Source organism: Acidovorax sp. FW305-C-20-28, assembly GCF_058783375.1.
In genome coordinates this window covers 1-53,498 of record NZ_JBYSYM010000003.1, presented here as the reverse complement: position 1 = coordinate 53,498, position 53,498 = coordinate 1, and the positions used below count along the sequence as shown (strand labels likewise).

Annotated in this window: 58 protein-coding genes; 33 read left to right on the top strand and 25 right to left on the bottom strand. The window is 66.7% G+C overall.

What is annotated here, in order from left to right:
- Window positions 1–93 precede the first annotated feature (93 nt).
- Window positions 94–303: a hypothetical protein gene (locus AC3WOH_RS05335; RefSeq protein ID WP_492228346.1), complete on the top strand. Its 210-nt coding sequence runs from the start codon at window positions 94–96 to the stop codon at window positions 301–303.
- 120 nt (window positions 304–423) lie between these two features.
- A complete protein-coding gene (locus tag AC3WOH_RS05330; RefSeq protein WP_492228345.1) occupies window positions 424–921 on the top strand; it encodes a DUF192 domain-containing protein in 498 nt (165 codons plus the stop codon).
- A gap of 86 nt (window positions 922–1,007) precedes the next feature.
- Here the strand turns inward: AC3WOH_RS05330 and AC3WOH_RS05325 are convergent, their stop codons facing one another.
- Both AC3WOH_RS05325 and xseA read right to left on the bottom strand, forming a co-directional pair.
- Window positions 1,008–1,589 carry a superoxide dismutase gene (locus AC3WOH_RS05325; protein WP_184855805.1) on the bottom strand — a complete coding sequence of 194 codons (582 nt, stop codon included), beginning with the start codon at window positions 1,587–1,589 and terminating at the stop codon, window positions 1,008–1,010.
- A gap of 168 nt (window positions 1,590–1,757) precedes the next feature.
- Window positions 1,758–3,071, bottom strand: coding sequence for an exodeoxyribonuclease VII large subunit (xseA, locus tag AC3WOH_RS05320; RefSeq protein WP_492228344.1), 1,314 nt, complete (start codon window positions 3,069–3,071; stop codon window positions 1,758–1,760).
- A 354-nt stretch (window positions 3,072–3,425) separates the two neighbouring features.
- On the opposite strand from xseA, the gene AC3WOH_RS05315 reads away from it, so the two are divergent.
- From AC3WOH_RS05315 to adk, 6 genes are all read left to right on the top strand, one after another.
- Window positions 3,426–4,067, top strand: a complete 642-nt coding sequence (locus AC3WOH_RS05315) for a MotA/TolQ/ExbB proton channel family protein (RefSeq protein WP_184855803.1) — start codon at window positions 3,426–3,428, stop codon at window positions 4,065–4,067.
- Window positions 4,068–4,077: 10 nt separating this feature from the next.
- Window positions 4,078–4,518 (top strand): ExbD/TolR family protein, encoded by a 441-nt coding sequence (locus AC3WOH_RS05310; RefSeq protein WP_184855802.1) that lies wholly within the window; start codon window positions 4,078–4,080, stop codon window positions 4,516–4,518.
- Complete coding sequence (gene lpxK / locus AC3WOH_RS05305; RefSeq protein ID WP_492228343.1) at window positions 4,518–5,576, top strand: tetraacyldisaccharide 4'-kinase; 1,059 nt, start codon at window positions 4,518–4,520, stop codon at window positions 5,574–5,576. The genes AC3WOH_RS05310 and lpxK overlap by 1 nt, the downstream gene beginning before the upstream one ends.
- 37 nt (window positions 5,577–5,613) lie before the next feature.
- Entirely contained in the window at window positions 5,614–5,796 is a 183-nt protein-coding gene (locus AC3WOH_RS05300; RefSeq protein ID WP_007858740.1) for a Trm112 family protein, read from the top strand.
- Window positions 5,793–6,584, top strand: coding sequence for a 3-deoxy-manno-octulosonate cytidylyltransferase (kdsB, locus tag AC3WOH_RS05295; protein WP_492228342.1), 792 nt, complete (start codon window positions 5,793–5,795; stop codon window positions 6,582–6,584). The genes AC3WOH_RS05300 and kdsB overlap by 4 nt, the downstream gene beginning before the upstream one ends.
- 310 nt (window positions 6,585–6,894) lie before the next feature.
- Entirely contained in the window at window positions 6,895–7,551 is a 657-nt protein-coding gene (adk, locus tag AC3WOH_RS05290; protein WP_184855800.1) for an adenylate kinase, read from the top strand.
- A gap of 89 nt (window positions 7,552–7,640) precedes the next feature.
- Here adk and AC3WOH_RS05285 read toward each other — a convergent pair whose 3' ends face one another.
- The 4 genes from AC3WOH_RS05285 to AC3WOH_RS05270 all read right to left on the bottom strand — a co-directional run bounded on the left by AC3WOH_RS05285 (window position 7,641) and on the right by AC3WOH_RS05270 (window position 10,277).
- Window positions 7,641–8,135 carry a DUF3617 domain-containing protein gene (locus tag AC3WOH_RS05285; protein WP_492228341.1) on the bottom strand — a complete coding sequence of 165 codons (495 nt, stop codon included), beginning with the start codon at window positions 8,133–8,135 and terminating at the stop codon, window positions 7,641–7,643.
- A 119-nt stretch (window positions 8,136–8,254) separates the two neighbouring features.
- Window positions 8,255–8,734, bottom strand: a complete 480-nt coding sequence (locus tag AC3WOH_RS05280; protein ID WP_492228340.1) for a DUF6152 family protein — start codon at window positions 8,732–8,734, stop codon at window positions 8,255–8,257.
- Window positions 8,735–8,894: 160 nt separating this feature from the next.
- Entirely contained in the window at window positions 8,895–9,314 is a 420-nt protein-coding gene (locus AC3WOH_RS05275; RefSeq protein ID WP_492228339.1) for a hypothetical protein, read from the bottom strand.
- A 9-nt stretch (window positions 9,315–9,323) separates the two neighbouring features.
- Window positions 9,324–10,277, bottom strand: a complete 954-nt coding sequence (locus AC3WOH_RS05270; protein ID WP_492228338.1) for an asparaginase — start codon at window positions 10,275–10,277, stop codon at window positions 9,324–9,326.
- A gap of 83 nt (window positions 10,278–10,360) precedes the next feature.
- Here AC3WOH_RS05270 and lexA point away from each other — a divergent pair, with 83 nt between their 5' ends.
- From lexA to AC3WOH_RS05255, 3 genes are all read left to right on the top strand, one after another.
- The gene (gene lexA / locus AC3WOH_RS05265) at window positions 10,361–11,035 is read left to right on the top strand and encodes a transcriptional repressor LexA (protein ID WP_492228337.1); all 675 of its coding nucleotides are present in this window, start codon (window positions 10,361–10,363) and stop codon (window positions 11,033–11,035) included.
- A gap of 137 nt (window positions 11,036–11,172) precedes the next feature.
- Window positions 11,173–11,580 (top strand): hypothetical protein, encoded by a 408-nt coding sequence (locus AC3WOH_RS05260; protein WP_492228336.1) that lies wholly within the window; start codon window positions 11,173–11,175, stop codon window positions 11,578–11,580.
- A 214-nt stretch (window positions 11,581–11,794) separates the two neighbouring features.
- A complete protein-coding gene (locus AC3WOH_RS05255) occupies window positions 11,795–12,802 on the top strand; it encodes a D-2-hydroxyacid dehydrogenase family protein (protein ID WP_184855794.1) in 1,008 nt (335 codons plus the stop codon).
- A gap of 207 nt (window positions 12,803–13,009) precedes the next feature.
- Here AC3WOH_RS05255 and AC3WOH_RS05250 read toward each other — a convergent pair whose 3' ends face one another.
- From AC3WOH_RS05250 to AC3WOH_RS05235, 4 genes are all read right to left on the bottom strand, one after another.
- A complete protein-coding gene (locus tag AC3WOH_RS05250; RefSeq protein WP_184855793.1) occupies window positions 13,010–14,140 on the bottom strand; it encodes a branched-chain amino acid ABC transporter substrate-binding protein in 1,131 nt (376 codons plus the stop codon).
- A gap of 131 nt (window positions 14,141–14,271) precedes the next feature.
- On the bottom strand, window positions 14,272–14,991 hold the full coding sequence (locus AC3WOH_RS05245) for a hypothetical protein (RefSeq protein WP_492228335.1): 720 nt from the start codon (window positions 14,989–14,991) through the stop codon (window positions 14,272–14,274).
- Complete coding sequence (locus AC3WOH_RS05240) at window positions 14,991–15,425, bottom strand: DNA polymerase III subunit chi (protein WP_492228334.1); 435 nt, start codon at window positions 15,423–15,425, stop codon at window positions 14,991–14,993. Before AC3WOH_RS05240 ends, AC3WOH_RS05245 begins: the two co-directional genes overlap by 1 nt.
- Window positions 15,426–15,431: 6 nt before the next feature.
- Window positions 15,432–16,928, bottom strand: coding sequence for a leucyl aminopeptidase (locus AC3WOH_RS05235; protein WP_492228333.1), 1,497 nt, complete (start codon window positions 16,926–16,928; stop codon window positions 15,432–15,434).
- 23 nt (window positions 16,929–16,951) lie between these two features.
- Here AC3WOH_RS05235 and lptF point away from each other — a divergent pair, with 23 nt between their 5' ends.
- The 6 genes from lptF to AC3WOH_RS05205 all read left to right on the top strand — a co-directional run bounded on the left by lptF (window position 16,952) and on the right by AC3WOH_RS05205 (window position 22,571).
- Window positions 16,952–18,046: an LPS export ABC transporter permease LptF gene (gene lptF, locus AC3WOH_RS05230; RefSeq protein WP_492228332.1), complete on the top strand. Its 1,095-nt coding sequence runs from the start codon at window positions 16,952–16,954 to the stop codon at window positions 18,044–18,046.
- Entirely contained in the window at window positions 18,043–19,149 is a 1,107-nt protein-coding gene (gene lptG, locus AC3WOH_RS05225; RefSeq protein ID WP_492228331.1) for an LPS export ABC transporter permease LptG, read from the top strand. The genes lptF and lptG overlap by 4 nt, the downstream gene beginning before the upstream one ends.
- Window positions 19,150–19,157: 8 nt before the next feature.
- Window positions 19,158–19,532 (top strand): sirohydrochlorin chelatase, encoded by a 375-nt coding sequence (locus AC3WOH_RS05220; protein ID WP_492228330.1) that lies wholly within the window; start codon window positions 19,158–19,160, stop codon window positions 19,530–19,532.
- Window positions 19,533–19,605: 73 nt separating this feature from the next.
- Entirely contained in the window at window positions 19,606–20,547 is a 942-nt protein-coding gene (locus AC3WOH_RS05215; RefSeq protein WP_184855787.1) for a CysB family HTH-type transcriptional regulator, read from the top strand.
- A 52-nt stretch (window positions 20,548–20,599) separates the two neighbouring features.
- A complete protein-coding gene (locus AC3WOH_RS05210) occupies window positions 20,600–21,772 on the top strand; it encodes a pyridoxal phosphate-dependent aminotransferase (protein ID WP_492228329.1) in 1,173 nt (390 codons plus the stop codon).
- 34 nt (window positions 21,773–21,806) lie between these two features.
- Window positions 21,807–22,571 carry an alpha/beta fold hydrolase gene (locus tag AC3WOH_RS05205; RefSeq protein ID WP_492228328.1) on the top strand — a complete coding sequence of 255 codons (765 nt, stop codon included), beginning with the start codon at window positions 21,807–21,809 and terminating at the stop codon, window positions 22,569–22,571.
- 4 nt (window positions 22,572–22,575) lie between these two features.
- Here the strand turns inward: AC3WOH_RS05205 and AC3WOH_RS05200 are convergent, their stop codons facing one another.
- The 3 genes from AC3WOH_RS05200 to AC3WOH_RS05190 form a co-directional block, all read right to left on the bottom strand.
- Window positions 22,576–23,496 carry an SDR family oxidoreductase gene (locus tag AC3WOH_RS05200; RefSeq protein ID WP_492228327.1) on the bottom strand — a complete coding sequence of 307 codons (921 nt, stop codon included), beginning with the start codon at window positions 23,494–23,496 and terminating at the stop codon, window positions 22,576–22,578.
- Between the two features lie 54 nt (window positions 23,497–23,550).
- Window positions 23,551–24,432 (bottom strand): helix-turn-helix domain-containing protein, encoded by an 882-nt coding sequence (locus AC3WOH_RS05195; protein WP_492228326.1) that lies wholly within the window; start codon window positions 24,430–24,432, stop codon window positions 23,551–23,553.
- 125 nt (window positions 24,433–24,557) lie between these two features.
- On the bottom strand, window positions 24,558–25,043 hold the full coding sequence (locus tag AC3WOH_RS05190; protein WP_492228325.1) for a RidA family protein: 486 nt from the start codon (window positions 25,041–25,043) through the stop codon (window positions 24,558–24,560).
- Between the two features lie 91 nt (window positions 25,044–25,134).
- Between AC3WOH_RS05190 and AC3WOH_RS05185 the strand changes: the two genes are divergently transcribed.
- Window positions 25,135–26,004 (top strand): SHOCT domain-containing protein, encoded by an 870-nt coding sequence (locus AC3WOH_RS05185; protein ID WP_492228324.1) that lies wholly within the window; start codon window positions 25,135–25,137, stop codon window positions 26,002–26,004.
- Between the two features lie 146 nt (window positions 26,005–26,150).
- On the opposite strand, the gene rng is transcribed toward AC3WOH_RS05185, so the two are convergent.
- From rng to AC3WOH_RS05150, 7 genes are all read right to left on the bottom strand, one after another.
- On the bottom strand, window positions 26,151–27,638 hold the full coding sequence (gene rng / locus AC3WOH_RS05180; protein WP_492228323.1) for a ribonuclease G: 1,488 nt from the start codon (window positions 27,636–27,638) through the stop codon (window positions 26,151–26,153).
- 28 nt (window positions 27,639–27,666) lie between these two features.
- Window positions 27,667–28,281, bottom strand: coding sequence for a Maf family protein (locus AC3WOH_RS05175; protein WP_492228322.1), 615 nt, complete (start codon window positions 28,279–28,281; stop codon window positions 27,667–27,669).
- Window positions 28,282–28,364: 83 nt separating this feature from the next.
- A complete protein-coding gene (gene rlmH, locus AC3WOH_RS05170) occupies window positions 28,365–28,832 on the bottom strand; it encodes a 23S rRNA (pseudouridine(1915)-N(3))-methyltransferase RlmH (protein WP_184855778.1) in 468 nt (155 codons plus the stop codon).
- Between the two features lie 49 nt (window positions 28,833–28,881).
- Entirely contained in the window at window positions 28,882–29,643 is a 762-nt protein-coding gene (rsfS, locus tag AC3WOH_RS05165) for a ribosome silencing factor (protein ID WP_492228321.1), read from the bottom strand.
- 182 nt (window positions 29,644–29,825) lie between these two features.
- Window positions 29,826–30,785 (bottom strand): oxygen-dependent coproporphyrinogen oxidase, encoded by a 960-nt coding sequence (gene hemF, locus AC3WOH_RS05160; RefSeq protein WP_492228320.1) that lies wholly within the window; start codon window positions 30,783–30,785, stop codon window positions 29,826–29,828.
- A complete protein-coding gene (gene purD / locus AC3WOH_RS05155; RefSeq protein WP_492228319.1) occupies window positions 30,785–32,065 on the bottom strand; it encodes a phosphoribosylamine--glycine ligase in 1,281 nt (426 codons plus the stop codon). The genes hemF and purD overlap by 1 nt, the downstream gene beginning before the upstream one ends.
- Before the next feature lie 86 nt (window positions 32,066–32,151).
- Window positions 32,152–32,871, bottom strand: coding sequence for a YebC/PmpR family DNA-binding transcriptional regulator (locus tag AC3WOH_RS05150; protein WP_492228318.1), 720 nt, complete (start codon window positions 32,869–32,871; stop codon window positions 32,152–32,154).
- Window positions 32,872–32,951: 80 nt separating this feature from the next.
- On the opposite strand from AC3WOH_RS05150, the gene AC3WOH_RS05145 reads away from it, so the two are divergent.
- The 4 genes from AC3WOH_RS05145 to AC3WOH_RS05130 all read left to right on the top strand — a co-directional run bounded on the left by AC3WOH_RS05145 (window position 32,952) and on the right by AC3WOH_RS05130 (window position 37,806).
- Window positions 32,952–34,472, top strand: coding sequence for a helicase HerA-like domain-containing protein (locus AC3WOH_RS05145; protein ID WP_492228317.1), 1,521 nt, complete (start codon window positions 32,952–32,954; stop codon window positions 34,470–34,472).
- 83 nt (window positions 34,473–34,555) lie between these two features.
- On the top strand, window positions 34,556–35,398 hold the full coding sequence (locus AC3WOH_RS05140; RefSeq protein ID WP_492228316.1) for a glycine-rich domain-containing protein: 843 nt from the start codon (window positions 34,556–34,558) through the stop codon (window positions 35,396–35,398).
- 118 nt (window positions 35,399–35,516) lie between these two features.
- Window positions 35,517–36,839, top strand: coding sequence for a hemolysin family protein (locus AC3WOH_RS05135; protein ID WP_492228315.1), 1,323 nt, complete (start codon window positions 35,517–35,519; stop codon window positions 36,837–36,839).
- Window positions 36,840–36,954: 115 nt separating this feature from the next.
- Window positions 36,955–37,806 carry an enoyl-CoA hydratase-related protein gene (locus tag AC3WOH_RS05130; RefSeq protein ID WP_492228314.1) on the top strand — a complete coding sequence of 284 codons (852 nt, stop codon included), beginning with the start codon at window positions 36,955–36,957 and terminating at the stop codon, window positions 37,804–37,806.
- Here AC3WOH_RS05130 and AC3WOH_RS05125 read toward each other — a convergent pair.
- Together AC3WOH_RS05125 and AC3WOH_RS05120 are read right to left on the bottom strand one after the other, a co-directional pair.
- Window positions 37,803–38,573 (bottom strand): amino acid ABC transporter permease, encoded by a 771-nt coding sequence (locus AC3WOH_RS05125; protein WP_492228313.1) that lies wholly within the window; start codon window positions 38,571–38,573, stop codon window positions 37,803–37,805. The two genes, AC3WOH_RS05130 and AC3WOH_RS05125, sit on opposite strands and share 4 nt — an antisense overlap.
- Before the next feature lie 101 nt (window positions 38,574–38,674).
- Window positions 38,675–39,442 carry a basic amino acid ABC transporter substrate-binding protein gene (locus AC3WOH_RS05120; RefSeq protein ID WP_492228312.1) on the bottom strand — a complete coding sequence of 256 codons (768 nt, stop codon included), beginning with the start codon at window positions 39,440–39,442 and terminating at the stop codon, window positions 38,675–38,677.
- 182 nt (window positions 39,443–39,624) lie between these two features.
- Here AC3WOH_RS05120 and AC3WOH_RS05115 point away from each other — a divergent pair, with 182 nt between their 5' ends.
- From AC3WOH_RS05115 to AC3WOH_RS05095, 5 genes are all read left to right on the top strand, one after another.
- Window positions 39,625–40,599: a threo-3-hydroxy-L-aspartate ammonia-lyase gene (locus AC3WOH_RS05115; protein WP_492228311.1), complete on the top strand. Its 975-nt coding sequence runs from the start codon at window positions 39,625–39,627 to the stop codon at window positions 40,597–40,599.
- A 31-nt stretch (window positions 40,600–40,630) separates the two neighbouring features.
- Entirely contained in the window at window positions 40,631–41,269 is a 639-nt protein-coding gene (gene upp, locus AC3WOH_RS05110; protein ID WP_492228310.1) for a uracil phosphoribosyltransferase, read from the top strand.
- 257 nt (window positions 41,270–41,526) lie between these two features.
- Complete coding sequence (locus AC3WOH_RS05105; RefSeq protein WP_492228309.1) at window positions 41,527–42,537, top strand: BMP family protein; 1,011 nt, start codon at window positions 41,527–41,529, stop codon at window positions 42,535–42,537.
- Between the two features lie 91 nt (window positions 42,538–42,628).
- On the top strand, window positions 42,629–43,579 hold the full coding sequence (locus AC3WOH_RS05100; protein WP_492228308.1) for a 5'-methylthioadenosine/S-adenosylhomocysteine nucleosidase: 951 nt from the start codon (window positions 42,629–42,631) through the stop codon (window positions 43,577–43,579).
- Window positions 43,580–43,703: 124 nt separating this feature from the next.
- On the top strand, window positions 43,704–45,257 hold the full coding sequence (locus AC3WOH_RS05095; protein ID WP_492228307.1) for an ABC transporter ATP-binding protein: 1,554 nt from the start codon (window positions 43,704–43,706) through the stop codon (window positions 45,255–45,257).
- Window positions 45,258–45,288: 31 nt separating this feature from the next.
- Here the strand turns inward: AC3WOH_RS05095 and AC3WOH_RS05090 are convergent, their stop codons facing one another.
- Window positions 45,289–45,879 carry a hypothetical protein gene (locus tag AC3WOH_RS05090; protein ID WP_492228306.1) on the bottom strand — a complete coding sequence of 197 codons (591 nt, stop codon included), beginning with the start codon at window positions 45,877–45,879 and terminating at the stop codon, window positions 45,289–45,291.
- A 104-nt stretch (window positions 45,880–45,983) separates the two neighbouring features.
- Here AC3WOH_RS05090 and AC3WOH_RS05085 point away from each other — a divergent pair, with 104 nt between their 5' ends.
- From AC3WOH_RS05085 to AC3WOH_RS05070, 4 genes are all read left to right on the top strand, one after another.
- The gene (locus tag AC3WOH_RS05085) at window positions 45,984–47,045 is read left to right on the top strand and encodes an ABC transporter permease (protein WP_492228305.1); all 1,062 of its coding nucleotides are present in this window, start codon (window positions 45,984–45,986) and stop codon (window positions 47,043–47,045) included.
- A 166-nt stretch (window positions 47,046–47,211) separates the two neighbouring features.
- Window positions 47,212–48,135, top strand: coding sequence for an ABC transporter permease (locus AC3WOH_RS05080; RefSeq protein ID WP_492228304.1), 924 nt, complete (start codon window positions 47,212–47,214; stop codon window positions 48,133–48,135).
- Entirely contained in the window at window positions 48,132–48,578 is a 447-nt protein-coding gene (locus tag AC3WOH_RS05075; RefSeq protein ID WP_492228303.1) for a hypothetical protein, read from the top strand. Before AC3WOH_RS05080 ends, AC3WOH_RS05075 begins: the two co-directional genes overlap by 4 nt.
- An 88-nt stretch (window positions 48,579–48,666) precedes the next feature.
- Entirely contained in the window at window positions 48,667–49,941 is a 1,275-nt protein-coding gene (locus AC3WOH_RS05070; protein WP_492228302.1) for an amidohydrolase family protein, read from the top strand.
- On the opposite strand, the gene AC3WOH_RS05065 is transcribed toward AC3WOH_RS05070, so the two are convergent.
- Window positions 49,942–50,307, bottom strand: a complete 366-nt coding sequence (locus tag AC3WOH_RS05065) for a DMT family transporter (protein ID WP_492228301.1) — start codon at window positions 50,305–50,307, stop codon at window positions 49,942–49,944. It lies immediately after the preceding gene.
- Between the two features lie 157 nt (window positions 50,308–50,464).
- The gene (locus AC3WOH_RS05060) at window positions 50,465–51,670 is read right to left on the bottom strand and encodes a GGDEF domain-containing protein (RefSeq protein WP_492228300.1); all 1,206 of its coding nucleotides are present in this window, start codon (window positions 51,668–51,670) and stop codon (window positions 50,465–50,467) included.
- 180 nt (window positions 51,671–51,850) lie between these two features.
- Between AC3WOH_RS05060 and AC3WOH_RS05055 the strand changes: the two genes are divergently transcribed.
- Together AC3WOH_RS05055 and AC3WOH_RS05050 are read left to right on the top strand one after the other, a co-directional pair.
- The gene (locus tag AC3WOH_RS05055) at window positions 51,851–52,600 is read left to right on the top strand and encodes an AAA family ATPase (protein ID WP_492228299.1); all 750 of its coding nucleotides are present in this window, start codon (window positions 51,851–51,853) and stop codon (window positions 52,598–52,600) included.
- A gap of 31 nt (window positions 52,601–52,631) precedes the next feature.
- Window positions 52,632–53,408: a hypothetical protein gene (locus AC3WOH_RS05050; RefSeq protein WP_492228298.1), complete on the top strand. Its 777-nt coding sequence runs from the start codon at window positions 52,632–52,634 to the stop codon at window positions 53,406–53,408.
- Window positions 53,409–53,498: the final 90 nt, after the last annotated feature.

Below are 53,498 nucleotides of genomic sequence, written 5' to 3'. Positions count from 1 at the left end.
TCAACCGCGCGCGGGCTGCTATCGTTGCAGGTGGAGCCTCGTGAATATTTTGCGAGGCCCTCAACCCGATAGTTCGTCTAGGAAATGGCACATATGAAAAAACTCCTCGCTGTCCTGATGGCTGGTCTGTTCTCGGCCGGTGCGTCCTTCGCACAGGCTCCAGCCGCCCCCGCTGCTGCTCCAGCTCCCGCCGCCGCACCTGCGGCTGCTCCCGCTCCTGCGGCCAAGGCCCCTGCCCACAAGCAGTCCAAGAAAGTGGCCCAGAAGAAGACCAAGAAGCACGCCAAGAAGGCTGCCGCCTGATGCGGCTGGGGGTTTGTGCGGATCTCTGACCCCCTCCCTCCCGGTTTGCTTCAAAATCGCCCGCAGTCGCGGGCGATTTTGTTTCTGGCGCCCTTTCCTCCCATCGACCGAGCTTCTTCCATGCCCTGCCTCCGCCTTGCCTCCCCCACCCCGTTCCTGCGCCGCCATGGCCTGCTGGCCGTCCTCCTGGCAGCATCGCTCGTAGCCGTGGCACCTGCCAGCCAGGCCCAGGAAGGGCCCCAGCTGAACCTGCAGCGTGTGGAACTCACGGCGGGCATGCACCGCATCGATGCCCAGGTGGCCGTGGCCCCGGTGGAGCGCCAGATCGGCCTGATGAACCGGCCCGAGATGCCCCAGCACGAAGGCATGCTGTTCGTCTTCGAGCAGCCCAGCGAGCAGTGCTTCTGGATGAAGAACACGCTGCTGCCGCTGACGGCGGCCTTTGTGGCGGACGATGGCACCATCGTCAACCTGGAGGACATGAAGCCCCAGACGCTCGATTCGCACTGCTCCAAGAAGCCGGTGCGCTTCGTGCTGGAAATGAACCAGGGCTGGTTCGCCAAGAAGGGCATCAAGGCCGGCTTCAAGCTTGGCGGCGCCCCCTTCTCGAAGAAGTGAGCTTCCTGCGCCCATGAAAAAAAACGGCCCTTGGGCCGTTTTTTCGTTTCCGCCCATCGGGGCGGATGGACTGCCGTCTGCGGCAATCAGGCGAAGTTGGCTTCGGCGAACTTCCAGTTGACCAGCTTGTCCAGGAAGGTTTCGACGAACTTGGGGCGCAGGTTGCGGTAGTCGATGTAGTAGGCGTGTTCCCACACGTCCACCGTCAGCAGGGCCTTGTCGGCCGTGGTCAGGGGCGTGCCGGCAGCGCCGGTGTTCACGATGTCGACGCTGCCGTCGGCCTTCTTGACCAGCCAGGTCCAGCCCGAACCGAAGTTGCCCACGGCGCTCTTCACAAAGGCTTCCTTGAAGGCGGCGTAGCTGCCCCACTTGGCGTTGATGGCCGTGGCCAGCGCGCCCGATGGCTCGCCGCCGCCGGCGGGGGCCATGCAGTTCCAGAAGAAGGTGTGGTTCCAGATCTGTGCCGCGTTGTTGTAGATGCCGCCGCTGGACTTCTTGACGATCTCTTCCAGGGACATCGATTCGAATTCGGTGCCCTTTTGCAGGTTGTTGAGGTTCACCACGTAGGCGTTGTGGTGCTTGCCGTGGTGGAATTCCAGCGTTTCCTTGCTGTAGTGGGGAGCCAGGGCATCGATGGCGTAAGGCAGCGGGGGAAGGGTATGTTCCATGGTTTTTCCTCGTGGTGGTTTGAATCGGGTGGGCTGCCGCTGCGTCCATGCGGCAATGCAGCAAGCCCCAGGCGAACGGGCATTGTAGGAAGAACGTGTGACCTGTGCAGCGAAGTTGGCAAGCAATCGTGCGCTGCAGGGAGGTACGGGCTCTGATCCTACAGTGCACTACAGCAATCGCGGCTGGCTGGCGACGGTGACGTCCACCACGCCATCGGCCAGCGTGGCCTTCAGCGCGTCGCCCGGTCGGGCCTGCTGCACGCTGGTGACCGAGCGGCCTTCGGCATCGGCCAACAGGGCATAGCCGCGCTGCAGCACCAGGCGCGGGTCCAGAAGCTCCAGGCGCAGTGCGGCACGGTCCACCCGCTCGCGCAGGCCGTCGATGCGGCGTTGCACCTGTACCGGCAAGGCAGCCGCAGCGGCCTGCTGGGCCTGCTCCATGCGCTGCAGGCGCAGCAGCACGGCGTGGCGCATGCGTTGGGCCGTGCGGGCCAATTGCAATTGCTCGCGCGCCACCAGACCCGAAGGCCGGCCCAGACGCGCGGCCGCCTGGTCCAGCCGCTGGTGGCGGGCGTCGAGCAGGCGCTGGATGCCATCGGCCATGCGGCCTTCGATCAGGTCCAGGGCACCCAGCCAGACCTCGCGCGGCTGTGCCACCAATTCGGCGGCCGCCGTGGGCGTGGGTGCGCGCAGGTCGGCGCAGAAATCGGCAATCGTGAAGTCGGTCTCGTGCCCCACCCCGCTGACCAGCGGCACCGGGCTTTGCACGATGGTGCGGGCCAGGTGCTCGTCGTTGAAGGCCCACAGGTCCTCGATGGAGCCGCCACCGCGCACCAGCAGGATGGTGTCGATGTGCGGCTGGCCCTCCACAGGCCCCTGCTCTGCCAGCCGGTACAGCCGCGACAGCGCCGAGACGATGGACTGCGGCGCTGCCGCGCCCTGCACCTGCGCCGGGGCCAGCACCACGGGGATGTGCGGTGCGCGGCGGCGCAGGGCCGTCACCACGTCGTGCAGCGCAGCCGCTCCGAGCGAAGTGACCAGGCCGATGCCGCGTGGCTGCACGGGCAGCGGCCGCTTGCGGGCCGCATCGAACAGGCCTTCGGACTCCAACTGGGCCTTCAGGCGCAGGAACTGCTCGAACAGAGCCCCCTGCCCTGCGCGCTGCATGCTTTCCACAATGAACTGCAGGTCGCCCCGGGCTTCATAGACCCCGAGCTTGCCGCGCACTTCCACCAATTCGCCATCGCGCGGCGAAAAGTCAAGCAGGCTGGCGGCCCGGCGGAACATGGCGCAACGCAACTGGCCTTGGGGATCCTTGATCGAGAAATAGCAATGCCCGCTGGATGCGCGCGAGAAGCCCGTGATCTCGCCGCGCACCGCGACAGGATTGAAGCGCGCCTCCAACGCATCAGCAATGGCGCGGCACAGCGCTCCAACTTCCCAGACGCGGGGCGCCGCCATGGGGTTTGTACGTTCAAACATGAGCAACGGCGGCCATTGGCGCCCCATTGGCAGAGCGAGTCTTCCACAGAAACGGCGAAGCTGCCGCCGAGCGTGCCTGAGAACGATTCTCGCCTTGCGCGCCACAGATATACGTGCAAGCTATTGATTTATAAGGATTTTTCACTGCGCAATTTTTCATCAATCTGTTGCAAGCACGGCGCCAAGCCACTTTGCGGCCCCCGGCAACCCGGTTGTCCACAAAGTTATCCACAGTTTTTGTGGGTGACGCCACAGTGCATGGGAAGCGCCCGCCAAGGTAACGGTTTGTGACCAAAAGCGGCCGAGAAGCTGGGCCATAATCGCCGATTGCCCCTCATCTGCGCGGAGAGAGATTTGCTGTCCATCATACAAGCCGCAGGCTGGCCGATCTGGCCTCTGATCCTGTGTTCCATCCTCGGAATGGCCCTGGTCATCGAACGTTTCGTGGCCCTCAAGACGGCCCGTGTGGCGCCGCCCAAGCTGCTCGATGAAGCCATCACCGTCTCGTCGAAAAGCCTGCCCACGCCCGACGTGGTGAACCAGTTGGCCCAGAACTCCGCCCTGGGCGAGGTACTGGCCAGCGGCCTGCGCACGCTCAACAGCAACCCGCAGTGCAGCGAGGCCGACCTGCGGGCCGCCATGGAAGGCACGGGCCGCTCCGTCGCCCACCGGCTCGAAAAATACCTGTCCGCCCTGGCCACCATCGCCTCGGCGGCCCCTCTGCTGGGCCTCTTGGGCACCGTCATCGGCATGATCGAGATCTTCGGCTCCCAGGTAGGTGCTGGCGGCGTGGGCCAGGCCATGGGTGGGGGCAACCCGGCCCGCCTGGCGCACGGTATCTCGATCGCCCTGTACAACACGGCCTTCGGCCTGATCGTGGCCATCCCGGCGCTGATCTTTTGGCGCTACTTCCGCGGCCGCGTCGATGCCTACCTGCTGACCCTGGAACTCGCGTCCGAGCAGTTCGTGCGCCACATCTTGCGCCACAAGAAGTGACGGGGCGGCCATGAACTTCCGCCCCCGCACCAAGGAAGAACCGGAGATCAACCTGATCCCGTTCATCGACGTGCTGCTGGTGATCCTCATCTTTCTGATGCTGACCACCACCTACAGCAAGTTCACCGAACTGCAGCTGACCCTGCCCGTGGCCGACACCGAGCAGCAGCGCGACCACCCCAAAGAGGTCGTGGTCGCCGTGGCGGCAGATGGCCGCTATGCGGTCAACAAGACGGGCGTGGACGGCAAGAGCGTCGATGCCGTGGCACGCGCCCTGCGCGATGCAGCCACCGCCATCGGCAAGGACAGCGTGGTCATCATCAGCGCCGATGCACTGTCGCCCCACCAGGCCGTGGTGACGGTGATGGAGGCCGCGCGCCGCGTGGGCCTCACGCAGATCACCTTCGCCACCCAGTCGTCGGCCGGCGCGCGGGCAGCCAACGGTCGTTGATGGCCGGGCGCGAGCAGCCCTCCTCTGCCGGACTGCGGCAGGCCTGGCACACCCGGGGACCTGCCGCCTGGGCCCTGTGGCCCGCCTCCCTTCTCTATGCGAGCCTGGTGCGGCTGCGCCGCGCCCTGTACCGCAGCGGCCTGCTGCGCTCCGAGCACCCGGGCAGGCCCACCATCGTGGTGGGCAATGTGATTGCCGGCGGCGCCGGCAAGACCCCGGTGGTGATGGCCCTGGTGGAACACCTCCAGGCCCGGGGACTCAAGCCCGGGGTCATTTCGCGCGGCTACGGCCGCAGCACCAGCGACTGCCGCGAGGTGCTGGCCGACAGCCCGGCCAGCGAAGTCGGCGATGAACCGGCACTGATCGCGCGCGACTGCCATGTGCCGGTCTTCGTGGACCGCCAGCGCAGCACCGCCGCCCGCGCACTGCTGGCCCGCCACCCTGGCACCGATGTCATCGTCTGCGACGACGGCCTGCAGCACCTGGCGCTGCAACGCGACCTGGAGGTCTGCGTCTTCAATGACCAAGGGGTGGGCAATGGCTTTCTGCTGCCCGCAGGGCCGCTGCGCGAGCCCTGGCCGCGCGCGGTGGACTGGGTGCTCCATCCCGACTCCGCCGCCGCCCCCGCGAGCCCTGCGGCCACATTCGCCTTGCGGCGCGGCCTGGCCGAGCATGCCGTGCGGGCCGATGGCAGCCGCATCCCCCTGCAGTCGCTGCGGGGCCGGCCTGTGCATGCCTTGGCGGCGATTGCCCGGCCCGAGGATTTTTTCGGCATGCTGCGGCAGCGGGGTCTGGACCTTGCGCGCACCACGGCCCTGCCCGACCACCACGACTTCACCGGCTGGGGTGAAGGAGAAGAGGGCTCCAGCGGACCACTGCCGCTGCTGTGCACGGCCAAGGACGCCGTGAAGCTCTGGCCGCTGCGCCCCGATGCCCTGGCAGTGCCGCTGGAGGTGCGCGTGGATCCCGCCTTTTTCACCGCACTGGACGCCCGGTTGGCAATGCTGGTGGCTCCAGTCTCGCTATCATCGCCCCCTGCCCGCCCGCCGGTTGCATGATCGACCGCAGGCACCACCGTCTTCCCTGAGAGCTGCCATGGACCCCAAACTGCTTGAACTGCTGGTCTGCCCCGTCACCAAGGGCCCGCTGACCTTTGACCGCGAGCACCAGGAGCTGGTCTCGCGCAGCGCGCGCCTGGCCTACCCGGTGCGCGACGGCATCCCCGTGCTGCTCGAGAACGAGGCGCGCACGCTCACCGACGAAGAAGTCGAGGCATGAGCCCCGTGACGGTGCCCGCGCCCTTCACCGTCGTGATCCCGGCACGCATGGCCTCGAGCCGCCTGCCGGACAAGCCTCTGGCCGACATCGCCGGCCTGCCCATGGTGGTGCGCGTGGCCCAGCGCGCCGCACTGAGCGCCGCCGCCCGCGTGGTGGTGGCGGCCGATGACCCGCGCGTCATGCAGGCCTGCCAGGCGCATGGCGTGCCGGCCATTCTCACCCGCACCGACCACGCCAGCGGCAGTGACCGCCTGGCCGAGGCCTGCGAGCAACTGGGCCTCGCAGGTGACGACATCGTGGTCAATGTGCAGGGCGACGAGCCGCTGATGGACCCCAGCCTGATCGACGCCGTGGCGGGCCTGCTGCCCGCACGGCCCGAGGCCAGCATGGGCACGGCGGCCCATGCCATCCACACCCTGGCCGACTATGGGAACCCGAACGTGGTGAAGGTCGTGCTCGATGCCCGCGGCCTGGCCCACTACTTCAGCCGCGCCCCCATCCCGTGGGCGCGCGACCATGCAGGCACAGCCTGGTGGGACAACGCAGCGGGCGCAGTGCCGGCAGGCTTCGCGCCGCTGCGCCATATCGGCATCTACAGCTACCGCGCGGGCTTTCTGCGTGCGTTCCCCACGTTACCCCAGGCCCCCACCGAGGTCATGGAAGCGCTGGAGCAGTTGCGTGCCCTGTGGCATGGCCACCGCATTGCGGTGCACACCACGGACACGGCGCCAGGCCCTGGCGTGGACACCCCCGAGGACCTGGAACGCGTGCGCGCCCTTTTGGCCTGATGCCAAGGCCGGCCAAATGCACTGATCTGGTGCAGCAATGCCCCATCCTACGCATTTATACGCACGTCATATCGCGCGTGTAAGCCAGTGCAAGGCGGTCACATGCTATCCTCGACGCAACGAGAGCATTGCATCCCGGGCTCCACAAGCGCCTGCGCGAGCACTGACGTAGCAGCACACCACCCCGCAGCCTCTGCCCCATCCGTGGAGCACTGTGGTCTTTTTTTGCTGCCACTTCGGTGAGCTTTGCGCAGGCACGCGATCCGCCCCTGCCAGCAGTGCCGCCGATTTCTAACCTTCGAGGACCTTCATGAGACTGATTCTGTTGGGCGCGCCCGGCGCCGGAAAGGGCACGCAAGCCACGTTCATCTGCCAGAAGTACGGCATTCCGCAGATCTCCACCGGCGACATGCTGCGCGCAGCCGTGAAGGCCGGCACGCCGCTGGGCCTGCAGGCCGATGCGATCATGAAGTCGGGCGCCCTGGTCAGCGACGATCTGATCATCAACCTCGTCAAGGAACGCATTGCGCAGCCCGACTGCGCCAAGGGCTTCCTGTTCGATGGTTTCCCGCGCACCATCCCCCAGGCCGACGCGATGAAGGCCGCGGGCGTGAAGCTCGACTACGTGCTGGAGATCGATGTTCCCTTCGAGGCCATCGTCGAACGCATGAGCGGCCGCCGCTCGCACCCCGCCAGCGGCCGCACCTACCACGTCAAGTTCAACCCGCCCAAGGTGGAAGGCAAGGACGACGTGACCGGCGAAGACCTGATCCAGCGCGACGACGACAAGGAAGAAACCGTCAAGAAGCGCCTGCAGGTCTACAGCGACCAGACCCGCCCCCTGGTGGACTACTACAGCCAATGGGCCAAGGCCGAACCGGCCGCCGCCCCGCAGTACCGCGCCATCAGCGGCATGGGCAGCGTGGACGACATCACGCAGCGCGCCTTCGCGGCACTGGCCAGCTGATTTTTCAGCGGCCCTTCAACAACAAAGCCGGGCATGCCCGGCTTTGTTGTTTCTAGCTCTCCGGCGAAGCCGCCGGCAGGGGACGCCGCTTATTTGGACTTCGCCGCAGGAGGAACAGGCATGTTGGGCATGGTCACGGCACCAGGCTTCTGACCTGCCGCGCACGGCCCCAGGTAACGGGCCTCCATCACCATCGTATCGGTGGCCTTGCCCATCATCGGAGGGTTGTAGGCGTTGTTGATCACCGTCTTGTAGCTGCTGGAGAAATCGCCCGTCGTGACCGTTCGCGACGTCACGGCAATGGTTCCCATCTTGCACTCGGAATTGCCGGTGATCGTATTACCGTCCCGCTTCAACTCATTCTTGCTGCACATGTTCTTGGCCGTTTCCAGGGCCGTCTTCTGCATCTGAGCCTCAAAGGCTTCGTCCGTGCACTGCTGCATGACGGCGGCCGGAGCACCCTCGCCCGATACGGTTTTGAGCTCCCACAGACCCGCCTTGCGCTTGGGAAGGTCCAGGGCCTGCGCAGGCAGGGCTGCCAATGCCACAACTGCAGCCACGAGAGAGAGGGAAACGAAACGCATGAGAAACTCCTGCAAGGTAATGCGCCGGATGATAGTTGTGCTCTCGCGCAGAACCGTCGCCAAGGCCAAAAGCTGTGCAACCAAACGTGCACTAATCGACGCCCGCGCCGCTTCTCGCCTCAGGCCGGACTAGAGCGCAGGCCATAAGCCTTGCCATCGACGAACAGGTACTCGGCGCGCAGCACCGGATCGCCCTTTTCCTCGCGCAGCGTGAAGCCGAGAACCGAAAGCGCCGTGCCCGGCTTGATCTCGGCCACCTGCCAGGCCTGCATGCGGGTCAGCGGCGCGAGCTCGATCTCCCACATACGGTCCTTGCGCGTGGGCAGCACGGCGCGCGCCAGCAAGGCCTTGCCATCGACCGGGGCCGTCTGCGCCGGCACGGCCCGCTGTGCCAGATTGGGCGGCAAGGCCAGGGCGGCGGGCAACTCCAGTTCCAGCTCGGCATGCGGGTTCTGCCAACGCACCTTGCGCACCGTGCCTTCCAGATAGATAGGCCGGTCGGCGTCGAAGCTGCTCCAGCCGTGGTGGGCATGGGCTGCAAGAGGCACCAAAGGCAAGGCAAAGCCAGCGAGAACCAACTGACGACGTCGTACGGACATGGAACTTCTCCTTTGCAAAAAGCGGTCTCCGCCCCCACCCCACCCACAGCCCTCGACCTATGCAACTGGCACAGACCCAATCAGCGCCACCGTGGAACTGGCTTTGCCAGGCCACCGGTGGCGTCCCCCTGAGGGGGAAGGCGCGAAGCGACTCAGGGGGCTACAAGTACGCTATCCAGCGACCACAAGCCACGACGGCCAGCCAGATGAGGGTGGACAGCAGCATCTGCGCCCGCGCCAGGCCATCGAGCCGCGCGAGTGAACCGCGCCCATGAAACCACGCCGCGTTGCAGGCGGCAAGCATCAACAACAGCATCTTGAGGGTGAATGCCCGGTTGGACAGCAGCTCCTGCGGCTGGGTGGCAAACATCACCAGGCCCGACAGGGCTGCCAGGCCAAAGCCGCACAGCGCCAGCGAGAGGCTCAGGCGCGCCAGATCGCGGGGCGCAATGGTCGCGCCCCAGCCAAACACCCGCAGCTCGAGCAGCACCAGATTGCCCAGCAGCAGTGCAATGCCCACGATGTGCACCACCTCCAGCGCCGGGTAGGCCCATACGTGGGAGCGAAGGGCAGTGAACATGGTGGGTTGTCAGCCCAGCAGATCAAGCACCAGGCTCACGCGGGCCTTGGCAGGCGACAGGCCGGGCATGGCGGCCAGGCCATCGCCGGCTGTGGGCAGCAACTGGCCTTCGCTGCAACGCGTGGAACGCACCACGCGCACCCCCACGGCCTGGGCACGCAGCAGCGCTGCCTCCAGTGCATGGTGGATGGTGCCATTGCCCGTGCAGGCCACCACCAGGCCCCGCACGCCCTCGCGCACCAGCGCATCCACGGCACGGCCGCTGGCACCCGCGTGGCTGACCACCAGCTCCACCCAGGGCCAGGGTGTATCGGCAGGCACTGCCGTGAGGGCACCCGCACCCTTGGCGCCAGCAGACTGCGGCCAGGCCTGCACCAGCCGGGCCGCGCCCTCTTCCACCCAGCCCAGCGGCCCGGCGTCGCCGGAACTGAAGGGGTCGACCCGGTAGGGGTGCACCTTTTGCACGCGCTGGGCACCATGGATGGTGCCGGCCGCCACGACGACCACGCCCTGCGCACCCTGCGTGGTGGCCACGGCCACGGCATCGAGCAGGTTCTGCGGGCCATCGGGCACCAGCGCCGTCGCCGGCCGCATGGCGCAGGTCAGCACCACGGGCTTCCTGGCATCCAGCACGGAATGCAGGAACCAAGCCGTCTCTTCGATGGTGTCGGTGCCATGGGTGATGACGATGCCGCGAACGGCCGGGTCGTCCAGGCATTCGGCGCAGCGCTGCGCCAGCGCACGCCATACGCCGTGCTCCATGTCCTTGCTGTCGATCTGGGCCACCTGCTCGACCACGAAGGGCCCGCCGGCCAAGGCCTCCAGCCCCGGAACCGCGGCCAGCAGCTCGCCCACCCCCACCTGTGCGGCTGTGTAGCCGATGTTGTCCCCCGCCTGCGCAGCGGTGCCGGCAATGGTGCCGCCCGTACCCAGAACCACAATTTTTTGCGCACTCACTTGCATACTCCGAAAAACTGGTGAAAAATACAGTTACTGGATTAAAAGACAGTCATTTGCCACTGTACCGGCACCCACTGGAAACCACCATGCTCGACAACCCCAAGCTCACGGCCCGCCAGCAACAGATTCTGGACCTGATCCAGACCGCCATTGCGCGTACCGGCGCCCCACCCACCCGCGCCGAGATCGCGACCGAGCTGGGCTTCAAATCCGCCAATGCGGCAGAAGAGCATCTGCAGGCCCTGGCCCGCAAAGGGGTGATCGAACTGGTCAGCGGCACCTCGCGCGGCATCCGCCTGCGTGGCGACACGGTGCGCTCCATCAATGCAGCGCGCGGCACCCAGTTCAGCCTGCCCATTCCCGGCCTGTCGCAGCTGGTGCTGCCCCTGATCGGCCGGGTCGCCGCAGGTTCGCCCATTCTCGCGCAGGAGCATGTCGATCAGACCTACAGCCTGGAAAACAACCTGTTCCAGCACAAGCCCGATTACCTGCTCAAGGTGCGTGGCATGTCCATGCGCGATGCCGGCATCATGGACGGCGACCTGCTGGCCGTGCAGTCCACGCGCGAGGCGCGCAATGGCCAGATCATCGTGGCCCGCCTGGGCGACGACGTCACCGTCAAGCGCCTGCGCCGCACGGCCACCGGCATCGAGCTGCTGCCCGAGAACCCCGACTACCCCGTGATCACCGTGCAGCCCGGCGAAACCTTCGAGATCGAGGGCCTGGCGGTCGGCCTGATTCGCAACACCATGCTCATGTAATCGCCGTTGCGCCGCCCAGGTGGCGGGCGTTTGGCGGGCGGGGTGCCGGTTTTCGGCGCCGCCGCTGGTCAGCCCTGGGCTGCGCACTTGTCTTCGCAATCCTGCCTGTGTTCACCACCGACCTTCGGAGTCTTCACATGCGAATTGCTTCCCTGACCCTCTCGGCCTTCTCCCACCCACTGCACGCACTGGCACGCTGGCTGCAGCCCGCCATACGTGGCGGGTACGACCACGGCGCCACGGTACGGCCTGCACGCACCTGCAAGGTGCCAGTGCCCGCCCACGCAGCGCCCGCATGCCCCGCTGCGGCCCGCATGCCGCGCGACGAGGCCATGCAGACTGCAGCAGGAGCACGTGGCCTGCAGCACGGCACCACCCCAGGCACCGACGCTGCGCACGGCCACACCCAGGCACCCCATGTGGTGCGCGTGCTGCGCACGGCGGCCTCGGGCGCCGATGCCGGCCGCCTCGTGATCTCTGGCCGCATGGCCGACGTCTGCGCAGAGCTCGACCGCATGGCCGCGCGCGAGGCGCTGCAGCACTGAGTGCACGGCCACGCGTGCCCCTCAGCGCGTGCGGCACCGGACCTTCCGACGCCCCTGCTCCGCCCGCCTGGGGTTGGCCGCGAGGGCTGCACCAAGCCCTTTTGACCCCGTTCTGCGCCGCCAGGGCCCGGGCATTCACGCAGCGTTGCAAATGCAGCACGCCCGACGGGGCTTGGGACGCAAAGACTGCGGCGCGCCAAGGCACAATGTCGGGATGAACATCGTGATCCTCGACGACTACCAGGATGCAGTGCGCAAGCTCCATTGCGCCAGCCGGCTTGACGCCTACACCGCTAAGGTCTACACCAACACCGTCAAGGGCCTGGGACAGTTGTCGGTGCGGCTCAAGGATGCCGACATCATCGTGCTGGTGCGCGAACGCACCCAGATCACGCGCCAGCTCGTCGAGAAACTCCCCCGCCTCAAGCTCATCGCCCAGACCGGCAAGGTGGGCAACCACGTGGATGTGGCCGCCTGCACCGAGCGCGGCATCGCCGTGGCCGAGGGGGTAGGCTCACCCGTGGCACCGGCCGAGCTGACCTGGGCCCTGGTGATGGCGGCCACGCGCCGGCTGCCGCAGTACATCTCCAACCTCAAACACGGGGCCTGGCAGCAATCCGGGCTCAAGGCCGCATCCATGCCCTCCAATTTCGGGCTGGGCTCGGTGCTGCGCGGCAAGACGCTGGGCATCTGGGGCTATGGCCGCATCGGCCAGCTGGTGGCCGGCTATGGCAAGGCCTTCGGCATGAACGTGCGCGTCTGGGGCCGCGAGGCCTCGCGCGCGCAAGCCCTGACCGATGGCTACCAGGCCGCCAGCACGCGCGAGGAGTTCTTCTCGCAGTGCGACGTGATCTCGGTGCACCTGCGCCTGAACGACGAGACGCGCGGCATCATCTCGCTCGAAGACCTGTCGTGCATGAAGCCCACCTCGCTGTTCGTGAACACCTCGCGCGCCGAGCTGGTGGAGCCCGATGCCCTGATCGCGGCACTGAACCGCGGCCGACCCGGCATGGCCGCTGTGGACGTGTTCGAGAGCGAGCCCATCCTGCAGGGCCATGCCCTCTTGCGGCTGGAAAACTGCATCTGCACGCCGCACATCGGCTATGTGGAGCAGGACAGCTACGAGCTCTACTTTGGTGCGGCCTTCGACAATGTGGTGAACTTCATCAAGGGCACGCCGACCAACATCGTGAACCCCGGTTCGCTGCAGGTGCGGCGCTAGCAAGCAATCACGAGCGCCGCAACACGGCGGTCACCAACAAAAAAGGCTTCCCGAAGGAAGCCTTTTTTGTTTCTGAAGGGCACCACCCGAAGGCAGCGCACCCGCACGGATTGCATTCAGCCGGATAACTAGGCGGGGAGCCGCAGACAGTGCTGTAGCACGGCAAGGCTCCCCAACGACGTTAGCCGGTTGAAGGCAAGCCGTGATTTAGTTCAGAGGGGTCTTCTTGCCGTCCTTGTAGTTGTACAAGGTGATGGCTGGGTTCTTCATTTCGCCGTTGGGTTCGAAGGCGATCGTGGAGGTCACGCCCTTGAAGTTGGCCTTCAGCAGCTCGGGGGTGTAGACCTTGGGGTCGACCGAGTTGGCACGCTTCATGGCGTCCACGATCAGGAACGTGGCGTCGTAGGTGTAGGGGCTGTACACCTGGAACTGGTTGGGGTACTTGGCGTCGTACTTGGCCTTCCAGGCCGTGCCGCCAGGCATCTTGGCCAGCGATGCGCCGCCTTCGGCACAGATCACGTTGGCCAGGGTCTTGGCGCCGGCAGCCAGCTTGGCGATTTCGGCCGTGCAGATGCCGTCACCACCGAAGTACTTCACGTTGCCCATGCCCAGCTGTTCCATCTGGCGCAGCATCGGGCCGCCTTGGGGGTCCATGCCGCCGTAGAAGATGGCGTCAGGGTTCTTGGCCTTGATGGCGGTCAGGATGGCCATGAAGTCCGTGGCCTTGTCGGTCGTGAACTGCTCGTCCACCACCTTCATGCCCTTGGCGGCAGCGGTCTTCTTGAACACGTCGGCAACGCCTTGGCCGTAAGCCGTACGGTCGTCGATGATGGCGACCGACTTGAGCTTCAGGGTGTCCACGGCGTAGGCAGCCAGGCCAGCGCCCAGGGCGTTGTCGTTGGCGATGATGCGGAACGTGGTCTTGTAGCCTGGCTTGGTCAGGTTGGGGTTCGTGGCCGCGCCGGTCACGTGGGGGATGCCGCAGTCGTTGTAGACCTTGGAAGCGGGGATGGTGGTACCGGAGTTGAGGTGACCGACAACGCCAGCAACCTTGGCGTCGCACAGCTTCTGTGCAGCAGCCGTGCCTTGCTTCGGATCCGCAGCGTCGTCTTCTGCCTGCAGCTCGAACTTGATCTTCTTGCCGCCGATCGTCACACCTTGTGCGTTCAGCTCTTCAATGGCCATGCGTGCGCCATTTTCGTTGTCCTTGCCGTAGTGGGCTTGAGCGCCGGAAACCGGAGCCACGTGGCCGATCTTGACCACCTGCTCTTGTGCAGAGGCCACACCAGCAGCAGCTGCGATAGCAGCAACCACGGTCAGTTTCAACTTCAATTGCATATCAATCTCCAGTAAAGATAAACGCTGAGAAATGTTCTTGTGTCTCAACGCAGGCGAACATATCGCAATTTACGGGCCAGATCACTAGGGAACACGAGTAAATGTGAGAGAAACCACAGGGGAATACCCTGTCATCCCTTTGTCGGCGCGGCATGGCTGCCGGCGAGCTCATCGGCCACGGCCTCGTACACCGCGTGGCGGACCACGGATTCGATCTCCTCGCGCAGGCGCGGCAGCACCGAACGCGTCTGCTCCTGCACCACTGTGGCGATGGCATCGCGCAGGCGCTGCTCCAGGACCCCGTCCACGCGCTGCATGACACGGTGCACCATGTATTCCTCCATGCCCTCAGGCAGTGCACGCGCAGCGGGCCGCTGCCCCACATTCGACACCGCAGGGGCCGCCGCGGCGGGCGCAGCAAGCGGTGCTGCAGCCACGGGCTGGGGCGCCACGGCCGGCGGCCTCGCAGACGGCAAGGAGGCTGCAGGCATGGGGGCCGGGGTGGCAACGGGCAAGGCAGAGGATGCCGAGGGTGCGGCCGCCGCGGCGATCTGGGCACGGCGCAATGCCAGCGCCTCCAGCGCCCTGCCCGCTGCTTGCGCCACGGGCGAAGAGGCCGCGGGCGTACTGGCGGGCGGCTGTGCAGGGGCCACGGCGAGGGGAGTTTGCGGCGCAACGCTGCGGCTCACCACCGGGGCCGCGGGAACAGCTACGGCAGTCTGCGGGCGCACAGGGGCCGCAGCCAGCGGCTTGGCCGTCAGCGGCACAGGCACAGCACCCGGCGGGGCCTGCACCACTTCAGTGAGCGTGGGTACAAAACGGGGCGGCGTGCGGGGCGGCGTGGTGGCCATCAAGCGCCCTTCAGCACCAGATCGTGGCGCACGATGGCGTAGCCGCGCGAGGCATAGTGGCGCCAGCGGTTGCGCGCCTGTCCCCGGTCTTCTTCGTCATGGGCGCTGACCACTTCGATCAGCTTCTCGAAACGGCCAAAGCCCTCGGGCACGTCGGCCCCCAGGTTGAGCAGCACCTCGTGGTGCGGCGCGCCCTGCACATCGGATGTGAGCAGCACCGGCGAAGCCAGGCGCAGGTCCTCGTCGGCCGCATCGGTGCAGTGCGCCACGAAGTCCTGCGGCGCCATGCTCCACATCTGCCGGTCCAGCGCCGCGAGCACGGGGGCCGGGCCGGTGATCACCAGGCGGGCATCGCTGCGTAGCACCTTGCGCGCAAACCGGCAGGCATAGGCCACCTTGTCCGGTGCGTTGAAATGAAAGGCGACCTCGGTCATCGGTGCTCAGGCGGCCTTGGCGCGGGCGCGCTTGGCGGCGGGCTTGCCAGCCGACGACACGGCATCGCTCTCCCGGTCCAGCAGGTACTGCACCAGCAGGCCCACCGGGCGGCCCGTGGAGCCCTTGGCAGCCCCGCCCTTCCAGGCGGTACCGGCGATGTCCAGATGTGCCCAAGGCATGTCGCCCACGAACTTCTGCAAAAACTTGGCCGCCGTGATGGCGCCACCGGCACGGCCGGCCACATTGCCCATGTCGGCAAAGTTGCTCTTGAGACCGTCGGCATAGTCATCGTCCAGGGGCATGCGCCAGCATGGGTCCTGCGCCGACTCGCCCGCCGCCTGAAGCGCCTGCGCCAGGCCGTCGTTGTTGGAGAACAAGCCGCTGCGCACGCCGCCCAGCGCGATCACGCAGGCGCCCGTGAGCGTGGCGATGTCCACCACCGCCGCGGGCTTGAAGCGCGCGGCATAGGTCAGCGCGTCGCACAGGATCAGCCGGCCCTCGGCATCGGTGTTGAGCACCTCGATGGTCTGGCCGCTCATGCTCGTGACCACATCGCCCGGCTTGACCGAGCGGCCATCGGGCATGTTCTCGCAGGCGGGGATCAGGCCCACCACGTTGATCGCGGGCTGCAGCTCGGCCAGCGCGCGGAACACACCCAGCACGCTGGCGGCACCGCACATGTCGAACTTCATCTCGTCCATCTCGGCCGCGGGCTTGATGGAGATGCCGCCGGTATCGAAGGTGATGCCCTTGCCCACCAGCACCACGGGGGCCTGGTCCTTGGCACCACCGCTGTAGCGCAGCTCGATGAAGCGCAGCGGCTCTTCCGAGCCCTTGGCCACGGCCATGAAGGAGCCCATGCCCAGGCGCTCGACCTCGGACGGGCCCATCACCTTGCACTGGATGCGCGGCTGCTTGGCCAGGGTCTTGGCGGCATTGGCCAGCATGGTGGGCGTGGCATGGTTGGCAGGCCGGTTGCCCCATTCGCGGGCGAACTCCACGCCCTCGACCAGGGCCACGCCCTGGTAGAAGGCCACGCGCACCTCGGACGGGTCGGGCACGCCCACGACCACGCGGGCCAGGCTGCGTGCCTCGGCCTTGGGCTTGGTGGTGGTGTAGACATAGCTCGCATCGGCCACGGCCTGCACCGCGGCGCACACCGCATCGGCCTGGGCGCTGCCGGCAAAGCACAGCACCACGCGCTTGGTCTGGGGCGCCTTGAGCGCCGCAGCGGCGGCGCCCAGCGCCTGGCGCACGGAGCGGGCCGAGCCATCGCCCACGCCCAGCAGCAGCACGCGGCGCGCCGCCACGGCGGGCACCTGGTACAGCGGCAGGCTCTTGCCGGGCTTGGCGGAAAAATCCCCCTGCTTGAGCGCCAGGGCCGCCAGCGTGGACAGGGCGTCGCGCCCGGGCTTGAAGCCCTCCGGAACCAACACGACCAACAGGTCGCATTTCTCGGTGGCAGCTGCCGGCAACTCAAGGGTCTTCAGATCAAAGTTCATAATCGGTGTTTTCCTTAGAGCCAATGTTATTCGATTCATCCATCCGCAAGGAGCTGGCGCGCAGCTTCGGGGCCACGCTGGTGGTGCTGGTCACCGTGGTGATGACCATGATGCTCATCCGTACCCTGGGTCAGGCCTCGCGAGGCAGCGTGAGCCCGTCCGACGTGATGCTGGTCATGGGCTTCACCGTGCTGGGCCAGCTGTCCACCATTTTGACGCTGAGCCTGTTCGTCGCCGTGGTCAGCACGCTCTCGCGCATGTACCGCGACAGCGAGATGGTGATCTGGTTCGCCAGCGGCCGCGGCCTCACCAGCCTGCTGCGCCCGCTGCTGCGCTTTGCCTGGCCCTCCATGCTGGTGATCGCCGTGCTCTCGCTCCTGGTATGGCCCTGGGCCAACACGCAGATCCAGGAGCTCAAGACCCGCTACGAGCAGCGTAGCGACATCGACCGCATCGCCCCCGGTGAGTTCCAGGAATCGGCCAACGGCAGCCGCGTGTTCTTCATCGACAAGGACAGCCCCGACAACCTGGCGGGCAACAACATCTTCATCGCCACCAACGTGGCCAAGAAGGAGACCGTCACCTCCGCGCGCAGCGCGCGCCTGGAGACCAAGGACGGCGAGCGCATCGCCACCCTGGTCCAGGGCCAGCGCCTGGAGACCGAGCACGACAAGCCGGGCCTGAAGATCAGCGAATTCGAGGAATACACCACGCGCATCGGCTCGGCGCCCTCCGGCTCGGCCGAGGAGCTTTCGGTCAAGACCCGTGCCACCCACGAGCTGCTGATGCAACCCCTGCCCGCGTACCGGGCCGAGCTGGGCTGGCGCGTCGGCCTGGCGCTGGCAGCGCTCAACTTCGTGGTGCTGGGGCTGGCCGTGGCCACCGTCAACCCGCGCGCCGGGCGCAGCACCAGCCTGGTGTTCGCCCTGTTCGCCTTCATCGTCTACTACAACCTCATGACCCTGGGCACCAGCTGGGTCGGTGCCGGGCGCCTGGGCCTCGGGAGCTTCATGCTCATGCTGCACGGTGGCACCCTGGCCTTCTCGCTGCTGGTGCTGACCGCACGCCACAACAACTGGAGCCTGCGCCGCCTGTGGCAGCGCCGGAGCCCCGCATGAAAACCATACGCCGCCTGATCCACCGCGAGGCCTTCTTCGCCGTGGCCTACGTCACCATCGGCTTTCTGGCCTTGTTCTTCTTTTTCGACCTGGTCGATGAACTGCGCTGGGTGGGCCGCACCGGCCCCCAGGGCTACCAGCTCTCGCACGCCATGCTGTTCGTGCTGCTGAGCATCCCGAGCCACCTGTACGAGCTGCTGCCCATCACGGTGCTGATCGGCACCATCTTCGTGATGGCGCGCCTGGCGCAGAGCTCCGAGTTCACCATCATGCGCACCAGCGGCATGGGTCCCTGGCGCGCCATGCGCACCCTGCTCACGCTGGGCGGCGTCTTCGTGGTGCTGACCTTTGCCGTGGGCGACTACATCGCCCCTCTGAGCGACAAGGCGGCGCAGCTGATCAAGGTGCGCCACCTGGGCCGGCTGACCTCGGGCGCCACGGGGGCCTGGCTCAAGGAGCGCCAGGACGACCACTCCTACGCCGTCAATGTGCGCGCCCTCACGCCCGATGGCGGCATGCTCGACATCCGCATCTTCGAGTTCGACGCCAAGGGCCTGCTCGCCTCGCAGACCCGTGCCGCCTCGGGGCGCTTCGGCGATGGCGGCGCCTGGGACCTCACCGACGTGCAGCGCAGCAGCTTTCTGCAGCGCGGCGAAGACCAGGCCCGCGTGGACCGGCTGAACGCCCCCTCGCTGCAATGGCCCACGCGCATCAGCGCCGACATGGTGGCCGCCTCGCTGCTCAAGCCCGACCGCATGGCCACGGTGGACCTGTTCCAGTACATCCGCCACCTGGACAGCAATGGCCAGTCGGCCCAGCGCTACGAGATCGAGTTCTGGCGCAAGGTGTTCTACCCCCTGTCCTGCCTGGTGATGGTGGTGCTGGCCCTACCCTTCGCCTACCTGCACTTCCGCTCGGGCGGCATTGCGGGCTATGTGTTCGGCGGCGTCATGGCCGGCATCAGCTTCTTTTTGCTCAACAACGTCTTCGGCTACGCGGGCAACCTGCAGAACTGGTCGCCCTGGCTCACGGCGGCGGCACCCGGGATCATCTATTCGCTGCTGTCGCTGGGCGCCTTCGGCTGGCTGGTGCTGAGACGGTAGCCCTGGCCATGCCCGACCACGCCATCGTCCTGTTCGCCCACGGCTCGCGCGACCCGCTGTGGCGCGCCCCCATGGAGGCGGTGGCCGCCCGCATCGCGCAGCAGCACCCTGACCGGCCCGTGGCCTGCGCCTACCTGGAACTGTGCCCGCCCACCCTGCCCGACGCCGTGGCGCAGCTGGCCGCCCAGGGCGCCCGCGAGGTCACCGTGGTGCCCATGTTCCTGGGCACCGGCAAGCATGCGCGCGAAGACCTGCCGATGCTGGTGCAGCAGTTGCGCGCCCGCCACCCCTCGGTGCGCTTCACCGTGCAGGCGGCGGTGGGTGAAGACCCGCGCATGACCGCCCTGATGGCCGAGATCGCCTGCGAACGGCCTGCCGCCTGATTTTTCTTCGGGTGCACCCCGATTCCTTAGATGCTTGCAGCATAATGATGCAACTCTTTAGGCGATATCGGATATGAATCTGCACCAATTCCGCTTTGTCCAGGAGGCTGCCCGGCGCAACCTGAACCTGACCGAAGCCGCCAAGGCCCTGCACACCTCGCAGCCGGGCGTGTCCAAGGCCATCATCGAGCTGGAGGAAGAGCTGGGCGTGGACATCTTCGCGCGCCACGGCAAGCGCCTCAAGCGCATCACCGAGCCGGGCCAGCATGTGCTCAAGAGCATCGAGGTCATCATGCGCGAGGTGGGCAACTTGAAGCGCATCGGCGAGCAGTTCAGCGCCCAGGACAACGGCACGCTGAGCATTGCCACCACCCACACCCAGGCCCGCTACGTGCTGCCCGTGCCCGTGGCGCGCCTGCGCGAGGCCTACCCCAAGGTCAACATCAGCCTGCACCAGGCTACGCCCGACCAGGTGGCGCGCATGATCATCGACGAGGTGGCCGAGATCGGCATGGCCACCGAATCGCTGGCCGACTACCCCGAGCTCGTGACCCTGCCCTGCTACGAGTGGGAGCACGTGCTGGTGCTGCCGCCTGGCCATGCGCTGGCGCAGAAGGAACGCATCGGCCTCGACGATATCGCGCACGAGGCGCTCATCACCTACCACCCCTCGTTCACCGGGCGCGGCAAGATCGACCATGCCTTCGCCGCGCGCCGCCTGCAGCCGCGCATCGCCCTGGAGGCCATCGACTCGGACGTGATCAAGACCTACGTGCGCCTGGGCCTGGGGATCGGCATCGTGGCCGAGATGGCCATGCGCGACGACCCCGTAGGCGATCTGGTGGTGCGGCCCGTGGGCCACCTGTTCGGCCAGAGCGTAGCACGCGTGGCCTTCAAGCGCGGTGCCTACCTGCGCAACTTCGTGTACAAATTCGCCGAACTGCTGAGCGACCGCCTGAGCCGCGAGCTGATTGCCCGCGCCATGAGCGGCCACGTCAACGACTACGAACTGTGAGCCGCCGGCGCGATCGCCGGCCTCCCCGCCCTCTTCCTTCTTCAAGCATTCCATGACCTCCGCAACCGCCACCGCACGCACCCCAGCGCTTGCCAGCAAGCTGCCCCAGGTGGGCACCACCATCTTCACCGTGATGTCGGCCCTGGCGGCCGAGCACAGCGCCGTGAACCTGGGCCAGGGCTTTCCGGACTTTGCCTGCGACCCCGCGCTGGTCGATGCCGTCACCGCCGCCATGCAGGCCGGTCACAACCAGTACCCGCCCATGACGGGCGTGCCCGCACTGCGCGAAGCCGTGTCGGCCAAGATCGAGGCCCTGCACGGCCGTCGCTACGACCCGGCCAGCGAGATCACCATCACCGCGGGCGCCACGCAGGCCATCATCACCGCCATCCTGGCCGTGGTGCACCCGGGCGACGAGGTGATCGTGCTCGACCCCTGCTACGACAGCTATGTACCCAACATCGAGCTGGCCGGCGGCCGCGCGGTGCGCGTGCCGCTCACCCCGGGCACCTTCCGCCCCGACTTCGGCAAGATCAGCGCCGCCATCACGCCGCGCACCCGCGCCATCCTCATCAACACCCCGCACAACCCCAGCGCCACCATCTGGAGCGACCAGGACATGCAGGCCCTGCAGGACCTGCTGGCCCCCACCGACATCCTGCTCATCAGCGACGAAGTCTACGAGCATATGGTGTTCGACGGCGGCCAGCACCAGAGTGCCGCGCGCTTTGCCGGCCTGGCGGCGCGCGCCTTCATCGTCTCGAGCTTCGGCAAGACCTTCCACGTCACGGGCTGGAAGGTGGGCACTGTGGCCGCACCAGCCGCGCTGACGGCCGAGTTCCGCAAGGTGCACCAGTTCAACGTGTTCACCGTGAACACACCCGTGCAGCACGGCCTGGCCTCCTACCTCAAGGACCCTGCGCCCTACCTGCAACTGCCCGCCTTCTACCAGGCCAAGCGCGACCTGTTCCGCGAGGGCCTGGCCGGCTCACGCCTGAAGCTGTTGCCCAGCACGGGCAGCTACTTCCAGTGCGTGGACATCTCGGCCGTGAGCGACCTCAATGAGTCGGACTTTTGCCAGTGGCTCACGCGCGAGATCGGCGTGGCCGCCATCCCGCTGTCGGCCTTCTACGGCGACGGCTTCGATCAGCGCGTGGTGCGCTTTTGCTTCGCCAAGAAGGACGACACGCTGCGCGCGGCGCTGGAGCGGCTGCGCAAGCTGTGAAAAAGCACTCAGGCTTCCATCACAGGCCAACTGCATGACCACGCTTGTCTTGCTCCCTGGCATGGATGGAACCGGGGCGCTGTTTTCCGATTTCATCGAAGCACTGCGCGGTGAGCTCGCCACCACAGTGATCACCTATCCGCACGCGACGCCGTTGGGCTATGACGCCCTGCAATCGCTGGTGCAAACCCAGTTGCCACCTGAAGGTGAACTGGTGGTGCTTGGGGAATCATTTTCAGGCCCTGTCGCGGTGGCTTTGGCAGAACAACACCCCGGGCGAGTGAAGGCACTGGTCCTGTGTTGCAGTTTTGCCGCCAATCCACGCCCGGCCCTCCGCCGGTGGGCCTTTCTCGCTCCGCTATTACCAGTGCAGTGGGCTCCCAAAGCCGCAATGGCCGCGTTGATGTTTGGCAGCTCCAGCACCAGGGCTCTGAGCGACGCGCTGTACCGCGCGGTGTCGTCGGTCAGCCCGGCGACGCTGCGCGTGCGCCTGGCGTCGGTCGCAACCGTAGACCGATCTGCGCAGTTGCGCAAGATCACCGTGCCCGTGTTGTACCTGCAGGCTGCAGAAGATCGCTTGGTTCCCCGAAAGGTCGGGGACGCTCTGGTCCAAACATGTGCAGACGCACGGCTGATTTCCATCAGCGGGCCCCATGGCTTGTTGCAAGCAGCTCCAGAGGCCGCCGCGCAAGCGATTTGCACGTTCGTGAGAGCACTCGCACTCCACGGAACAAAGCACAGCTCGCCATCGGAGCCATTGCAGCAACAATCGAAGAACTCTGACGGACATGCACTTTAAGTGCTCAGCGGTAACCCTCTACATTCACAGCCTCACCGGCCACCTCTTCTGCCAGCATATGGCCCCAGGCATCGGGCTGGCTGCCGTCCAAGTCCGTGAAGCCGTAGACCTTCGCCAGTTGTCCGCTGGACAGCGACTGCCCATTCCAGCGCGCCACCTGCGGGTCCTGCGCCAGGGCCACCACGGCGCGCCCCACATAGGCCGGGCTCTCAGCCACCGCAAAGCCCGGGACGCGGACCACCGCGTCGCGCCAGGTGGCCTCGGTGACGCCAAAGGCCTCCAGCATGGCTTCGGAGCGCAGCCAGCCCGGTGACAAGGACACTGCGGTGGCGCCATGTGGTGCGAGCTCATGCCCCAGCGCAAAGCCCATGCGCAGCACCGCGGCCTTGGCAATGTCGTAGAAGAAGGAGTTGCGGTAGCGCGTGCCGTTGTACTCGGCCGTGCCGTCGTTGACCTCCACCACAAGTCCGCCCGGCGCCTTGAGCAGCAGCGGAATGGCGAAATGGCTGGTGATGGCATGCGTGTCCACCGCCAGGCGCAGGGTGCGCAGGCCGTAGTCGAGGTCGGACTCCCACACCGTCTTATTCCACTCGATGTGCGTGGCGCCAAAGATGTCGTTGACCAAGAGGTGCAATGCGCCCTGCTCGCGCTCGATGCGTTCCACCAGGGCGCGCACCTCGTCCGGCACCAGGTGGTCCACCCGCACGGGGATGCCCTTGCCGCCGGCCTGGTCCACGAGCGCGGCCGTCTCCTCGATGGTCTCGGGCCGGTCCATTTCCGAGCGCTGCGCGCCCGAGCTGCGGCCCGTCACATAGACGGTGGCCCCGGCCGCCCCGAGCTGCACAGCGATGCCACGGCCAGCGCCCCGGGTGGCGCCGGCCACGAGGGCGACTTTTCCCCGAAGGGCTGGGTGGGTGGGATGCATGCGGCAAGTCCTTTCTTTCATTGCAGGGGTTGCCACGGTACCGGTGCCGCCGGCCTATGTCTTGGAAGAATGCGCAACGCCGCGCCGCAGGAACTCGGTCGGCGACAGCCCGCACAGCGCCTGGAACTCGTTCGCGAGATGGGCCTGGTCATAAAAGCCCCCATCCGCCGCCAGCGCGGCCCAGGCCGGTGCCTGCGGACCCTTGCGCAGCGCACGCAGGCAGGCGTGCAGGCGCACCAGCCGGCTCCAGGCCTTGGGGGACATGCCGACCTCGGCGCCAAAGATCTGCTGCAGGCGCCGCTCGCCCAGCCCCACGGCACGGGCGACCTCCCGGGGGCGCATACGGCCTGCCGATGCAGCGAACAAGGCTGCGGCCTGTGCGGCACCGGGGTGGATGGGCAACACAGCACGGGCAAGGCGTTGCTCCAGTGCGGCCCGCAGCAGTGCTACCCGGCGCCCATCGTCCGGCTCTTCGACCATGCGCTCACGCAACCCGGCAAAGCCGCTGCCCCACAAGGCCTCCAACGGCACAGCCACGCCCGACAGTTCCCCCGCAGGCACCCCGAGCAAGGCCGATGCGGCGCCAGGGCGCAGCGCCACCGAGAGACTGTGCGTGCGGCCGCGGCGCCAACGCAGCAGCACGGGTGCCGCGCAAGCACCGATGGCCACGCCACCCAACCGATCATTCTCCTTGCGCGCCAGGTCAGCAGGCATGCCATCGCCCAGGTGGATCACCAGGCGCACGGCGCCATCGGGCAGCACGCGCTCGACCACCTCGGCGCCTTCGGCAAAGATTTCGCGGTAGCACAGGATCTGGGAGACATGGGGCGCCAGGCGCGCGCCCACGGTAAAAGCGCGCAGCGTGCCGGCAGGCACGGTGCTTTCCGGCCCGTGCACGGGATCGCCAGCGAGGCGAAGAAAGAGGCGCTCGGTCATGGGAAATGGTGCAGATCGGCCATCCTAGTCCACCTCTGTCGGCTGGCCACCAGCGCCTCCAAGCCCTTTCCGCTCACCCCACGCGAAACGGTGCGGGGCCGGCCTGCGGTGCCTGGGCGTCTGCATCAGCCATGCAGCAGCACTTCCCCTTCGATCTCGACCGGGATGTTGAACGGCAGCGCCGCCATGCCCACCGCACTGCGCGTGTGCATGCCCCGATCCTGGCCATACAGCTCCAGGATGAGGTGTGAAAAGCCGTTGATGACCGCAGGCTGCGCCGTGAAGTCGGGCGTGCAGTTCACCATGCCGAAGACCCGTGTCCAGGCCGCGATCCGGTCCAGATCGCCGATGGCCCGCTGCAGGCTCCCCAGCACCGCCAGCGCCACCCTGCGCGCCTGCTCGTAGCCCTGCTCGACGCTCAGGTCCTGGCCCAGCTTGCCCAATGGCCCAGCGACCGAACCATCGTCGCTCAAAGGCCCATGGCCGGAGAACAGCACCCGCGAGCCCTGGATCTGCACGAAGGCAAACGGCAGCGTGACGCCCGGCGGGGGCTGGATCGGCGCCGGCAGGCGAAGCCCGAGTTGTGCGAGGCGTTGTTCGATCAGGGCCATGGGCTGTACTCCGGGTGGCTGCAAAGAAACATTGTCACCTCTTGGAAGGCAAGAGGAGGCCACCGCAGGGTCCGGCGGTAGACTTGGCCACATGAAAAATCCCTGCCTTGCCTTCGGTGCTGCCATCGTCCTGGTGGCTCAATTTTCCGCTGTGCATGCGATCGATTTCAAGAGAGCTGTTGTGGGGCAACCGATTGCAGATCGCACCTTGACCATCGGCAAATTGTCGATGCAGCTCCCCAGTGGCCAGTGGATTCTGGTGTCAAAAACCTCGGGAATTGTGGGAGTACAGAACAATCAAACAGCCCCGCCACTACAGACATTTGCGGCTGTGCAGGTCTACAACAAGACCGTTTCTGCCGTCGTCATTTTCGCTGCGCCCGCCTGGAGCTATGTCACCAACCGATGGGGCAGTGACCCGTGCAAGGAAATTACTTCCTTCGTCCACAAAAGTACATTGAATCAAACCACCGACATGCCAGAGTGCTTTGCAGTCACCACCCAGGCCGCAAGCTCCTTTCAAGTCTCCACAGACAGCACCTTCCAAAACTTGGCACGATGGGCCTACGATGGTGGTTATGCACTCCCGGATCCAGTCGTCCGCGTGTTCTATACCAAGTACCACCACGGCGATTTTTTCAGACTCAATGCGTATTTCACGGGTGGCTCAGGCAGCACACCCGCCGCAGAGGCCTGGGGACGCGATGCGGTCTCGTCCCTCTCTGCCATGATCACCCGATCGACCGCGCAAGGAACGCTGCCGGAACTGCCTGCGTTCGTGGCCGCTCCAGCAAGTGCATCCCCCGTGGCCACCGGCGCACAGCCGGTTGCAGGCAGTGCCAACGCTGCCCCCACCTCGGCCGAATCACGCCTGCGCCAACTGAAGTCCTTGCACGACAGCAAGCTGATCACCCCCGAAGAATACGAAGGCAAACGAAAGAAGATCATCGACGAGATGTAGGCGGGATCTGGCCGCCAGTTGCGGTCAAAGCCCTTCCAGGATTTTCTTGCGCTTGGGGTCGTACTCCTGCTTGGTGATCAAGCCATCCGCATCCTTTTCCGCAGTGAAGAGACAAGCGCGGATGCCGACACGCCGCAGTCCACGCCTCACAGCAGCACGATGTCGTACTGCTCCTGCCCCATGGCACTCTCGGCCTGCAGCGAGATGGGCTTGCGGATGAAGTCCGACAGGCCCGCCAAGTGCTGACTCTCCTCGTCGAGGAACAGCTCCACCACGCGCGCCGAGGCGACCACGCGGAACTCGCGCGGGTTGAACTGGCGCGCCTCGCGCAGGATCTCGCGCAGGATGTCGTAGCACACGCTGCGCGCCGTCTTCACGCTGCCCTTGCCCTGGCAGGCCTCGCAGGGCTCGCAGAGCATGTGGGCCAGGGATTCGCGCGTGCGCTTGCGTGTCATCTCCACCAGGCCCAGCTGCGAGAAGCCGCCGGCCATGGTTTTCACGCGGTCGCGCCCGAGCTGCTTTCGGAACTCGCTGAGCACGGCCTCCTGGTGGCCCACCTGCACCATGTCGATGAAGTCCACGATGATGATGCCCCCCAGGTTGCGCAGGCGCAGCTGGCGGGCGATGGCCTGGGCGGCCTCCAGGTTGGTCTTGAAGATGGTGTCATCGAAGTTGCGCGCGCCCACATAGCCGCCGGTGTTCACATCGATGGTGGTGAGCGCCTCGGTCTGGTCCACGATGAGGTAGCCGCCCGACTTGAGGTCCACGCGCCGGCCCAGGGCCTTGGCCACCTCTTCGTCGATGGAATACAGGTCGAAGATGGGCCGCTCGCCCTTGTAGTGCTGCAGCTTGGGCGCGGCGGCAGGCATGAACTCCTGCCCGAAGGCGCGCAACCGCTGGAACTGTTCGAGCGAGTCGAGGCGGATGGTCTGCGTGTGGTCGCCCACCAGGTCGCGCAGCACGCGCTGCAGCAGATCGAGGTCCTGGTGCAGCAGCGACATGGGCGGCAGCTTGAGCGAAGCCTCCTTGATGCGCTTCCAGGTTTTGCGCAGGTAGGCGATGTCTTCGGCCAGCTCGGCGTCGGTCGAGTCCTCGCCATTGGTGCGCAGGATGAAGCCGCCACCGCCGCCCGAGGCCTTGTCACCCACCAGGGCCTGCAGGCGGGCCCGCAGGGCATCGCGCTCGGCCGAAGGGATCTTTTGCGACACGCCCACATGGTCGTCCTGCGGCAGGAACACCAGCAGGCGCCCAGCGATGCTGATCTGGGTGGACAGGCGCGCGCCCTTGGTGCCTATGGGGTCCTTGATGACCTGCACCATGAGCGACTGGCCCTCGAACACCTGCTTTTCGATGGGCACCGGCGGCTCGCCCTTGCGCGCGAACGCGGGCGGCTCGCCATCGGGCTGGCGCTGCCAGACGTCGGCCACGTGCAGAAAGGCGGCGCGCTCCAGCCCGATGTCGATGAAGGCCGACTGCATGCCCGGCAGCACGCGCGAGACCTTGCCCAGGTAGACGTTGCCCACCAGCCCACGCTCCAGCGTGCGCTCGATGTGCAGCTCCTGCACGGCACCGTGCTCGACGATGGCGACGCGTGTCTCCTGCGGCGACCAGTTGATGAGGATGTCTTGTTGCATGGTCGTCAGCCGCTTCTTGGTGTTGTGTTCAGACCGGAAATCCGGCAGCGCGCAGCAATTGCGCGGTTTCGTACATCGGCAGCCCCATGATGCCCGAATAACTGCCGCTCAGCTGCGGAATGAAGGCTGCCGCCCTGCCCTGCACACCATAGGCGCCGGCCTTGCCCAGGGGTTCGCCGGTGGCCACGTAGTCATCGACCTGCTGCGGCGTGAGTGCCGCAAACGTGACCCGCGACACCGACAGCGCCGCCACGCGGCGCGTGCCCATCTGCAGCGCCACGGCGGTGAGCACACGGTGTGTGCGCCCCGCCAGCTCACTCAGCATGCGTGCGGCGTGCGCGGCGTCATCGGGCTTGCCGTAGATGGCACGGCCCAGGGCCACCGTGGTGTCGGAGCACAGGATGGGCGCCTCGGGCAGCCCCCGGCGCGCACGGCGCGCCATCGCGGCATCGAGCTTGAGCCCGGTCACACGCTGCACATAGGCCGTGGGCACCTCGCCGGGGAGCACCTCCTCGATGGCCTCGGCATCCTCGCCCGTGTCGCCGTCCACATTGGGTACGAGCAGCTCATGGCGCACACCCAACTGGTCGAGCAACTGGCGGCGGCGGGGGCTTTGGGAGGCGAGGTAGATGAAGTCCGGCATGGTGCATGGAGCATAACCAAGAACCGGCACACGATCCCACGCGCCTCTTACCGTTTGCTACGCCATCGGTAGCAAATCAGGCACTACTCGCGGTGGTAAGGGTGGCCCGCATTCACCGACCAGGCGCGGTACAGCTGCTCGATGAGCAGCACCCGCACCATGGCGTGCGGCAGTGTCAGGTCGGACAGGCGGATGCGCTCGTGCGCGGCCTGGCGAAACGCCGGGTCCAGCCCGTCGGGCCCGCCGATGATGAGAGCCACATCGTCCCCGCCCAGCTGCCAGCCCTTGAGCCGTTCGGCCAGGGCCTTGGTGGTGAGGTTGGTGCCACGTTCGTCGAGTGCCACCACACGGGTGCCACGCGGAATGGCGGCTTCGATGCGCTCGCGCTCTGCGGCGTACAGCGTCTCCAGGGTCTTGGAGCCGCGCGGCTCGGTCTTCACCGCTTTGAGCTCGACCTTGAGCTCGGGCGGAAAGCGCTTGGCATAGTCGTCGTAGGCGGTCTGCGCCCAGTCGGGCACGCGCTGGCCCACGGCCACGATCAACAGCTTCATGGCGATGGCAGTTCAACGGCAAGGGGCATTCGCAGCCCCCCGCACTGACTTACTTGCTGCGGCCCGGGGCCTTCTTGGCTGCGGCAGGCCGGGCGGACGCCGTCTTGCCGGCAGCCTTGGCCGCAGGCTTGCGCGGGGTCGATGGCTTGACGACGATGGTCTTGACCGGTGCCTTCTTGGCGGCCGGCTTCTTGGCTGCGGGTGCTGCAGCACCGGCCGTTGCCTTGGCGCCGGTGGACTTGGCAGGCGCCTTTTTCGCAGGGGCCTTGGCCGCAGGCTTTGCCGCAGCCTTGGCAGGCGCGGCGACCTTCTTCGCCGCAGGGCGTGCCGATGCACCGCCCTTGGAGGCCGACTTGGCATCGGATTTCGCAGCCTTCTGGGCCGACTTCTTCTCGGCCAGGTCGGCAGCTGCCGACGAAGCCGGCTTGGCGGCACCCAGCTTCATGCGCACAGGCACTTCGCCCCACAGTTCTTCGAGGCGGTAGTACTGGCGGATGGCGGGCTGCATGATGTGCGCCACAGCGGCACCGCAGTCCACGATGATCCACTCGCCGTTGTCCTCGCCTTCGATGCGTGGCTTGGCGAAACCGGCGTCCTTCACCGCATCGCGCACGCTGGCGGCCAGCGCCTTGGTCTGGCGGTTGGAGGTGCCCGATGCCACGATGACCCGTTCAAACAGCGGCGAGAGGTGCTCGGTGTTGAAGACCTGGATGTCTTGCGCCTTGACGTCTTCCAGGCCATCGACGATGGCGCGCTGGAGTTTGGTGACGTCTTTCTTGGCGGCGGTTTCCGATTTGGTGGATGTGGTCATCAGGCGGTGATTTATAAGGGATGGAATCAATATAGCGCGCAACGCGGCGTGCAGCCAGTGGGCTGGGCCTCAGGTGTTGCGCGGTGGCGCTCAGGCAACGGGAGGTGTTTGCAACCTCTGCTGCTGGCGTCCAAAGCGCGGGCAGCTATTGAAATTATAGCTTTTTGGGAACAATGGCCGTTTCAGGCGGTGCCGGCAAGCCAGTCGCGCCGCACCAGAAAGCGCTCGGTGAGCGCGGCCTCGGCCGAGCCCGCCCCGTGCTGGCGCTGGTACGACCAGGACACCAGGGGCGGCATGGACAACAGGATGGACTCGGTGCGCCCACCTGACTGCAGCCCGAAATGCGTGCCCCGGTCCCAGACCAGGTTGAACTCGACATAGCGGCCGCGGCGGTAGAGCTGGAAGTCGCGCTCGCGCTCGCCATAGGGCGCGCCCTGGCGCTTCTCGACGATGGGCAGGTAGGCCGAGAGGAAGGCATCACCCACCGCCTGCGTCATGGCCAGGCTCTGCTCGAAACCCAGCTCCGAAAAGTCATCGAAGAACACCCCGCCCACGCCGCGCTGCTCATTGCGGTGCTTGAGGAAGAAATACTCGTCGCACCACTGCTTGAAGCGCGGGTACTTGTCGTCGCCAAACGGGGCCAGCGCATCGCGGCAGCCGCGGTGGAAGTGCACCGCATCCTCCTCGAAGGCGTAGTACGGCGTGAGGTCCATGCCACCGCCGAACCAGCAGGTCGGTGCCTCGCCGGGGTGGCCCGCGGCGATCATGCGCACGTTCATGTGCACAGTCGGCACATAGGGGTTCTTCGGGTGGAACACCAGCGACACGCCCATGGCCTCGAACGGCGCACCCGCCAACTCGGGCCGGTGCTGGGTGGCCGATGGCGGCAGTTGCGGCCCGCGTACGTGCGAAAAACCGCAGCCGGCGCGCTCGAACACGCGCCCGCCTTCGAGGATGCGCGTCACGCCATCGCCTTGCAGGGTCTCGCCGGGCTCCTTGCGCCAGGCATCGGCCAGAAAGCGGGCACCGCCCTCGCCTTCCACAGCCTCCAGGGCACCGGTGATGCGCAACTGCAGCCCCTGCAGGTAGCTGCGCACACGCGCCACCGTGTCGGCGGCGTTCAGCGATGGAGTGGTGGGCATCAGGCCTTGACGGCTCGGAAGCCGATATCGCGGCGGTACTGCGCGCCGTCGAACTGGATGTTGCGCGCCACGTCGTAGGCGCGCTGCTGCGCCTGCTTGACGCTGTCGGCCAGCACCGTCACGCACAGCACGCGGCCGCCCGTGACACTGACCACGCCGTCCTTCAGGGCCGTGCCCGCATGGAAGACCACGGCATCGTCCGCATCGGCCGGCAGGCCGGTGATGGCGTCGCCCTTGCGCGGGTTCTCGGGGTAGCCATGGGCAGCCATCACCACGCCCAGCGCGGTGCGGCGGTCCCATTGCAGCTCGATCTGGTCGAGCTTGCCGTCCACACCGGCACCCAGCACATCGGCCAGGTCGCTTTTCAGGCGCATCAGGATGGGCTGGGTCTCGGGGTCGCCCATGCGGCAGTTGAATTCGAGCGTCTTGGGGTGGCCCTTGGCGTCGATCATCAGGCCGGCGTACAGGAAGCCGGTGTAGGGGATGCCGTCCTTTTCCATGCCGCGGATGGTGGGCAGGATGATCTCGCGCATCGCGCGGGCATGCACATCGGCCGTGACCACGGGCGCGGGCGAATACGCCCCCATGCCGCCGGTGTTGGGGCCTTCGTCGCCGTCCTTCAGGCGCTTGTGGTCCTGGCTGGTGGCCAGGGCCAGCACGTTCTTGCCGTCGCACAGCACGATGAAGGAGGCTTCCTCGCCTTCGAGGAAGGCCTCGATCACCACGCGGGCCCCGCCCTCGTTGTGGGCCACGCCGTACTTGTTGTCCACCAGCATGAAGTCCACGGCATCGTGGGCTTCTTTCAGCGTCATGGCCACGACCACACCCTTGCCGGCTGCCAGGCCGTCGGCCTTGATGACGATGGGCGCACCCAGGCGGTCCACAAAGGCGTGGGCTGCCACCGGGTCGGTGAAGGTGTCGTAGTCCGCCGTGGGGATGCCATGGCGGCGCATGAATGCCTTGGAGAAGGCCTTGGAGCTTTCGAGCTGGGCAGCGGCCTGCGTAGGGCCGAACAAGCGCAGGCCGTGCGCACGGAATTCATCGACCACGCCGGCGGCCAGTGGCGCCTCGGGGCCCACCACCGAGAGGGCGATCTTCTCGGCCAGCGCCCACTTGCGCAGCTCGCGCACGTCGGTGATGGCGATATTCTCCAGCTTGGAGTTCAGGGCCGTGCCGCCGTTGCCCGGCGCCACATACACCTTTGTGACCTTGGGCGACTGGCTGAGCTTCCAGGCCATTGCGTGTTCACGGCCGCCGCCACCAATTACAAGAACCTTCATACCGGCCTATTAGAACCTGTCTCCAACGGGTCAAGACGCCTGTTACAGAGACAGTGTTGTGATTTCTTCCATCGGGGGGCCACGCTTCAGAGCGCGGCGTTGTGGTAGACCTCCTGGACATCGTCCAGGTCTTCCAGGATATCGAGCAGCTTTTGCATCCGGGCGGCGTCCTCGCCCTCCAGTTCGATGGTGTTTTCGGCGCGCATGGTGACACCGGACACCTCGGGCACCAGGCCCGCAGCCTCCAAGGCGTTCTTCACAGCCTCGAAGTCGGCCGGGGCCGTGAGCACCTCGATGGCGCCATCCTCATCGGTCACCACGTCTTCGGCGCCGGCTTCGAGCGCCACTTCCATCACCTTGTCCTCGCTGGTACCTGGGGCATAGATCAGCTGGCCGCAGTGCTTGAACTGGAACACCACCGAGCCTTCGGTGCCCATGTTGCCGCCATGCTTGCTGAACGCGTGGCGCACCTCGGCCACCGTGCGCACGCGGTTGTCTGTCATGGTGTCGATCATGACCGCCGCACCGCCGATGCCATAGCCCTCGTAGCGGATTTCCTCGTAGGTCAGGCCTTCGGCATTGCCCGTGGCCTTGTCGATGTTGTACTTGATGCGGTCGGCCGGCATGTTGGCGGCCTTGGCCTTGTCCACCGCCAGGCGCAGGCGCGGGTTGGCCGACAGGTCGCCGCCACCGGCACGCGCCGCCACGGTGATTTCGCGAATGATGCGGGTCCAGATCTTGCCGCGTTTCTCATCCTGCCGCCCCTTGCGGTGCTGGATGTTCGCCCATTTACTGTGTCCTGCCACGGGAAGTCCTTTGGTCTTGATTTAATCTACTGCACGCGATTTTACTTTTGCCGAACCCCGCATCCCCTAGGAAACCCGAAATGGCCGAACCACTCCTGATTGCCAAGCACGACACCACCGAATGCCACCTGCTTCCGGGGCTGGCCAACCGCCACGGACTCATCACCGGGGCCACGGGCACCGGCAAGACGGTGACGCTGCAGACCCTGGCCGAGAATTTCTCGCGCATCGGCGTGCCGGTGTTCATGGCCGACGTCAAGGGCGACCTCACGGGCGCCAGCCAGCCCGGCAAGATCGGCGAGAAGCTGGCCGCCACGCTCAAGGAGCGCGGCCTGGAGCTGCCCGCCCCGCTGGCCTGCCCGACCACGCTGTGGGACGTGTTTGGCGAGCAAGGCCACCCGGTGCGCGCCACGGTGTCGGACATGGGCCCCCTGCTGCTGGGGCGCATGCTCAACCTCAATGAGACGCAATTGGGCGTGCTCAACCTGGTGTTCAAGATCGCCGACGACAACGGCCTGTTGCTGCTGGACCTCAAGGACCTGCGCGCCATGCTGCAGTATGTGGGCGACAACAGCAAGGAATTCACGACCGAGTACGGCAACGTGAGTGCGGCCAGCGTGGGCGCCATCCAGCGCGGGCTGCTGCAGATCGAGCAGCAGGGCGGCACGCAGTTCTTCGGCGAGCCCATGCTCAACATCCAGGATTTCATGCAGACGGTGGACGGCCACGGCGTGGTCAACATCCTGGCGGCCGACAAGCTCATGAACGCGCCGCGCCTGTATGCCACCTTCCTGCTGTGGATGCTGTCCGAGCTGTTCGAGCAACTGCCCGAGATCGGCGACCCCGAGCAGCCCAAGCTGGTGTTCTTCTTCGACGAGGCCCACCTCTTGTTCAACGAGGCGCCCAAGGTGCTGGTCGAGCGCATCGAACTGGTGGTGCGGCTGGTGCGCTCCAAGGGCGTGGGCGTGTACTTTGTGACGCAGAACCCGCTCGATATTCCCGACAGCGTGCTGGCCCAGCTGGGCAACCGCGTGCAGCATGCGCTGCGCGCCTTCACGCCGCGCGACCAGAAGGCCGTGAAGGCCACGGCCACCACCATGCGGCAAAAGCCGGGCCTCGATATCGAAACCGCCATCACCGAGCTGGCCGTGGGCGAGGCGCTGGTGAGCTTTCTCGACGCCAAGGGCCGCCCCAGCGTGACCGAGCGCGTGTTCATCCTGCCGCCGGGCAGCCAGCTCGGCCCCATCACGCCGCCGCAGCGCCAGGCGCTGATGGCCAGCTCGCTGGTGGCCGGCGTGTACGAGAAGATGGTGGACCGCGAATCGGCCTATGAAAAGCTCAAGGGCCGCACCGCCGATGCGGGCAGCGCGCAGGCCCCGGCCGGCAAGGGCGGCGCCGTGGCGGCCCCCGCAGAGGAAGGTGGCGGCCTGCTGGGCGGCCTGAACGACGTGCTCTTTGGCTCCACCGGCCCGCGCGGCGGCAAGCGCGACGGCCTGGCCCAGACCATGGCCAAGTCGGCCGTGCGCACCATGGGCACCACGCTGGGCAAGGAAATCCTGCGCGGCGTATTGGGCAGCGTCTTCGGCGGAAGGAAGCGCTGAGCAGCGTCAAAAAATAGTCACATCCACCGCCCCAAAAAGAGGTACAACCCCGGAAAACAGACAAATAACAAAGGGGGATACCGATGGGCAAGATCGACAACCTGCTGGTGCGCTACGGCAGCAACGTGGTGCAACTGGCCGTCGCCGTCTGGGTGCTGGCCTTCATTGCGGTTTTTGCGGGGCTGCTGCACCCGAACTGGCGCTGGGGCGTCTACCTGGTGTGCACGGTGGTGGTGACCGCCATGGTGGTGCAGTGGACGCGCTCGGTGCGCGAGCGCTACATCCGCGAGGCCAAGCTGCCCGCCTACCTCAAGCGCAAGCTGCGCGAGACCTACCCCCATCTGTCGCAGAAGGACTGCGAACTGGTGGAGCGCGGCCTGCGCCAGTTTTTCATGGCCTGCATGCGCAGCCGCAAGCAGTTCGTGGCCATGCCGTCCAAGGCCGTGGATGCCCTGTGGCACGACTTCATACTGCACACCCAGGCCTACAAGACCTGGTGCCACAACGCGCTGGGCTTCTTCTTGCACCATACGCCGGCCGAGGCCCTGGGCACCAAGGCGAAGAACAACGATGGCCTGCGCCGCGCCTGGTTCTGGGCCTGCAAGGAAGAAGCCATCAACCCCAAGGCCCCCAGCCGCCTGCCCCTGCTGTTCGCGCTGGATGCCAAGATGGCGATCGCCGGCGGCTTCACCTACGTGCCCGATTGCAGCAGCATCCTCGCCAAGAACGCTGCAGGCGGTGATGGCAGCGGCACCTACTGCGGCACCAGCTTCTCTGACAGCAGCCACAGCGGCAGCTCGGGCGACTTCGGCGGGGCGGACAGTTCCTCCTCGTCGAGCAGTTCCAGTGATAGCAGCGATGGTGGTGGGAGCGATGGCGGCAGCAGCTGCGGAGGTGGTGGCTGCGGCGGTGGCGGCGGGGACTGAGCACGGTCCTTGCAAGCGCCCGGATACGGGGGCCAATATCCGTTCGGCATCCCGGCAGTAACCACACCCCTACAATGGGCAGCTTCTCAACTTCAAGGGAACTGTCTGTTCCCTGTCTATGGAAATCGCAATACTGTTCGCCCTCATCCTCTTGAACGGCGTGTTCGCCATGTCGGAGATCGCACTGGTCACGGCACGGAAGGCCCGGCTGCAAAAGCTGATTGATGAGGGCGATAGCGGCGCCGCAGCCGCTGTGAAGCTGGGCGAAGACCCCACCCGCTTTCTCTCCACCATCCAGATCGGCATCACATCGATCGGCGTGCTCAACGGTATCGTCGGTGAGGCGGCCCTGGCCGCCCCCCTGGCTGCCTGGCTGGCAGCTCTGGGCGTGCCGGCCCCCTATGGCGGATATGCCGCGACGGGCCTGGTGGTGGTGCTGATCACCTACTTCTCCATCGTCGTGGGCGAACTGGTGCCCAAGCGCATCGGCCAGTCCTACCCGGAAACCTTTGCCCGCCTGGTGTCGCGCCCGATCAACTTCCTGGCGCTGGCGACCAAGCCCTTCGTGCTGCTGCTGTCCACCTCCACACGCACGCTGCTGCGCCTGTTGGGCGTCAAGGAAACCAGCGGCAGCCCCGTGACCGAGGAAGAGATCCACGCCATGCTGGTCGAGGGTACGACGGCCGGTGTGATCGAGTCGCACGAGCACACCATGGTGCGCAACGTGTTCCGCCTGGACGACCGCCAGATCGGCTCGCTCATGGTGCCGCGCGGTGATGTGGTCTGCCTGGACCTGGACCTGAGCTTCGAGGAGAACCTGAAGCGCATCGAAGAGTCGGACCACGCCCGCTTCCCTGTGGTGCGTGGCGGCATGGACAACATCCGCGGCGTGCTCAATGCACGCCAGTGGCTGTCGCGCACCATCCGCGACAAGGCCCACAGCCTGGCAGAGCAGCCGCTGCAGACGGCGCTGTACGTGCCCGAGACCATCACCGGCATGGAGCTTTTGGACAACTTCCGCCTGTCGGACGTGCACATGGCCTTCGTGATCGACGAGTACGGCGAGGTGCAGGGCATCGTCACGCTGCAGGACCTGATCGAGGCCATCACCGGCGAATTCCAGCCGCGCGACCCCGAAACATCCTGGGCACTGCAGCGCGAAGACGGCAGCTGGCTGCTGGACGGCCACATCCCCGTGCCCGAGCTCAAGGACCGGCTGAACCTGGACGCTGTGCCCGAGGAAGAGCGCGGCCGCTACCACACGCTCAGCGGCATGATCATGCTGCTGACCGGCCGCCTGCCCAAGGTGACGGACACCGTGGAATGGGAAGGCTGGAAGCTCGAGGTGGTGGACATGGACGGCAAGACCATCGACAAGATCCTGGCCAGCCGCCTGCCCGTGCCCGAGATCGCCGACGCCACGGAAACCACCGACGGCTGATCGCCGTCCCCTACCCCATCTGCCACGCGGCAGATGCGGGCAAACCCGCAGCCGCCCGCCCGCAGTCGCACTGGCGACCTTGACGGCGCGGGCGCGGGGCCTACAGTGTTCGCCCATGAACACTGCTCCCACCCTCACCTGCTTTTCCCTGACCACCACCGGCCATGTGGCCCACCTGGTGCTGAACCGGCCCGAGGCCATGAACACCATGCACCCCACCTTCTGGCGCGAGCTGGACGAGGTGCTGGTGCACCTGCATCGGGCGGGCGAGGCGCGCGCCCTGGTCATCAGCAGCACGGGCAAGCACTTCAGCGCGGGCATGGCGCTCGAGACCTTCGGCGGCGCCATCACCATGGACGACCAGAGCCCCGAGGGCCGCGCCGCCATCTTCGACCTGCTGACCGACATGCAGCACACCTTCACACGGCTGGAGGAGCTGCGCATCCCGGTGATCATGGCCATCCACGGCGGCTGCATCGGCGGCGCGGTGGACATGGTGACGGCGGCCTGCATCCGCTATGCCACGACCGACGCCTTCTTCTGCATCCAGGAGATCAACATCGGCATGGTGGCCGACGTGGGTACCCTGCAGCGCCTGCCCAAGCTCGTGCCCCTGGGCGTGGTCAAGGAGCTGGCTTATACGGGCCGGCGCATGCCCGCCCAGAAGGCGCTGGGTTACGGCTTGGTCAACGAGGTCTTCGATACGCAGGAGGCCATGGTTGCCGCAGCGCTGCAGTGCGCCGCAGAGATCGCCAGCAAGCCGCCTGTGGCCATCTGGGGCACCAAGCAGGCCGTGAACTATGCGCGCGACCACTCGGTGGAAGACAGCCTGCGCCAGATGGGCTGGCTGCAGGGCACCATCTGGAGCAACCGCCACGTACAGGAATCGGTCACGGCGATGAAGCAAAAGCGCGCGGGGGACTTCCCTGGCCTCACCCCGCTGCAGCGCTTTTCGGAACTCGGTTAACTCCGGTCGCTGCGCGCCAGCCGGTACTCCAGCCGGCGCAGCACCGTGGTCAGCGCCAGGGTCATGCACCAGTAGGCCAGCGAGATGGCCAGGTAGGGCTCCCAGTAGCGCGCATAGGCGCCCGCCACCGTGCGCGCGGCGTACGCCATCTCGGCCAGGCCGATGGCCGAGACCAGGGACGTGTCCTTGAGCAGCGCGATCATGTTGTTGCCCAGGGGTGGCAGCATGCGCCGGAAAGCCTGGGGCAGCACCACGTAGCGCAGCACCTGCAGCGGCGTGAAGCCCAGCGAACGCCCGGCGTCGGACTGGCCGCGCGCAATCGACTGGATGCCCGCACGGAACACCTCGGAGATATAGGCCGCCGAATTCAGCGTGAGTGCCGCGATGCCCGAGATCAAAGCGCCATGCTCCTGCTTGAGCGTGCGCGCCAGGTCACCATCGACCAGCAGGCCCGACACCGGGTGGATGAACAGCGGCATCACCGCAAAGTGCATGAGCAGAATCTGCACGAACAGCGGCGTACCACGGAAAAAACTCACGTACACGGTGGAGGGCCAGCGCAGCAGGAAGCGGCACACCCAGTTCCACGGCGCATGGCGCGCCTGCGCCAGGCGCGCCAGAGCCAGCACCAGGCCCCACGAGCCGCCCAGCGTGACGCAGACCACCGTCATGCACAGCGTCATCCACGCGCCCTTGAAGAACAGCTCGCGGTATTCCACCAGGATGTCCGGCCGGAACCAGCCAAACCACAATTCGGGTTGATCCATGGGTCCTTCTCCTTCTTTCACGGCCGCGCACGCGGCTCCCCTCAGAAAACAAAAAAGCGGCCGCTGGCGGCCGCTGCAAGTGACTCAAGCCAGAACCGGGCTCAGCGTGCCTTGTACTCTTTTGCGAACCACTTTTTGTAGATCTCGCCATAGCTGCCGTCGGCGCGTACGGCGGCCAGGCCGGCGTTGAGCTTGTCCTGCAGGGCCTTGTCGCCCTTCTTCACGACGATGCCGAAGCCTTCTTCGGGGAAGGACGGATCTTCCACCGTCTTGAGCGCTGCATTCTGGCTCACGCGGTAGGCGATGACGCCGTTGTCGCCGATGGCAGCATCCACGCCGCCGCCAGCCAGCTCGGAGATGATGAGCGGCGTGCTCTCGAAGCGGCGGATGTTGGCATTGGTCTTGCCGAATTCGCGCGAGGCCACGTCGTCGGCCGTGGAGGCATTCACCACGGCGATCTTCTTGCCTGCCAGGTCCTTGAGCGAAGCCACGGTGCTGTTCTTGGGCACGGCGATGAGCTGGTGGGCCGCGAAGTACGGGGCCGAGAAGTCGTAGCTCTGGCGGCGCTTGTCGTTGATGGTCACGCCGGAGATCACCAGGTCCACGTCACCGTTGTTGAGCGCCGCGAAGATACCGCTCCAGGGCGTGTTCACGACCTTGATCTTGAGGTTCTGGTGCTTGGCGATGGCGTTGATGATGTCGATGTCGAAGCCGACGATCTGCTTGTCCTTGTTCTCGAACGCGAAGGGCGCATAGGTCGCGCTGGAAGCCACGGTGAGTTCGCGGGCCTGGGCATGGGCGGCCAGGGAGACAGCGAACGAGGCGGCCAGGCCGAGGCCCAGGGTGGCAATGCGGCGGGAAATGGACATGGTGGGCTCTTGGGGAAAGTCGGGAAAAGGGGCAGTATATCCATGCACCAGGGGCCCGGGCATCAATATTCATAGCGGCAAACGCCCTGTTTTTGGGCCTTGCACGCCCTCTGTGACCAAAAGTCAGGCAGTTTTATGATGGATGGAATAGTTGAGCCCCTTCAGACCTGAAAGATTCCACTATGAGCAACGCCAGCCTTCCCCCGCCCACCTACGCGGATGTTGTTTCTGCCGCACAGCGGCTCGCTGGTGTGGCCCACCGCACGCATGTGCTGCGCTCCCACATGGCTGACACGCTGCTGGGCACCCAGGTGTTCTTCAAGTGCGAAAACCAGCAGCGCACAGGCTCGTTCAAGTTCCGCGGGGCCTACAACACCCTCTCGCAGTTCAGCGACGAACAGCGCGAACGCGGCGTGCTGGCGTTTTCGGCCGGCAACCACGCGCAGGCCATCGCGCTGTCGGCCCGGCTGCTGGACATGCCCGCCCTGATCGTGATGCCCGAAGACGCCCCCGCCACCAAGATGGCGGCCACGCGTGAGTACGGCGCCCAGGTGGTCACCTACAACCGCTACACCGAAGACCGCGAGGCCATCAGCCACCGGCTGGCCCAGGAGCGCGGCATGACCCTGGTGCCGCCCTTCGACCACCCGCATGTGATTGCCGGCGAGGGCACGGCGGCCAAGGAATTCCTGGAAGAGGTGCCCGACCTGGACTACCTGTTCGTCTGCGTGGGCGGCGGCGGCCTGCTGGCCGGCAGCCTGCTGGCGACCGAGGCCCTGGCGCCGAGCTGCCGCGTCGTGGGCGTGGAGCCCGAGGCCGGCAACGACGGCCAGCAATCGCTGCGCAGCGGGCAACTGGTGCAGATCCCCACGCCGCACACGATTGCCGACGGCGCACAGGCCCGCTCGCTGGGGCAGATCACCTTTCCCATCATCCAGCGCCTGGCCGAGGACATCGTGACCGCCACCGACGAGCAACTGGTCGAGGCCCTGCGCTTCTTCGCCGAGCGCATGAAGCTGGTGGTGGAGCCCACCGGTGCACTGGCCTTTGCCGGTGTGCGGCATGGCGGCGTGGATGTGCGTGGCGCCAAGGTCGGCATTCTCATCAGCGGCGGGAATGTGGACATGTCGAGATACGCAAGGTTTCTGGCAGACTAGGCGCGACCCAAAAACAATCGAGCACTACGCCATGAGCACCAGTACCAACGTCACCGTCATCACCCACCCCCTCGTCCAGCACAAGCTCACGCTGATGCGCCGCAAGGACGCCAGCACCAACAGCTTTCGCCGCCTGCTGGGCGAGCTGAGCACGCTCATGGCCTACGAGGTCACGCGCGACATGCCGCTGCAGGACATCGAGATCGAAACCCCGCTGGAGACCATGACCGGCCAGGTGATCGATGGCAAGAAGCTGGTGCTGGTCTCCATCCTGCGTGCGGGCAACGGCTTCCTCGACGGCATGCTGACCGTGGTGCCCGGCGCGCGCGTGGGCCACATCGGCCTGTACCGCGACCCGGCCACGCTGCAGCCGGTGGAGTACTACTTCAAGATGCCCTCCGAGATGGAAGAGCGCGACATCATCGTGGTCGACCCCATGCTGGCCACCGGCAACTCGGCCGCCGCCTGCGTGGACCGGCTCAAGAAGCTCAACCCCCGCTCCATCAAGTTCGTTTGCCTGCTGGCCGCCCCCGAGGGCGTGGCCACGCTGCAGAAGGCCCACCCCGACGTGCCGATCTTCACCGCCGCCATCGACCGCGAGCTCAACGACCACGGCTACATCCTGCCCGGGCTGGGCGATGCCGGCGACCGCATCTTCGGCACCAAGTAAGCCAGTAGCCGCGGATCGCACTGCAGCAACGCCGCCCCAGGGACCCGGCCCCGGAGGCGGCATTTTTTTGCCCCAAAGCAGTGCGATTTCTTACCATCTGGTGACTTTCTTCTGGCAGACTGCGTGGCGGCGCCTGCGCCTGCATCAAGGCAGGGCATCTGCCGGCACGCGACACCAGCCGCCCATTGGCGTGCTAATTGCTTGAGACAACGCCCAGAATCGATCGCCCATCCTCCATCCGAAGAAGGACCCACTCCATGACCTCTCGCCGCATCTTCACCGGCCACCTGTTCTCCACCTCCCTGGCGCTGTCGGCCATGATCGGGCTGGCGCCCGGCGCAGCCCTCGCGCAGGCCAAGACCAAGGTGGCGGCGATCTACACGGTGCCGTACGAGCAGCAATGGGTCAGCCGCATCCACAAGGCCCTCAAGGCGGCCGAGGCGCGCGGAGAGATCGAGTACAAGTCCAGCGAGAACGTGAGCAACGCCGACTACGAGCGCGTGATGCGCGAGTACGCCACCGGCGGCAACCAGCTCATCGTGGGCGAGGCCTTCGCGGTGGAGGCTGCTGCCCGCAAGGTGGCCAAGGACTTCCCCAAGACCTCGTTCCTGCTGGGCTCCTCGGGCAAGCCGCAGGCGCCCAACTTCAGCGTGTTCGACAACTACATCCAGGAGCCGGCCTACCTGTCGGGCATGGTGGCCGGCGGCATGACCAAGACCAACAAGATCGGCATGGTCGGGGGCTTCCCCATCCCCGAGGTGAACCGCCTGATGCACGCCTTCATGGCCGGTGCCAAGGAAGTGAACCCCAAGGTGGAGTTCACCGTGAGCTTCATCAACAGCTGGTTCGACCCGCCCAAGGCCAAGGAAGCCACCTTCGCCATGATCGACAAGGGTGCCGACGTGCTCTACGCCGAGCGCTTCGGCGTGAGCGATGCCGCCAAGGAAAAGGGCAAGCTCGCCATCGGCAACGTGATCAACACCCAGGACAAGTACCCCGACACGGTGGTCGCATCCGCCCTGTGGCACATGGAGCCCAGCATCGACCGCGCGCTCAAGCTGGTCAAGGAAGGCAAGTTCACACCCGAGGACTACGGCCCGTATTCGATGATGAAGCACAAGGGCTCGGAACTCGCGCCCCTGGGCACCTTCGAGAAGAAGGTACCCGCCGACATCGTGGCCAAGGTCAAGGCCAAGGAGGCCGACATCCTGGCCGGCAAGTTCACCGTGAAGGTGGACGACAGCCAGCCCAAGTCCACGGCCAAGTAAGCCGCAGGCGGCGCCTGCGCGCAGAGTTCCAAGGGCCACTCACTGCGGTGGCCCTTTTCGTTGGCCCTGTCCATCGCTTACCCTGTTGACCATGAACTTCACCGCATTGCTCCCCCGTCGCATCGCCCAACTGCTCGGCACGCTGGCCCTGGCCGGCGCCCTTGCGGGCTGCGCATCCAGCCCCGCAGTGCAGGGCACGCGCCTTGACAGCACACCCCGCATCGCCGTGATCTCGGCCTTTGCCCCCGAACTCACGGTGCTGCTGCCCCAGGTGCAACAGCCCGTGAAGCACAGCATCAATGGCGTGGAGTTCACCACCGGCACCTTGCAGGGCAAGCCTGTGGTGGTGTTCCTCTCGGGCATCAGCATGACCAATGCGGCCATGAACACGCAGTTGGTGCTGGACCGCTTCCACGTGAGCCACATCGTGTTCTCGGGCATCGCCGGCGGCGTGAACCCGGGCCTGCACATCGGCGACGTGACGGTGCCTGCGCGCTGGGGCCAGTACATGGAATGGCTGATGGCGCGCGAAGACCAGCCCGGCAAGTATTCGGCGCCCGGCTGGATGCAGGCCGAACTCACCCTGCCCGCCTTCGGCATGATGCACCCACGCCCGGTGGAGGTGCGCTCGGCGGCCAATCCCAAGCTGACGCAGAAATTCTGGTTCGAGGCCGACCCGCGCATGCTGGCCGTGGCCAACGGCCTGGCTGCGGTGCCGCTGGAACACTGCCATGCCAGCCACTGCCTGAAGGAGCGCCCGCGCATGGTGGTGGGCGGCAACGGCGTCTCGGGCCAGGCCTTTGTGGACAACAAGGCCTTCCGCGAGTACGCGTTCAAGACCTTCGAGGCCAATGTGCTCGACATGGAGACTGCCGCCACGGCCATGGTGGCGCACAGCAACGGCGTGCCCTACATCGCCTTCCGCTCGCTGAGCGACCTGGCCGGTGGCGGCGACGGCGCCAACGAGATGGACACCTTCATGCACCTGGCGGCCGCCAATTCGGCCAAGGTGCTGCAGGCATTTCTCGCAGCCTGGAAATGACCAAGGCCCCCACGCTCCCTCACTGCGTGTGGTCGCTGCCCCCCAAGGGGGCGCGTTTCGCCTTGGGGCGGCCCGGCGGCGAAACAGGTTTTCCCCTCATCATCCTGGTTGATCAGGAAGCGCCATGACCTCCGATACCGTCCTGCGCCTGACCGGCATCACCAAGCGCTTCGGCAAGCTGGTGGCCAACGATGGCATCGGCCTCACGCTGGCGCGCGGCGAAGTGCTGGCCCTGCTGGGCGAGAACGGCGCGGGCAAGTCCACACTGATGTCCATCCTGTTCGGCCACTATGTGGCCGACGAGGGCAGCATCGAAGTCTTCGGCCAGCCGCTGCAGCCCGGCCAGCCACGTGCTGCGCTGGCCGCCGGCATCGGCATGGTGCACCAGCATTTCACGCTGGCCGACAACCTCACGGTGCTGGACAACGTGCTCTTGGGGAGCGAACCGCTGTGGCAGCCGTTTTCGCGCCGGGCGGCCGCGCGCGAGAAGCTGCTGGCCGTGTCGGCCCGCTTCGGCCTGCCGGTGCAGCCCGATGCGCTGGTAGGCAGCCTCTCGGTGGGCGAACGCCAGCGGGTCGAGATCCTCAAGGCCTTGTACCGCGGCGCGCGCATCCTGATCCTGGACGAGCCCACCGCCGTGCTCACCCCGCAGGAAAGCGAGGCGCTGTTTGCCACCCTGTCGCAGATGGTGGCCCAGGGCCTGTCCATCATCTTCATCAGCCACAAGCTGGCCGAGGTACTGCGCGTCTCGCACCGGGTGGCCGTACTGCGCCAGGGCAAGCTGGTGGCCGAGGCGCCCGCCCAGAGCACTACGCAGGGCCAACTGGCCCAGTGGATGGTGGGCCATGCCATCGAGGCCAGCGAGCGCCGGCCCGCCAAAAGCGTGGGCGCGCCGGTGTGCACGCTGGCCGATGTGTCCACGGCAAGCACGGGCCGCGACCGGCTGCAGAACGTGTCGCTCACGCTGAACGCGGGCGAAATCGTTGCCATTGCCGGAGTCTCGGGCAATGGCCAGGTGGCCTTAGCCGATCTGCTGTGCGGCGTGCGCGCCGCCACGGCCGGCCAGGTCACGCTGCTGGGCGCCCCGCTGCAGGCCCGCCCCGCCTGGGTGGTGAACCAGGGCGTGGCCCGCATCCCCGAAGACCGCCATGCCGTGGGCGTGGTGGGCGACCTGCCGGTGTGGGAGAACGCCGTGTCCGAGCGCCTGCGCAGCCACTGGTTCGCCCACCCCTGGTTCAAGGCCTTCTGGGTCAAGCGCACCGCTGCGCGCCAGCATGCGCAGCGTGTGGCCGAGACCTTCGACGTGCGCGGCGGCGGGGCGGACACACCGGCCCGTGCGCTCTCGGGCGGCAACATGCAAAAGCTCATCCTGGGCCGCGCCCTGCTGCCGCCTGGCGATGCGCCTGCCCCGCGGCTCATCGTGGCGCACCAGCCCACCTGGGGCCTCGACATCGGCGCAGTCACGTTCGTGCAGCAACAGCTGATCGACGCCCGCGACGGCGGCGCTGCGGTGCTGCTGATCTCGGACGACCTCGACGAGGTACTGGCCCTGGGCGACCGCGTGGCGGTGATGCATGAGGGGCATCTGAGCGAGGCCCGACCCGCCGAAGCCTGGACGCGCGAGGCCATCGGGCTGGCGATGGCCGGCGCCGCCAGCAGCGCGGAGGAAACCCCGTGACTGCGCAGGCACCGATCCAGCGGTTCACCCCCTACCCACGCCCCATGCCGGCCAGCGTCCTGAAGACAAGCCAGGTGAACACCAGAGCCGGCAGGTACAGCGCAGAAGCGATGGACAGCTCCCACCAGGACAGGGCGCGCCGCCACCACACGCCGAGCAGCACCGGAGCACACCCCATCACCAGCAGGATGGTGGATGGAAAGAACCAGACCCCCGCCAGCAGGAACAGGGGCGTCCACAGCAGCACCCGGCTGAGCTTGAAGGCCATGGGCCGGCTGCTGCGCCACGTGTGTAGCAGCAAGCCGAGAAAGCCGGCCACCAGCGCCGACACAACACCGATAGTGATGCGCTGGCGCCGCTTCTGGCCTTCTTCCCTCTGTCTGCGGTTGTCGTCGAGCCATTCGTTGATCTCGGCGGTATACGCTGCTTCGTTCTTCAGCGGCAGGTCAGGTGGGGCAGCCGACGCCGACGCCGACGGACCCTCGCCGGTCAATGCTTGTGCCATGGCACCTGCGCAGCCCAGCGCCAGCGCGCTGCACAGCAGCATGTGCCGGATGGCTTTGCCCCCTGCGAAGGCTGCAGCCATGCATCCAGACCATCCCCGGGCCGGGTTGTTGTTCATGCGTCCCCTCTCTTTTTTTGGCGGTCCTGCGTGCTACAGGCCTCGTCTCCGTTCTGCACATGGTAATCCGATGCACTCCCACCCCCTCCACACGTTGACGCCCCATGCGGCTTGAAAAACGCAACCACATCTCCCCGGCCGCCTATGTGGCGGCGCCGGTGGGCGCCGTGGTCTTCACCTTCCTCATCAGTGGCCTGCTGGTGCTGTGGGCCGGAGCGCCCGTGGGCCAGACCTATGCATTGCTCGTCAAGGGCGCCTTCGGCTCGGTCTTTGCGCTGACCGAGACGCTGACGCGCGCCACGCCACTGATCCTGACCGGGTTGGCTGCGGCCGTGGCCTTTCGTGCGCGGCTGTTCAACATCGGGGCCGAGGGGCAGCTCTATGCCGGGGCGCTGGCCGCCGTGGCCGTGGGCGGCATGCATGGCGGCACGGGGCTGGAATGGTCGCACTGGCTGCTGTTCCCGCTGATGGTGCTGGCCGCAGCCCTGGCCGGCGCGCTGCTGCTGCTGGGCCCGGCGCTCATGAAGTCGCGCCTGGGGGTGGACGAGGTGGTGACCACGTTGCTGCTCAACTTCATCACCCTGCTGCTGGTCTCGGCCTTGCTCGACGGGCCCATGAAGGACCCGCTGTCCATGGGCTGGCCGCAGAGCGTGGCGCTGCAGGGCGACCTCGAACTCGCCAAGCTCGTGCCCCAGACGCGCCTGCACACAGGCCTGCTGTGGGCGGTTGCATTGGCGCTGGTGCTCTGGGCCATTCTGCGGCGCACGGTGCCGGGCTTCGACATCCGCGCGGCAGGCGCCAATGCGCGCGCTGCCGCCTTTGCCGGCGTGCCCATCACGCGCACCGTGGTGCTGGTGGCCCTGCTTTCGGGCGGGCTGGCCGGGCTGGCCGGTGCCATCGAGGTGGCGGGCCGCACCAGCTATGTCACGCTGGACATGTCGCCCGGCTATGGCTACAGCGGCATCGTCATCGCCATGCTGGCCGGGCTGCACCCGCTGGGGGTGATAGCAGCCGGCACCTTCGTGGCTGGCGTGCTGGTGGGGGCCGACAGCATGAGCCGCGCCGTGGGCGTGCCCACCTACATCGCCGACGTGATCGTGGCCACCTCGCTCATTGCCGTGCTGGTGGCCACGCTGCTCACGCAATACCGGGTCCGCATGAAATGAAGCACCCCCTGAGTCGCTTCGCGCCGTCCCCCTCTCTCGCCTTGCTGCGCAATGCGGGAGGGGGACGCTCCCAGCGCGGCGGGGCGGCCCTTGCGCGGGAGCACTGGCCTCAGCTGCGCCAATGCTGTGGACCGCGGGAAGCGCCCATACGGATTGAACAACTGAAATGAGTGAACTACTCGACATTCTGGCCAACCCGGCCTTCTGGATCGCCACGCTGCGGGTGGCCACGCCGCTCATCCTGGGTACGCTCGGGGTACTGCTGTGCGAGCGGGCCGGCGTGCTCAACCTGGGCATCGAGGGCATCATGGTCGCGGGAGCCTTCACGGGCTGGCTCACGGTGTATGCCGGCTTCGGCCTGTGGACCGGGGTGCTGGTGGCGGCGCTCACGGGCGCCGTGTTCGGCCTGTTGCATGCCTGGCTCACGGTGGGGTTGGCGCTGTCGCAGCATGTCTCGGGCCTGGGCATCACGCTCCTGGCCACGGCGCTGAGCTACTACGGCTACCGCGTGGGCTTTCCCAAGGTGAACACGCCGCCCACCATCGAGCCCTTTGCGCCCATGGAGTGGCTGGGCCTGCCCATCCTCTCGGCACAGACCCCGCTCACGTTGCTGGCGCTGGCCCTGGTACCGCTGCTGGCCTGGGTGCTGATGCGCACACCGCTGGGCCTGGCCGTGCGCATGGTGGGCGAGAATCCGCAGGCGGCCGAAGGCCAGGGCCTGTCGGTCGCGGCCACGCGCACCGGCGCCATCGTGGCCGGTTCGGCGCTGATGGGGGTGGCGGGCTCCTTCCTCACGCTCTCGGCCTTCAACGCCTTTTTCTTCAACATGGTGAACGGGCGCGGCTGGATCTGCGTGGCGCTGGTGGTGTTCGCCTCATGGCGGCCCGGCAAGGCGCTGCTGGGCGCCCTGCTCTTTGCCTTCTTCGACGCGCTGCAGCTGCGCCTGCAGCAGGCGGGCGACGCCTGGCTGCCCTACCAGGTGTATTTGATGCTGCCCTACCTGCTGTCCATCCTGGCCCTGGTGCTGGTGGCACGCAAGGCCGCGTATCCGCAGGCGCTGATGAAGCCGTATCGCAGGGGCGAGCGATGAAGACGGCCCCCTGGCTTGCGGCCCTGGCACTCGCCTCTGGCGCGCCGGCCCATGCCCTGGGCATGGATGTGCCCTACGAGCGCTTTGCCACGGCCGAGGCAGTGGACTGGGTGCAGGTCTGCGGCCAGTGGCCTGTGCGCAAGAACGAAGGCGTCTACCGCATCGTGCATGGCACGCAGTACGCGCAGTCTTTTCTGTACCTGCAATGGATGCAGCGCGGCGGCGATGGCAGCCTGCAGGCCGTGCACACCCAAAGCATCCGCGAACTCAACAACGACCATGCGGAGATCACCCTGAGCCGCATCGCCTGCCGCGCCACGCGCAACGGCATCCGCATCACGGCGCGGGCCAGCTCGGGGCACGAAGACAAGCTGCGCAGCATCGCCATCGAGGCCGGCCACCGGCCCGGGGTGTACCGCTACACCGCACACCCCGGGCGCTGAGCCGCCAGGAACGAGATCCCGACACGAATCCGCGACAAAATACCCCCACCCGCGCCGAACACGAACAACGCCCTGCACCTGCACCACCATGCTCGATCTGCTGATCCACAACGCCACCCTGCCCGACGGCCGCACCCACATGTCCGTGGCCGTGCAGGACGGGCGCATCACCGAAGTGACCGAGGGCCTGCAAGCGCCTGCGCACGACACGGTGGACGCGGGCGGCCTGCTGCTGAGCCCACCCTTCGTGGACGCGCATTTCCACATGGATTCCACGCTCAGCTATGGCCAGCCGCGCGTGAACCAGAGCGGCACCTTGCTCGAAGGCATTGCGCTGTGGGGCGAGCTCAAACCCCAACTCACACACGAGGCCATCGTGCAGCGCGCCCTGCGCTACTGCGACTGGGCCGTGGCCCAGGGCCTGCTGGCGATCCGCTCGCACGTGGACACCAGCGACCCCAGCCTGCTGCCCGTGCGCGCCCTGCTCGACGTGAAGCAGCGCGTGGCGCCCTACCTGGACCTGCAGCTCGTGGCCTTTCCGCAGGATGGCGTGCTGCGCTCGCCGGGCGGGCTCGACAACCTGACACGCGCGCTCGACCTGGGTGTGGACGTGGTCGGCGGCATCCCACACTTCGAGCGCACCATGGCCCAGGGGGCCGAGAGCGTGAAGATCCTGTGCGAACTGGCCGCCCAACTGGGCAAGCGGGTGGACATGCACTGCGACGAGTCGGACGACCCGCTCTCGCGCCACGTGGAGACGCTGGCGCAGGAGACCCAGCGCCTGGGCCTGCACGGCCGCGTGGCGGGCTCGCACCTCACGTCGATGCACAGCATGGACAACTACTACGTGAGCAAGCTCATCCCGCTGATGGCCGAGGCGCAGTTGGGCGTGGTGGCCAACCCGCTGATCAACATCACGCTGCAGGGCCGCCACGACACCTACCCCAAGCGCCGCGGCATGACGCGCGTGCCCGAGCTCATGGCCGCGGGCCTCACCGTGGCCTTTGGCCACGACTGCGTGATGGACCCCTGGTACGGCGGCGGCAGCGCCGACATGCTGGAAGCCGCCCACATGGGCCTGCACGTGGCGCAGATGACCAGCCAGGCCGCCATGCGCCAGTGCTTCGAGGCCGTCACGACCAATCCGGCAAGGCTGCTGGGCCTTGAAGGCTATGGCCTAGCGGCCGGCTGCCATGCCGACTTCGTGCTGCTGCACGCACGCAACCCGGTGGAAGCCATCCGCCTGCGCTCCGCGCGCCTGGCGGTGTACCGGCGCGGCAAGCGCGTTGCGAGCAGCCCGGCCCCCGTGGCCACGCTGAACCTGCCCAGCAGGCCGGGCAGCGTGGGGTTTCTGGCCGAATGATCAGCGCGCAGGTGGTGATGGTGCCGCCAGGCTGAGCGTGACCACCCCGGCCACCACCAGGGCCAGCCCGGCAAGCCGCAGGCCCGACAGTGGCTCGTCGAACAGCGCCGCCCCCAGCAGCGCCGTCAGCCCCAGCCCGCTGCCAGCCCATACCGCGTAGGTGACCCCCATGCCGATGTGCTTCATGGCCAGTGACATCCACCAGACCGCCAGCACATAGCAGGCCCCTGCGATCACGGCAGGCACCACGCGGGAAAAGCCCTCCGATTGCCTGAGTGCCACGGTACCGGCGACCTCCGACGCGACACTGGCCGCCAGCCACAGCCAGGCCAGTGATTTTGCTTCCAACAGATACGTGAACGCCATGCGCTGCTCCATGTGCCCGCCGACCGCTTGTACCGAGCGGAGCGAACAGACAGAGGACAGGAAAGCGGTACCTGCAGGGAACGAGAAGTGAAGGTGGGGCGACTCTACACCACTGCGCACACACGCCTGTGACGGGGGCCCTACACGGCCCCGCTGATCACAGGGCCGGCACGGCCTCTACGGCCGCCTTGCCCCATTCAGGCGCCTGCACCACCTCCACCCGGTTGCGCCCGCGCTTCTTCGCCAGGTACATGGCCTCATCGGCACGCTGCAGCACCGACTCGGGCTTTTCACCCGGCATGCTCAGCGTGACCCCGATGCTCACGGTGATCGGTATCGCGCTGCGCTGCGTGGGGACCGGTTGCGCGGCCACCAGGGCGCACAGGCGCTCGGCGACGACGCGAGCGCCCTCATGGTCTGCATTGGGCAGGGCGATGGCGAACTCCTCACCGCCCAGGCGGCCCAGCACATCCTCGCGGCGCAGGCAGCGGTTGGCCAGCATCACGAAATGGCGCAGCACCTCGTCGCCGCACTGGTGGCCCCAGGTGTCATTGACCTTCTTGAAATGGTCCAGGTCCATCACCAGCACCGGCAGGCCGCCGCCGCCCGTGCGCTGGGCATTGCTCATGGCCTTGTCCAGCAGGGTCAGAAAGGCCCGGCGGTTGAACACATTGGTGAGCGGGTCCACCTCGGCCAGGTGGCGCAGTTCGCTGGCGATGTATTCGTTGGCCAGCATCAGCGTGCCGAACGCGAAGAGCACCAGCGCCAACACCGACTCGAGCACCACGAACTGCGACAGCCGGGCCACCAGGGTGGCATCGAGCGGCCCCTCGCCCAGGCCCGTCCCCAGCCGGAACAGCAGGGGCCGCAACAGCAGGAACATGCCATGGGCCAGCGCGGCCACGGCAAACAGGTAGCGCGCCGGCACCAGGCGCACATCGCCCTGGGCCATGGTGCGCGCCGTGAGCAGAAAGAACACGCCCGCCCCCAGCCCGGCCAGCACGAAGCGCATGCCAAGGTGCGGCTGCACCACGGTGAAGTAGATGGCCCCGAGCACCAGCGCCCCGATGGCCAGCCCCGCATAGGTGTGGGGCAGCGCCCTGCGCCCCATGTAGGCGCGGCTGCCCAGCAGGCACAGGTAGGCGGCGAGCGACACCGCCCCTTGCGAGATGACCACCGACACCACCTCGGGCAGGCGCTCGCGCAGCAGCAGGCTGGCGCTGAACACGAAGGCGCATAGGAAGGACAGCATCCATAGCCTGAGCCCCGGGATGCCCCGGTTGAAATGCCACATCACCAGCAGCACCGAGGTCACCAGCGCGGCAAGAATGGACGAGAGGATGACGAGCGTGGGGCTGTGCACTGAACGGGGGTGGGCGGGATGGGCGCGCTGACAGGCAGAAGAAACAGTGTACAGACTGCGCCAGCGCAATGCTACGCTCTCCGCTTGACCCGTGGCTGACACGCTGCACCATGCCGCCCCACCGCGCGCGCGTGGTGGTGCAGGGCCCGGCTGCTCCCCTGCCCATTCGAGCCCACCGCCATGATTGCATCCCAGTTCGTCAGCCGCATCACCCTGCTGCGCGACAAGGTCGAGTCCTTCGAGCGGTACCCGTTCTCGCTGCCCGTGGTGCGCCACCTGGAGCAGTTGGACCTGCATCCCCGGGTGAACTTCTTCATCGGCGACAACGGCTCGGGCAAATCCACGCTGCTTGAAGCCATCGCGGTCGCGCTGGGCTTCAACGCCGAGGGCGGATCCAGGAACTTCAGCTTCGGCACGCGGCCTTCACACTCCGACCTGCACCAGCACCTGCGCATCGCCAAGGGCATTCGCCGGCCTCGCGATGGCTACTTCCTGCGCGCCGAGAGCTTCTTCAACGTGGCCACAGAAATCGAGAAGCTGGACGAAGACCCCATGGGTGGTCCGCCGATCATCGGCGCGTACGGAGGCAACTCCCTGCACGAGCAATCCCATGGCGAGTCCTTCATGGCCCTGATGATGGAGCGCTTTGGCGGCCAGGGCCTGTACATCCTCGATGAGCCCGAAGCCGCGCTGTCACCCCAGCGGCAACTGGCCACGCTGGCGCGCATGCGCGACCTGGTGGAGGAGAAATCGCAGTTCATCATCGCCACGCACTCGCCTATTCTCATGGCGTACCCTGACGCGACCATCTTCCACTGCGGCAAGGAGGGCATCGCGCCCATCGCCTACCGGGACACGGAGCACTACCGCGTGACACGCGACTTTCTCATGGACCCGCAGCGCACGCTCGACGCGCTGTTTGCCCAGTAGCCAACAACGCCTTGTCCATGCTCCACGCACCATGCTCACCGCCGCCGTGCTGGTGCTGCCGAGCACCTCGGCCAGGGCCGAGGCCGCCCTGGCCGACCTGCTTTTCATGATGCCGGCCATTCTCCTCAAGGGCCTCTACTACGAACTGGCGCGCCCATGGCTGCTGGCTGCGTTCTGGGCGGGTGCGCTGCTGTGCTGGCTGGTGTATGCCAAGACCGGCAGGGATGTCGTCGGCGACTGGCTGGACCGCCTTTCACCGGTGCGCAGGCCGCTGATCCACACCACGAGCTATGGCACCCTGGGCTTTTTCGCCGTGGCATCGTTGCTGTACGTGATCGTGGGGTATGCGCTGTGGGGCCCGCCACAGCGCAACGAGCGGCCGGCCTACCAGCACACGGCCACGCGCCAGCCTGCCAAGCCCCCCGTCAGGCACACCCTGCCCTACCCCTACGGCAAGTCGCCGGGCAACCCCAAGGGCACCTGGCCCACCACCAGCGGCAACCTGGACAACCAGCCCTATCTGGCCCATGGGGGCGGCGGCCTCTTCACGCTGCGCAACCCTGGGGACGAAGGCCTGTGGGTGCGGCTGTGTGCCGCAGACGCCCAGCCCTGCACACCCTTGCGCCAGGTCTACCTGCTGCCGCGCAGCGGCTTCACGGTGGACCGGATCAGCGCAGGCGCCTACCGGCTGGAGTACACCCAGACCAGTGGACAGAACCTGAGCGGTTCTCTCGAAGGCATCCAGATCGGCAACCCTGCGGGCCTGGGCTACAACCTGGAACTGCGGGACTTCGCTCCGAAACCCTGAGAACAGGCCCTAGCAGGCTGTTGAATTTCATCCCCGTAAAACCTGGCGTTCAAGAGCATCGTTGTAGATACTGACGACTCCCTCAACAAG

What these genes read in the sequence shown, in the direction of transcription:
- AC3WOH_RS05065 (WP_492228301.1), bottom strand. Translation starts at nt 50,307, where the DNA reads ATGGCGTTCACGTATCTGTTGGAAGCAAAATCACTGGCCTGGCTGTGG.
- AC3WOH_RS05330 (WP_492228345.1), top strand. Translation starts at nt 424, where the DNA reads ATGCCCTGCCTCCGCCTTGCCTCCCCCACCCCGTTCCTGCGCCGCCAT.
- rng (WP_492228323.1), bottom strand. Translation starts at nt 27,638, where the DNA reads ATGCAACAAGACATCCTCATCAACTGGTCGCCGCAGGAGACACGCGTC.
- AC3WOH_RS05270 (WP_492228338.1), bottom strand. Translation starts at nt 10,277, where the DNA reads ATGCAAGTGAGTGCGCAAAAAATTGTGGTTCTGGGTACGGGCGGCACC.
- AC3WOH_RS05100 (WP_492228308.1), top strand. Translation starts at nt 42,629, where the DNA reads ATGAACTTCACCGCATTGCTCCCCCGTCGCATCGCCCAACTGCTCGGC.
- xseA (WP_492228344.1), bottom strand. Translation starts at nt 3,071, where the DNA reads ATGTTTGAACGTACAAACCCCATGGCGGCGCCCCGCGTCTGGGAAGTT.
- AC3WOH_RS05135 (WP_492228315.1), top strand. Translation starts at nt 35,517, where the DNA reads ATGGAAATCGCAATACTGTTCGCCCTCATCCTCTTGAACGGCGTGTTC.
- AC3WOH_RS05235 (WP_492228333.1), bottom strand. Translation starts at nt 16,928, where the DNA reads ATGAACTTTGATCTGAAGACCCTTGAGTTGCCGGCAGCTGCCACCGAG.
- AC3WOH_RS05115 (WP_492228311.1), top strand. Translation starts at nt 39,625, where the DNA reads ATGAGCAACGCCAGCCTTCCCCCGCCCACCTACGCGGATGTTGTTTCT.
- AC3WOH_RS05120 (WP_492228312.1), bottom strand. Translation starts at nt 39,442, where the DNA reads ATGTCCATTTCCCGCCGCATTGCCACCCTGGGCCTCGGCCTGGCCGCC.
- AC3WOH_RS05260 (WP_492228336.1), top strand. Translation starts at nt 11,173, where the DNA reads ATGCGAATTGCTTCCCTGACCCTCTCGGCCTTCTCCCACCCACTGCAC.
- AC3WOH_RS05145 (WP_492228317.1), top strand. Translation starts at nt 32,952, where the DNA reads ATGGCCGAACCACTCCTGATTGCCAAGCACGACACCACCGAATGCCAC.
- lexA (WP_492228337.1), top strand. Translation starts at nt 10,361, where the DNA reads ATGCTCGACAACCCCAAGCTCACGGCCCGCCAGCAACAGATTCTGGAC.
- lptF (WP_492228332.1), top strand. Translation starts at nt 16,952, where the DNA reads ATGTTATTCGATTCATCCATCCGCAAGGAGCTGGCGCGCAGCTTCGGG.
- AC3WOH_RS05130 (WP_492228314.1), top strand. Translation starts at nt 36,955, where the DNA reads ATGAACACTGCTCCCACCCTCACCTGCTTTTCCCTGACCACCACCGGC.
- AC3WOH_RS05250 (WP_184855793.1), bottom strand. Translation starts at nt 14,140, where the DNA reads ATGCAATTGAAGTTGAAACTGACCGTGGTTGCTGCTATCGCAGCTGCT.
- AC3WOH_RS05285 (WP_492228341.1), bottom strand. Translation starts at nt 8,135, where the DNA reads ATGCGTTTCGTTTCCCTCTCTCTCGTGGCTGCAGTTGTGGCATTGGCA.
- AC3WOH_RS05055 (WP_492228299.1), top strand. Translation starts at nt 51,851, where the DNA reads ATGATTGCATCCCAGTTCGTCAGCCGCATCACCCTGCTGCGCGACAAG.
- AC3WOH_RS05125 (WP_492228313.1), bottom strand. Translation starts at nt 38,573, where the DNA reads ATGGATCAACCCGAATTGTGGTTTGGCTGGTTCCGGCCGGACATCCTG.
- adk (WP_184855800.1), top strand. Translation starts at nt 6,895, where the DNA reads ATGAGACTGATTCTGTTGGGCGCGCCCGGCGCCGGAAAGGGCACGCAA.
- AC3WOH_RS05245 (WP_492228335.1), bottom strand. Translation starts at nt 14,991, where the DNA reads ATGGCCACCACGCCGCCCCGCACGCCGCCCCGTTTTGTACCCACGCTC.
- AC3WOH_RS05095 (WP_492228307.1), top strand. Translation starts at nt 43,704, where the DNA reads ATGACCTCCGATACCGTCCTGCGCCTGACCGGCATCACCAAGCGCTTC.
- AC3WOH_RS05310 (WP_184855802.1), top strand. Translation starts at nt 4,078, where the DNA reads ATGAACTTCCGCCCCCGCACCAAGGAAGAACCGGAGATCAACCTGATC.
- hemF (WP_492228320.1), bottom strand. Translation starts at nt 30,785, where the DNA reads ATGCCCACCACTCCATCGCTGAACGCCGCCGACACGGTGGCGCGTGTG.
- rlmH (WP_184855778.1), bottom strand. Translation starts at nt 28,832, where the DNA reads ATGAAGCTGTTGATCGTGGCCGTGGGCCAGCGCGTGCCCGACTGGGCG.
- purD (WP_492228319.1), bottom strand. Translation starts at nt 32,065, where the DNA reads ATGAAGGTTCTTGTAATTGGTGGCGGCGGCCGTGAACACGCAATGGCC.
- lptG (WP_492228331.1), top strand. Translation starts at nt 18,043, where the DNA reads ATGAAAACCATACGCCGCCTGATCCACCGCGAGGCCTTCTTCGCCGTG.
- AC3WOH_RS05215 (WP_184855787.1), top strand. Translation starts at nt 19,606, where the DNA reads ATGAATCTGCACCAATTCCGCTTTGTCCAGGAGGCTGCCCGGCGCAAC.
- AC3WOH_RS05220 (WP_492228330.1), top strand. Translation starts at nt 19,158, where the DNA reads ATGCCCGACCACGCCATCGTCCTGTTCGCCCACGGCTCGCGCGACCCG.
- AC3WOH_RS05325 (WP_184855805.1), bottom strand. Translation starts at nt 1,589, where the DNA reads ATGGAACATACCCTTCCCCCGCTGCCTTACGCCATCGATGCCCTGGCT.
- AC3WOH_RS05275 (WP_492228339.1), bottom strand. Translation starts at nt 9,314, where the DNA reads ATGTTCACTGCCCTTCGCTCCCACGTATGGGCCTACCCGGCGCTGGAG.
- upp (WP_492228310.1), top strand. Translation starts at nt 40,631, where the DNA reads ATGAGCACCAGTACCAACGTCACCGTCATCACCCACCCCCTCGTCCAG.
- kdsB (WP_492228342.1), top strand. Translation starts at nt 5,793, where the DNA reads ATGAGCCCCGTGACGGTGCCCGCGCCCTTCACCGTCGTGATCCCGGCA.
- AC3WOH_RS05195 (WP_492228326.1), bottom strand. Translation starts at nt 24,432, where the DNA reads ATGACCGAGCGCCTCTTTCTTCGCCTCGCTGGCGATCCCGTGCACGGG.
- AC3WOH_RS05075 (WP_492228303.1), top strand. Translation starts at nt 48,132, where the DNA reads ATGAAGACGGCCCCCTGGCTTGCGGCCCTGGCACTCGCCTCTGGCGCG.
- AC3WOH_RS05200 (WP_492228327.1), bottom strand. Translation starts at nt 23,496, where the DNA reads ATGCATCCCACCCACCCAGCCCTTCGGGGAAAAGTCGCCCTCGTGGCC.
- AC3WOH_RS05085 (WP_492228305.1), top strand. Translation starts at nt 45,984, where the DNA reads ATGCGGCTTGAAAAACGCAACCACATCTCCCCGGCCGCCTATGTGGCG.
- AC3WOH_RS05210 (WP_492228329.1), top strand. Translation starts at nt 20,600, where the DNA reads ATGACCTCCGCAACCGCCACCGCACGCACCCCAGCGCTTGCCAGCAAG.
- AC3WOH_RS05185 (WP_492228324.1), top strand. Translation starts at nt 25,135, where the DNA reads ATGAAAAATCCCTGCCTTGCCTTCGGTGCTGCCATCGTCCTGGTGGCT.
- rsfS (WP_492228321.1), bottom strand. Translation starts at nt 29,643, where the DNA reads ATGACCACATCCACCAAATCGGAAACCGCCGCCAAGAAAGACGTCACC.
- AC3WOH_RS05080 (WP_492228304.1), top strand. Translation starts at nt 47,212, where the DNA reads ATGAGTGAACTACTCGACATTCTGGCCAACCCGGCCTTCTGGATCGCC.
- AC3WOH_RS05190 (WP_492228325.1), bottom strand. Translation starts at nt 25,043, where the DNA reads ATGGCCCTGATCGAACAACGCCTCGCACAACTCGGGCTTCGCCTGCCG.
- AC3WOH_RS05050 (WP_492228298.1), top strand. Translation starts at nt 52,632, where the DNA reads ATGCTCACCGCCGCCGTGCTGGTGCTGCCGAGCACCTCGGCCAGGGCC.
- AC3WOH_RS05105 (WP_492228309.1), top strand. Translation starts at nt 41,527, where the DNA reads ATGACCTCTCGCCGCATCTTCACCGGCCACCTGTTCTCCACCTCCCTG.
- AC3WOH_RS05175 (WP_492228322.1), bottom strand. Translation starts at nt 28,281, where the DNA reads ATGCCGGACTTCATCTACCTCGCCTCCCAAAGCCCCCGCCGCCGCCAG.
- AC3WOH_RS05280 (WP_492228340.1), bottom strand. Translation starts at nt 8,734, where the DNA reads ATGTCCGTACGACGTCGTCAGTTGGTTCTCGCTGGCTTTGCCTTGCCT.
- AC3WOH_RS05140 (WP_492228316.1), top strand. Translation starts at nt 34,556, where the DNA reads ATGGGCAAGATCGACAACCTGCTGGTGCGCTACGGCAGCAACGTGGTG.
- AC3WOH_RS05335 (WP_492228346.1), top strand. Translation starts at nt 94, where the DNA reads ATGAAAAAACTCCTCGCTGTCCTGATGGCTGGTCTGTTCTCGGCCGGT.
- AC3WOH_RS05240 (WP_492228334.1), bottom strand. Translation starts at nt 15,425, where the DNA reads ATGACCGAGGTCGCCTTTCATTTCAACGCACCGGACAAGGTGGCCTAT.
- lpxK (WP_492228343.1), top strand. Translation starts at nt 4,518, where the DNA reads ATGGCCGGGCGCGAGCAGCCCTCCTCTGCCGGACTGCGGCAGGCCTGG.
- AC3WOH_RS05300 (WP_007858740.1), top strand. Translation starts at nt 5,614, where the DNA reads ATGGACCCCAAACTGCTTGAACTGCTGGTCTGCCCCGTCACCAAGGGC.
- AC3WOH_RS05070 (WP_492228302.1), top strand. Translation starts at nt 48,667, where the DNA reads ATGCTCGATCTGCTGATCCACAACGCCACCCTGCCCGACGGCCGCACC.
- AC3WOH_RS05205 (WP_492228328.1), top strand. Translation starts at nt 21,807, where the DNA reads ATGACCACGCTTGTCTTGCTCCCTGGCATGGATGGAACCGGGGCGCTG.
- AC3WOH_RS05255 (WP_184855794.1), top strand. Translation starts at nt 11,795, where the DNA reads ATGAACATCGTGATCCTCGACGACTACCAGGATGCAGTGCGCAAGCTC.
- AC3WOH_RS05090 (WP_492228306.1), bottom strand. Translation starts at nt 45,879, where the DNA reads ATGAACAACAACCCGGCCCGGGGATGGTCTGGATGCATGGCTGCAGCC.